Genomic DNA, 57,671 nt, shown 5'->3' with positions numbered 1-57,671 from the left:
TTGTCAAGTATTTTGTTTAAATTAAGAATACATACTCGGTCTGTACAGTGGTAGCCTGTGTTAGATTGAGCATACTGACTATATTATTTTCCCTCTGACGCAGCTGTCATTATGGTGATTACAAAAAGTAGGCTTGTTTTGGGTGCTACGGCAGTGACACTCTCCACGATCGCTGTTACTAGCCTTGGCATTCACTCGCGAGGTCAGGCTTTATTTAAAGCAAGTCCTAAAGAATTGGTAGATGAAGTTTGGCAAGTTATTCAACGCCAATATGTAGACGGTACTTTTAATCAGGTAGATTGGCAGGCTGTTCGTAAAGAATACTTGAGCAAGTCCTACAGTAATCCGCAGGATGCGTATAAGTCCATTCGGGAAATGCTGAAAAAGCTAGAAGATCCATATACCCGGTTTATGGACCCACAGGAATTCAAGAATATGCAAGTGGATACCTCTGGGGAACTTACAGGGATTGGGATTACCATTAGTCAGGATGAAAAAACCAAGCAATTGGTTGTAATTGCGCCAATCGAAGATACACCAGCTTTTAAAGCTGGTATCTTGGCAAAAGATGTCATTCTCAAAATCGACAATAAAAGTACCAAGGGGATGGATACGAATCAGGCAGTATCCCTGATTCGAGGTGAAGCAGGATCGAAAGTCACCTTAACGATTCAGCGCAATGGTCAGACAAAACAGTTTGACATCAAAAGAGCGCGGATTGAAATCCATCCAGTTAAATATTCCCAAAAGAAAACTCCAGCAGGTAATCTTGGCTACATTCGCTTGAACCAGTTCAGTGCCAATGCTAGTAAAGAAATGCAAACTGCCATTAGAGATTTAGAAAGCAAACGGGTAGCTGGATATATCCTTGATCTGCGTGGTAATCCAGGTGGGTTACTTTTCTCCAGTATAGATATTGCCCGGATGTGGCTGAATAAAGGCACAATTGTTTCTACCATTGACCGCCAAGGTGAGCGAGAGCGAGAAATGGCAAACGGACGCGCTCTGACAAATAAACCGTTGGTAATATTAGTAGATAAAGGTTCAGCCAGTGCCAGCGAAATCCTTTCAGGAGCGTTGCAGGACAACAAACGTGCTACTTTGGTAGGTACTCAAACCTTTGGTAAGGGATTAGTGCAATCGGTGCGTCCCCTAGAAGATGGCTCAGGATTAGCAGTGACAATTGCTAAATACCATACGCCTAATGATAGAGATATTAATAAGCATGGTATTGATCCAGATGTAAAGGTAGATTTGACAGATGCCCAGCGACAGGATTTGTGGCTCAACGAACGTGACAAACTCGCTACCCTAAAAGACCCCCAATTTGCTAAAGCACTGGAAGTGATAGGTAAAAAAATTGCTGCTCAGGGGACACCTACAGCAGAAAAATGAAGAGTTAGGAATGAAAGTTAGGAGTTAATAGTGAGGAGTTAAGAATAAAGTCCATCACTGTCAACTTCTAACTACTAACTTAAACTGGTTTGCACTTTCCAGCCCTAATAAGTCCAACACGTCGAGCGATCGCTTCTTCTTGCGAACTAAAAGGCCCCCACTGTTCTACAATCTCTAGATTATTGTCGCCAACTTGGTCGCTGGCGAGAATTTCGCAGTTTCCAGCAGAACGCTTGACAATATACCAAGTTTGTGAATCGCTCATATTTTAAATAAAAATCTTGTTTTTATAGTCAGAATTTTACGGCATAGAGAAAATATCTTCGCACTTATTGCTAAGTACCACATTTGGTAGGTGTGATCGTAAAACCCTGTAAGTTTTTTGCTGACTAATCATATCTTGAATGTTTGAGGGTAGTTCCTGTTGCTCTGTCAATTCGCGATGAACTTACTTATGTAGAGGAATAGCATTAGAATTGAGTATGAGCCTTGCTAATGGATTATTATTAAGTATATATCATCATAATTAGTATAACTTGTAAATAAGTTTTAACAAATATTACCTGGAACAATTAAAAATACATGAAATTAGACTTAGTGGAATATTGTCAGGACAAAGGTTTACCAAGTGAGTGGCGTTTAGATGGTTGTCAGATAGGCAATGTAAACTTGATTGTTGGTAAAAATGCCTCTGGTAAATCGAAAATATTGAGGGCTATAAACCTGATATCGGGTTTACTATCGGGTGACACAAGTCTAAGACCTGATCGCATGTCGCGAGAGTGGAAATTAACTTTTGATTCTGATAATACAGATAAAAAGAAAGTCTACATATTGACAGTTGATAAAGGCCAGGTAGTTAAGGAGAATTTCACTATTGGTTCTAAGAATTACCTTGACAGGAATGAATCAGGTGAGGGTCAGATATGGGCTGAAAAGCTACATATGAATATTGAATTTCAGACTCCCACTGATGAAGTTGCTGCTTTTCAGCGGAGAGATTCTATCCAACATCCTGTTTTTGATGAAATTTACAATTGGGCAAGTTCCTTGAATTACTACCAATTTGGAACAGACTTAGGTAGAAAAAATCTTGCGGTCGATCACCCTATTAAAAAAAGAAAAAAGATAAACTTGAGAGATGCAGATAACGTAATTGATATATTTAAGCTAGGAAAATCCCAACTAAGTCCTGCTTTTATTGAAGCTATCAAATCAGATATGTTATCTATAGGTTACAACATATCTGAAATTGGTACTCAAACGCCATCAGCTATATTTTCTGATGAAGAGGATGAAGTATCCTTACAATATATAGAAATACAATGTCTTTATGTTCAGGAAAGTGATCTACAAGAGAGAACTGAACAAGGGCTAATATCTCAAGGTATGTTTAGAGCTTTATCTCTAATCATTCAAATAAACTACTCACTTTTAGCTAAAAAACCTAGTTGTATATTAATAGATGATATAGGAGAAGGTCTCGATTTTGAAAGAGCATCAGCGATGATTAAGTTACTTATCAGTAAAGCGCAGACTGGATTAGTTCAGCTAGTGATGACGACTAATGATCGTTTTATCATGAATGGTGTTCCTTTAGAATATTGGTCAGTAATTGAGAGAAAACCAGGATTAGCTAAACTTCACAACATAGATAATTCAAAACAAGTATTTGAAGACTTTAAATTCACTGGTCTAAACAATTTTGACTTTTTTGCCACTCAATTTTATGTTGAAGGGTTTGGTAATAAGGAGCAGATAGATCAGTGAAAAAGCTAGCTATTTTTGTGGAAGGGCAAACAGAACAGATTTTTGTAGAAAAATTACTTAAAGAAATTGCAGGTAGAAATAGAATTGCAATAGAAATAATAGCCATAAATGGTAATCAATCAGAAAGATATACGACAGTAATAAAGAACGCTGTTCTGACTCCCGAAACAAAATTTTATGTTTTGATTTATAACTCATTTAGTGATAACAGCGTTGTTTCAGATATAAGAGATAGATATAGTACTCTAACTGCCTCTGGCTATGAGAGAGTAATAGGATTAAGAGATGTTTATCCAATACCTATATCTCAAAAATCTAAGCTTACAACTGGTTTGCGTTATTCTTTGCCAGCAGGAACGATTTCTATAGACATAGTTCTTGCTGTGATGGAAATAGAAACATGGTTTTTAGCAGAATATAATCATTTTATCAAAATAGATGCAAGCCTAACGCCAGAGAGAATTCAAGAATCTTTTGGATTTAGCCCTAAGACTGATGATATGGAAGCAAGACCTAAACCTTCCGATGATATGAAACAGATTTATAATCTTGTAGGTAAAGGTTATAACAAAAGCGAGAACCAACTCAATCGACTTGCATCTAATCTCGATTATGAGTTTCTATATATACAACTTACTAATAGTGTTCCTAGTCTTAGAGAATTTGTTGGATATCTTGACCTATTTCTAATTCCTTAGTCAAGTGTGTATCATTATCCAACACCCCGTCTAATTTATAAAATCAATTAAGTATGAAAAATAAGGTATTTCAGCTTTTATTTTTCATACTTCATCCTTAACTAATACTTCCGCTCTTTTGGCTCAAACATAGTAATCGCCACCGGTCGATATTGAATATCAATTCCGGCTGGTGAATAGTAAGCCATTGTGTGTTTGAGGAAGTTGCTATCATCTCGCTCGGAATAATCTTCGCGGAAATGAGCGCCACGACTCTCTTGGCGATTTAAAGCTGATGCCAAAATAGTCTGCCCTACTACCATCAAACTTCGCAATTCTAAAGCCTCCACGAGTTCCGTATTCCAGCAACTACCTTTGTCATCTAAATAAATTTGCGGGTATTTTTGTTGTATTTCTTCTAGTTTCTGCAAACCTTCAGTCATTAATGCCTCAGTGCGGAAAACACCACAGTACTCAGTCATACAATCCTGAAAAGCTTCACGGACTTGATTAATGCGGTACTGTCCTGGTTGTTCTAGCAAAGTTTGAATTTGTTGCTGGGCTTCTGTTACATACCGTTGCTCATCTACAGAGGGTAACTTACGTTTTTGCACAAATTTAGCGATCGCAGCCCCAGTTCTCTTACCATAAACGACACATTCCAGCAGAGAATTACTCCCCAAACGATTAGCACCATGTACGGAAACACAGGATGTCTCACCCGCAGCAAAGAAGGCATCAACTAAACCATCACCACTACTACGAACTTGCCCATCGGTGTTAACTGGAATACCACCCATACAATAGTGAATTGTCGGGCGGACTGGCATAGGTTGAGTTACTGCATCAACGCCTACCAAGCGATGGGCTTCTTCCCAGCAGAAGGGAACGCGACTCATAATTTTTTCTTTACCCAGATGGCGTAGATCCAGATAGACAAAGGGGCCACCAGCACTACCATTGAGATGAATACCACGTCCAGCGCGAATTTCGTAAGCGATCGCTCGTGAGGTAATATCACGAGGAGCCAGTTCCATCCGACTAGGTGCATAGTTCGCCATAAAGCGATCGCCTTCACTGTTAATCAGATACGCCCCTTCTCCCCGTACCGCTTCCGAAATCAGTACCCCTACCGGATATAAGCCAGTGGGATGAAATTGCACAAATTCCATATCTTCCAGGGGCAAACCTGCGATCGCAGTCATTGCCAAACCATCGCCAGAAGAAGCGTAATCATTAGAGGTAGTGTTATAAACGCGACCATAGCCCCCTGTGGCAAACATCACCGCCTTAGCCCGCACCACCTCAATATGTCCATCCAAAAGATGGAACATGACTACACCTTTCGCCTCATTCTCTTCCAAAATGAGACGCATCACGTACCACTCTTCATAAACTTGCACCCCATAACGCCGCAAATTGTTAACCAATTCGTGCAAAATCGCGTGACCGGTTTTGTCAGCAGCGTAGCAAGTGCGATTGTGAGAATGTCCACCAAAAGCCCGTTGAGCAATGCGCCCATCGGATAAACGAGAGAATAAAACGCCCATGTGTTCCAAGTCAATCACCACACCTGGCGCTTCTTGGGTGAGAATTGCCACAGCGTCTTGGTCTGCCAAGTAATCAGAACCCTTGACAGTATCAAAAGCGTGTGCTTCCCAACTATCTTTTGAATCAACATTTTTCAGCGACGCAGCCATACCACCTTGAGCCGCAACCGAGTGGGAACGAATTGGATGGGTTTTGGCAACCACAGCAATATTTAAACTAGGGTCAATACGGGCAATTTCTACAGCAGCGCGACATCCTGCCAATCCACCCCCGACAATAATCACATCATGTTCCAGCATATTTAGCCCCCGACTGCAAACCCCTGCTGTTCTATTGTAGAGACGTGATTAATCAGGTAGTGCGTTGCAACAGTAGCATCTTTACCAAAAAAAATTCCCTGCCTACAAATGACAGGGATATAATTACAAATTTTGGAATTAGGAGTGAAAAATTAAAAATGAAGAATTATTGGGACAGATAGAGTGACTCATAACTCCTAACTCTTTAGCTAGTTGCTTCTACAGGTTGTTGCTGAGACACATTACCTGGCATGGGTTCCATTTTGGTTCCCGGGCCTACAGGAGTGAGCTCAATATGATTTAACAAGGTAGTGACAAACGCAAACAACAAGAAAGGTAACGATAACAGAACGACAAGACCCGCTGTTGCTAAAGCATACACAGGTCGCTTGGCACCCATTAGCGCCAAGGCTGATGCCAAACTTAGGGTAATTGTAATCAACCAAACAATTATTTGACCGTAGATATCACCGAAAGTCAGGGTACAGACAAACCGATACTTTTGAATATTATTTCCGATCATCAAATTTGCCTCAAGTCTCTCTTAATAGGTTCTACGTTAGAACTATGTTTGTCTTGTAGACAATTTCTAAATATTTTTGCAAGCTTTGTAATATTGCTTCACAATCAACTTTTAGTGTTACAAAGCCTAATTTTTAGTAAAGAGTGGTTTAAATAAACCAACTATACCCTATGGGAAACCTTTCTATTTTAGCCATCTAAGCATTAAAGTGCTGATTACAAAGCTCCTTAACCTGTGATAATGCCTTTTACAGACTATAAGTCAAGTCAAACACAAAGATTAAGAAAGCTTGGTATTGATGTGGACTAAGTTTTTTAATAAAAGTTTTTGCAATCCTAATAGCCTCCTCAATAGATAGACTCTTGACTCAGAGCCAAAAGTCTATTTGTCATCTATCAAATTCCAGATATTTAGGATATTATCTTAATTTTTTAACCGTAAATCTTCAATAGATAAATCCAGCAAAATTAGGATGCAAAACCGATTTTTTGATGTTAAATTTTGAATATTGCCCAATTTTGTTGACTTACAGCAGAATTCAGAATTAAGGAGCAAAGCCGGAGACACTCCGCCTCCGGTCAGAATGGGCTAAGTCCCGTTGCGCTAATAGAAAGAAAACAGGCTTTATACCTGGCTTTCCGACTTAGCTCGCATACTTCACAAACTTGAAATCCGCTATAAATCAACAAAAAACTTTATTTTTCGTGGCAAGATTGTCTTAGGAGTGAATGTGAATACTATTTTTCTTCGTAAAGGTGTTTTTTGGTTGCCAGGTATAGCTGCTCTTACGTTCTTGAGTAGCGCGTTATCTGCAACTGCTCAGACAGTAGACAAGGTAAACAGTCAGCCATTAACCGAGCCTTTGGCAACCGTAGCGTATCCCAACGAGTTTAGTACAGAACTAGACACTACAAAGCAAAATCTCTCTACACAAACAACTGAAACATTTACAGTTACAAGTTTAACTAAGGCGCAGCAGTTACCCAACACGGCGATACAGGAAAACATTGGCGTAACACCTGTTCCGGGGACAGTGGCAACCTCATCTGCATCGCTTACATCTGAGTTTATACAACCGACTTCTCAAACAACTGTTCAACCATCTGCTACCAAAGTGGCGCAATCGGATATTGATTTAGGGACAACTACTCGTGGTGGCAGCAGCTATCTTGGCATTGCTGCTAACATTGGTTTGAGTGGTGGTGAAACGTCTTTGGGCGACGGTAACTTCGCGGTAGTCAGCAAAATCGGACTGACAAATTCTATATCTGTGCGACCCTCAGCCGTATTTGGGGACAACACCACAGTTCTACTTCCTATCACCTATGATTTTACCTTCAAATCAGCAGATGCTTTTAGCGAACCGTTAGCGATCGCACCTTATGTCGGAGTGGGTGCAGCTTACAAAACTGGTGATGATTCGCAATTTGCCTTTTTGGCATCTGCTGGCATTGATGTGCCTCTGACTTCTCAATTTACTGCAACGGCTGCTGTAAATGCCGGATTTTTTGATGAAACTGATATAGGCTTGTTGTTAGGAGTTGGTTACAACTTCAATGGGCTTTAAAAGTTAGGATTTAGGAAGTTAGAAGTTATGAGTTATTAATATTTCACTCATAACTCCTAATTCTTAACTTTCTACTTGGGGCTAACTTTGTCAATTACCTTAATTTGGCCATCGTCTCCTACCGTCCAGACATCGTAAACACCAACGACATCACCGTTAGCATCAACATCAACATTGCCGCTAGCTCCTTGGTAGTTAATTTTTTGACCATTTTTAAGTAACTTCAGTCCCTCGCAGACATCAGTAACTTCTGTGCCAGTCCCATTAGAAACTTCACGGATTTTACTGGCTATGCCAACGCCTGTATTTTCCTTAGCAGCTTGTGCTGCCAATGTCAACAAAGCAGCTGCATCCCAAGCTTGAGGAGCGTATTCCCCTGGCGCACCACCCTTTTTATCCTTCCACAATTTATTGAAAGCTTCTAGCGCTTTACCGTTGGAACCGGGTACTGTACCGATCGCTCCAGTTAAAATAAATTTATCACCATCTTTGCCAACTTGTTCTGGGAAAGTAGGTGATTTTACTCCATCTGTCAGTAAAATTTGCACTCCCTTCGTCACACCTTGCTGATAGGCGGCTTTCAGGAACAGACTACCAGTTTCTGCATATAGTACAGCCAGGACTGCATCTGGTTTACCAGCAAAAGCAGCAGCCGCTTCTGTATCAAATGTCTGGGCTTTCGGGTCGTAGCGCACAGGCTTATCTTTATTAACGATAGTGCCACCCAATTTTTCAAAAGTTTGCACAAATGCTTTTTCAAAGCCAACGCCATAGTCGTTATTAATCACGACTGTAGAAACTCGCTTGAAACCTTTTTTTCTGGCAAGTTGGGCTAAAGCTAGTGCTTGGTAGGTATCCGGGGGAGCAGTCCGCGCCCAAAAACCTTTATAGTCACCTTTTTGTGCCTTTTCGGTAAACACGGGACTGGTACTACCAGGAGAAACCAGCATGACTTTATTCGGCGTGGCAATGGAAACTGCGGCACTAGAAACACTACTGGCAAAGGAACCAACTACACCTGCTACTTTATCTAAAGTTGCTAGCTTTGTCATACCGGCTGCACCAGCTCTGGGGTCGGTTTGGTCGTCTACTTGCACCAAGGTAACAGGTTCACCATTCACCCCTCCACAAGCGTTGACTGTATCGACTAGTAAAGGTACGGAACCTAGCATCTGTTGTCCTACAGAAGCCAAGTCGCCTGTTGTCGGTAGCAATGAACCAATTTTTAGCCCTTTACTATTGCTTGTGATAGTTGAGTTTGCTGCTGGGGTAGCAGTAGTTGCGTTGTTAGCTGTGCCATTGGGCGTACTGCTATCACCACAAGCCCCAACTAGAAACCCAGTTGCTAGGGTAGCTATACTTAAAGTTAAGGCAGCACTAATTTTTTTCATAAATCACTTATACTCCTCAGATGTTTAGGAGCCTAAAAGTTAAGAGTCAAACTAGGTTTGTAACTTAGCTGGATCTTATCAAGACTCCAAAGGATAAATCATATCATCCATCTTTGGGAGTAGAAGTGTTTACTCCTACATTAGTATTTATTTGAAACACGGGGTTTATTCCGTGTCTCAAAACCTGGAAAACGGAGAGGGAGGGATTCGAACCCTCGGTACGGAGTTGCCTGCCGTACAACAGATTAGCAATCTGCCGCTTTCGACCACTCAGCCACCTCTCCTGACTCACGAATATTAATGTTACCAGACTTGCTCTTATGAGTCAATAGTCATTTGTCATTTGTCGTTGGTTATTAGTCATTTATAAAAGACTAAGGATCAGGGACTAGGGACAAATGACTAATTTCTCAAAGGACTTGCGATCGCATCCAAGCTACGGGCAATGTGCGTAACTTTTTCCACTGGGGAACGTAAGCTCGCTGACTGAATACATCGTAATCGTTGCGTTCAATCACCTCTAAAATCTGTCCGTACAACATCGATGCTGCCCATACAGGCCAACGGGCATCGGATGTTAAATAAGTAATTCCCTGGTCGGATGTGGTGTAAAATTGGCGGGCGCGGTCAATTTGAAAGCGCATCAATGCCCGCCAACGCTCATCTACCACACCTTTGAAGAAGTCTTGCTCGGTATAGTTAAATTTTGCCAAGTCTTCAAGGGGAATGTAGATCCGCCCCCGTTTAGCATCTTCTCCCACATCCCCGCAGGATGTTGGTGAGTTGATTGGCAATTCCGAGAGCGATCGCTTCTTCTATGGGAAGATATGGTTGTTTGTTCTGTTGCCAAGGTGCGGTGTATATGGTGCTATCCACACCCATAATTGCTGTTGACATTAAGCCAACAGTGCCAGCAACACGGTAACAGTAGAGGTATAAGTCCTCAAAGGTTTCATAACGACTACGATATAAGTCCATGCGCTGACCGGCAATCATATCCCGAAAGGGCTGAATGTCCATCGGAAAGCGCTGGAGGGTATCAACTAAAGCTACATCGTAATTTTCTAATGGACACCCCGCAAAAATCGATTCCAGCTGCTGTTCCCATAGGTCTAGGGTTTCTGGCGTGGTAAGAGCAGATGCGGGACCATCCACCAATTCATCTGTACGGCGACACCAAGCGTATATTGACCAAATAGATTGACGTTTTACCGGACTCATGAGCAAAGTACCCAGGTAAAAAGTCTTGGCATACTTTGCTGTGAGATGCCGACAAAGTTTGTATGACTCGTCTACAGAGACCAGCGTTTTCATGCGCGGGGGGGAATCAGGCAGTTGCAGCATTCGTTGCGGGCGGTCGGGTGAGCGTTTGCAGGTTTGAGGAATTTGCTACCGGGAGGGCCTCAGAAATCGCCTGCGCTGTTAGCTTACCAGAAAGTACGGCACCTTCCATACTGGCTAAGTAGCGTTGCATGGTGTAATCCCCTGAGAGATAGAAGTTACTAATGGGGGTTGTTTGCGAGGGACGGTACTGTTGACGACCAGGGGTCGCTTTGTAAACTGAACGGGGCGTTTTCACCACATGAGATTTCAGCAATGTTGCTGGATTGTCTCTCCCAAAGTGGTCGGGGAAGAGTTTTTCTAACTCGGCAATAGTGGCAGCCACAATCTCCTCATCGGATTTGGCTATCCAATCTTTTGCCGGGGCTAAAACTAATTCCAGCATCGAGCGTTCGGGGTTGGCGTATTCACGGCAGGTATTGCTCATATCAGCATAAACGCTGAGGAGGGGCGATCGCGAGAATAGCAAGTGATCAATTTGCGTAAGTTTACGATCAAACCACAAATGCACGTTAATTACAGGCACGCCCTCTAAACCTTCTAGCTTTTGGAAAAACTCCATTTCTTTCCAAGGTGCTGGCAAAATCACCTTCAGAGGGTCAACGGGCATGGCAGATACATACAAATCCGCCGTGAAAACTTCATCTTCGTCTCCATTCAACCCCCGCATCAAGTATCCTTTGACGCTACCATCGGCGTTTAGCAAAATCTCTTTTAAAGGGGCATTCAAGCGGACTTCTCCACCGCGTTCGGTGATGTAATCTACTATCGGCTGACACAATCGTTCTGTTGGCGAACCATCCAGAAAGGCCATTTTCGAACCTTTTTTTTCTTGGAGGAAACGATTGAGGGCAGTTAAAAGAATGGTTGCTGAAATTTCATCTGGCCCGATGAAATTCAGCGACTTGGCCATGGCAATAAAAACTTCTTTATTGACCCGTTCTGGAATGTTGTGTTTACGCAGCCAATCTGTCCAGGAATATTTGTCCATTTCTTCAACGTACTTTTGCCCCTGAATCATGGCCGGTAATAAACCGATGCCAAAGCGGATTTTTTCTGGCCATGTCAGCATATCGTTGTTTCGCAGAATTGCCACTATACCATTAACTGGTGCTGGCAAATCTGGAAAATCAAAACGGCTGTAAGTACCTGGTGCATCCGGCTGGTTGAAGATCATTGTGTGTTCTTTCCACTGCAATCGATCTTCAATATCCAGTTCTTTGAATAACTGCAACATATTGGGATATGCCCCAAAAAAGATGTGCAGACCTGTTTCGTACCAGTCTCCATCGGCATCTTTCCACGCGGCCACTTTACCGCCCAGAACGTTTCGACGTTCCAAGACAATGGGTGTGTAACCTACGTCTGTGAGATATTTCGCGCAGGAAAGTCCTGCTAGTCCCGCTCCCGCGATCGCTACTCGCATGTAACCCTACTGCTCTTCAATATTTCTTAACCATTTTATCGTTCTCATTATACGTTGCAATCCGTTACATTTGGCAGTTATTGTGCGATCGCTTCCCTAAAAAACTTTTGTCAAAGGGAATTTTACCTATACACACCTGCCCAAACCTATTGCCAATACCATTGTTGGCAATAGGTTGGGCGAACATTTTACCTATTTTTACACACAGAAGATTTATCAAAACAAAAGTATTTCCTTTGATGGAAAATAAGCTAATCCCAAATGTTGTCTGAAAGTAGTTGATTTATTTGTTAATTCGTGTATTTGTTCTGAGGAAATATGTGGAGTATTGCTTAAAAACTACTTGGAAACTTCCGCTTACCATAAAGGTGTACGATAAAAGTTTATGTCCTCTAGGTTGAACAACCCAGTTGTTTACCGCACAACTTATAGGTAAAAGATTATGGGTGTATCGCAGGAGTTAAAGCGCTTTGGACATCACCTGATTTTAGGTATTTCCGGCACTAAATTAAGCGATGACGATAAACGCGCACTCAATGAATTGAAACCGATTGGGGTAATATTTTTCGCGAAAAACTTTTTGGATGGTACTCCATATCAGGTTTGGCTGGAAAGCTTCAAAGATTTAAACAGGCAGATACAAGAATATACTGAACGTGATTCAATGTTCATGACTTTGGATCATGAAGGAGGCCGTGTAATTCGTACACCACTACCAATTACCCGCTTTCCTCATGGGTTGTTGTTGCGATCGCACGCCTACGAAGTAGCAAAAGCCACAGCTGTAGAACTAAAATCGCTGGGTATTAACTTATCTTGGGCACCTGTAGCAGATATTTTTTCCCATCCTAATAACCCTGTAATTGGCCCTCGCGCCTTTGGTAGCACACCCGAAATTGCTGCTCAAGGTGCCCGTGACTATTACCTTGGACTTCGAGATTCAGGAGTTTTGGGATGCGCCAAACATTTTCCCGGACATGGAGACACGAGCAAAGACTCTCACATTGAGCTACCAATACTGAATTTAACTCTAGAAGACCTGCGACTTCGAGAACTTATACCCTTCAGAGCTTTGATCGAAGTGCAGATTCCTTTGATCATGACTGCCCATATATTATTTCCCAAAATAGATGCCCAAGTGCCAGCAACGCTTTCCCAGCCTATCCTCAAAACCATCCTTAGAGAGGAACTTGGCTTTGAGGGAGTAGTTGTATCTGACGACTTGGATATGAAAGCTATCTCAGATATGTTTATGAAAGCTGGTACTGTGGCGCGTTCATTTCATGCAGGCTGTGACTTGTTTATTGTTTCGCGCAATATTAACTCATCATCTATAGAAAGAACTTATCAGATTGCCGAAGATTTTGTCGATTCTCTGAACAAAGGTAGCTTAGACGAATCAGTAGTAGAGGCAGCCAGGGAAAGAATTGAGAAACTACTAGCGGTAACACCACAATATCCCATATATGCTTTGGATAAAGATATATTGTTGCAACATGCTCAACTAGCGATCGCTAGTTCCTATTCATAATCAGTGGTATAGAGGCCGAACTTATTTCTGCGGGTTAAAAGCCTGCTGCACAGGCGTTGTGCCAACCACTCTGGTTATTTTGAATAAAAAATGGGCAAGTGCGATCGTATTACATCACAATTTTTGTAACACCAACACTAGATATAAATCCACCTGGGAGGTACTGCCCCTCCTATTTCTGTGTTATCAGCACAGCGCCTCGCTTTTCGGCTTCAGGTGGAAAAAGTGGAAGATGGAGGAATCGTAGTTTGCTTCCCGTAGAGAAGCTCTGTCTTTTGTCTCACTACATTTATAGTACAAAATACTACAAAAGGTGTCAAGGGGTTTCAGAAAAATTTTTTGAAATTGTCTATAAAGGCTTCTGAACTTAGGTTTTAGCTTAATTACCCTTCTGAAAAGTCAAACTACAGTTATGCTTGGCTGAATCTTTAAAAGCGTGACGTGACAGACAACTCCTTCAAGCGACAACAGATAATTAGTATTGTCGCGATCGCCTCTACGATTACAGATTGTAGTATCTTCTTACAATTGGGGTTGAACAAGCGTTTAAGCAAAATCCATCTTGCAACTTCTGCTGATACCGATCCTCACGCCAAAGCCCAGGCATTTGTAAATAATGTCTTGAAAGGCGCGAAACCTGGTTTCATTGTTTTGATGCATGATGGTAGTGGCGATGTCTAGCGACAAGCCACTGACGCTCCTTCTCTGCGAGACGCTACGCGAACGTTGCTACCGCTTCTCTCGCTGCGCGAACGCCAACGCTAATGCGTCTACGCCAAAGAACTGTACAAAAGCATTGCCACAAATCATCACCCGACTCAAACAGCAAGGCTACCGATTTGTGACAATTCTTGAACTGCCTGCAAATGGGGCAATAAAGGGTGAGAAATTCTACTCACCCTACTATCTGATTTATTCGCTCATGACAGAAGCACTAATTTCTTGAGCTTCCTGCCAAAGTTTGTGCAAAAAGAACTCAGCGCGATCGCTCATAGTGGTGACAAACACACCTACAGAATCCTTAGAACTATCTGATAGCCAAGAACCCCGCAGGGTGACTTCCATATATTCGGCATCGCAGGCACAGAGGGCAATGATTTCTCTGTCATCTCTTTTTACCTCAGCCCTAAGTACTTCTACTCCTGGCAAATCAACAGGAAGCAAAAAGGAAGCGGTAGTGGGTTCAATACACAAACTTTGCCCAACTCGCAGGGCTAAAATCACTCGTTGCGCTACCCATTCTTCTAGCGACAGAGTGACACATTCCAAATCAAAACTGCTTTCAGTGTAAGTTAATTTCAGCATTCCTTATGCTCTCCTGTTATTCCAGGCTTCCTTGCATATCTATCCAAAACTGTTCGGCAAAAGAAATCGCGGGGTGGATTGGTGCTTTGGGTTTGGTACGCAGTTGCATACCAGCCTCAAACAGGGTGCGATTACCTTTACGGGAGTTACATCTTTCACAAGCTGCGACTACGTTATCCCAAGTGTGAGAACCGCCTCTTGATCGCGGCATCACATGATCTAGCGTTAGATGTTTGCCGCTACCGCAGTATTGGCAAGTGTGATGATCTCGTCGCAACACTTCCCGCCGATTCACTGGTGGAACTTTCCACATCCGCTCATTAGAAGTAATTGTTAAGCGAATGTGTTTTGGTACATCAATTACTAAGTTGGATGAGTGAACTTGCCATCCGGCTTCTGTGGTAAAACCCAGCGGTTGAGCTTTGTCTGTTACTAACAGCACAATTGCCCGCTTGATATTGACCTGACAGAGTGGCAAATAATTTTGAGAAAACACCACCACAGATTGCTCTAACACTTGCATTGCGTTCGCGCCGCGCATGGAAGATATCGTCACAGCTTAACTCCTTATAAAAAAACCCCCGCTTCAAGTTTTTGTTGAAGCGGGGGTTAGAATTGACCGGAAAATTTTCTGGTCTTATATCGGTACAGTATTCCTTTGTCTGTACCCCCCGCTTGGTTTATCTAGTTCTGGTTTTGCAATCAGCGCACTAATGCTGAGATATTTATATTCATCATTACCTTCTGTGATTTGCCCATGATTCCGGCTACCATCGCCCATAAATAAATACTCCACTTCCATCGCCGCTGATTCCCAACGGGTTCGGCAATTGGTAGCGTACAAAATTGAAGTAGAGATGGGGTAAATGGATTTCACAGAAAATTTCACCTATTGAATATCGCTTTAAACATACTACACTTGTATTACTATCTTGTCTATACCTCTAAGGAGAAAAAGTGATGCATACGATCGCCCGCACCCCAACCACCGATATGGAAGTTACCAGCATCCGTCTAGAGCGAGAACTCAAAGATAAACTCAAAGAAATAGCTGGGAATCAGGGATATCAAGCTTTAATCCGAGATATCCTTTGGAATTATGTCCAGCAAAAATCAGGTGAATGGAAGCCTCGATTTTCACGAGCCGACATTCGAGCTAGCATCGCTGCCACAGCTCAGCAAGAAGAACGCTGTGTACTCACAGGTCAACTAATTCAACCTCAAGAACCAATGTTGTTAGGACTGACGAGGAATGGCGATATGGTTCCTCTAAGTGTCGAGAGCTTGGCTGGATAGTCTTATATTCAGACAAATGTAACCCAATTATTAATTAACGCAATGTGCAACTTATTCTTATAACCCCCCTGCCATTCCTCTCCCCAAGTCCGAGAGGCTTTGATTCTTGTTCCCCAACGCTAGTAGGGAAGGGGTTGGGGTTAGGTTTGAGAGAAAGTTGCACACGACGTTAATTAGAGAACTCCACAAAAAAAATGATCCAATAGCTATGTGGGTTTAGCAAAAATTTCTACAAACCATTTTCTGAGATTGGGGAGGCGGTGAATCTGTGTTTCAATTTCTGCCATAGCGGAGGTAGTAAGTTTAACTCCTGTAGAATAAACTGTTTCTACCAATGTGACCACCGGATTTTTACCCTTAAATGTGAGAGTTTGGGCGAAATTCAGTACAGTCTCAACAGTGTCAAGTAAACTACCATTCCAATGCTGTTCTAACCAGCCAAAACAACGTTCTATCGGGTTATATTTGCTATGATAAGGCGGATAATAAGCAAGTTGTAACGTCAGTTGAGATGATGTACCAAAATCTACAATCCGCTTCATAAATTGAGTGCGGCGAGAATTATTTTCAGGTCCATTATCCTGATTAATCACCAGTTTTTGAATATGAGCAAATCTGTGTTTGACAGTTTGCCACCAGCTTTCAAGCAAATCAACAATACAATCAGCGGTTAATTTGGAAGAAACAAAGAATAAAAATAACTCGTTGTATTCAGGTATAAAAATGCCGTAGGGAATCAGAGTTATCTCCGTCGGGAAGTCGTGGTCTACTGAGATGGTTGGCATTCAATTTTTACCCCCACGGTCAAATTCTCCAATCTTAACTGCTACCTTAGCATCAATGGAAATTCGCAGAGTATGAGGGTCATTGTCAGCTTCACTATTAATTTGTTCAACTTGTTCAAAAATCGCTTCTGTTTCGGGAATTTTCTTGATAGGCTTGGTTTTCAGAACTCTTTTTAAGGTATAGCCTAAATCATTCAATTTTCGTCGAATTGTTTCTGATGAAGGTAGTTCTTCCTCTGTGTAACCAAATTGTTCAATTAGTTGACGACGGACTTCGCTTGCCGTCATGCGTGTATACAAACGTATACTTTTAAAACTGGGGTCAGTTTGACTTTGTGGGTCTACTAACGATTTTATATCCCTCAACAAGTTTGATAATTTTGCTTCAGCCCGCTTGCGTCCACTACGCCTGAAACCATCAATAAAAGGCTGACCACTCTCTAACTCCTGCATCCCTTTACGGATAGTGCGCCTATTCCATCCCAACTCCCTTTCCGCCACAGTTTGTCCACCTATTCCCAAACCTTTGACTACTTCTGCCATGAATTGTCTTCGGTCACTTCCCTTGAGTTTTTTCGCTGTTTTGATGTACAGAGATTTTAGGTGCGCGGTGAGTTGAATGATAGATTTTGGATACATGAGCTAGACTGCACACTGAATTTATCTTTCTCTTATCATAGGATCAATTATTCTGTGGAGTTCTCTTAGGACTTACGCAAAATTAAACACGCTCCGGGGCAATTCATAAATTGCCCCTACTTTTATCGAACAGAATTCAGGAGTCAGGAGTCAGAATTCAGAATGAATTCTGTGCGAGTGGCGGATAGCGCCGGCGGCAAGCGAGTACTCGTTCGCTTCTAGCGTCTCGTAGAGAAGCGTTAGCGAGTCTTCTCCCAAGGGGAGACGCCAAAGGCGAACGAGCGTCTTCATTCTGACTCCTGAATTCTGACTCCTGAATTCTGAATTCTTCTTCAATGGTATTTTACCGAGAGTTACGGAGATAAACGAGTAGCTACTTAAACCTACTAGCTTATTTTAAAAATGTAATAAAAATTTATAAAGTTAGTTAAGTAATTTTACCTGAGATGAAGGGCAATTTTGCGGTAATTCCAGAGAAATTACGGTTTATATATACTTACAGACAGGATAAGGTTAGTGAATTATTTCAACATAGAGCAGTAAAAAATAATCTAACTGAAGTATTTATAGGATATCTTAAATATTCTATTACTTATGTAACCATGTAGCAATTTGCTTGATATGTGGAAATTTAGTCATCTGAGATAGAAAAGGGCTATAACAGGTGAGAGAAAGTATTCACACAAAATTTGTCAATTATCAGAGTGTAGCAACACAACTAACGGTGAAAAAATATGCCAAAAGGTTGGGTGCAAAAACAATGGGGTTATTATCCGAGGGCGTGCCAAAAATGAAAAAACCTTTATCATCGCCGCCACATTACGTAGGTGACATAGATCGACTACAACCTTACCAAGTCAAGCTGATGCAGCATCAGGAAGAACGTGCCCGCCAGTTGCAGTTGGTACAAGAAATTAACCAAATCATTGCCAATAGCTCGGCTACGGCATTGATGCTGCAAGATATTGCCCAATTGCTAGGAGTTGCTTTTGATGTAGATTGCTGCTGCTTGGTTTCAGTAGCAAGTGAGACATCCAACGAAGCAACTACTACTAATTGGTGTGCTAATGAGTATTTAGGGTTGCCACACCCCGAAGAGATGTTTTCGATGGAACAATTGCTTATGCACTCGCCAGTGCTGCAATGTGCTGCCCAACAATTGACTATTGAAGACATTTCCATCATTCAGAACAGTCTGGTAGTTGGGTGTCAATATTTGCCACTACCGATAAAAGCTGTTTTGGCAATTCCCACCCGGTTTGGTGGCAAGAATAATGGAGTGATTAATCTGATTAAATTCCAACCTTATGAATGGAGTGAATCAGAAAAACAATTACTCAAAGAAGTGGAGTCGGCTTGCGCGATCGCTTTTTCTGGAGTGGCACAAGCTCAACTCATTGCTCATCAACAGCAGTATGTGCAAAAGAGCAACCAGCATCAAAGCTTGATCAAGCAATTAACTATATTAAATCGCAGCAACTTGGAGCTTAATCAAATGCTCCAGTTAGTTGTCGCCTCGACTGCCGAATCTCTTCAGGCAGATCGTGGTTTGCTCATACTACTGAAATATACAGATCCATTATTATTTAGGACTCAAGCTAAAAAACAAATTCCCAAAGCGAAAGCTACCGTGATTGGTGAATGGGCTAGGGAAACACTAAATTCCGGCACTAGTAAACTAGATGCCTTAGCTCAGTCTTTCTTGATTTCAGACTGTGGTTTATGCCAGCGTGCCTTCATAGATTCTGGAAAAGCAGTAATCTTCGATGACTATACAGACCAAAACGATACTCTGACAGCTGCTGCATTATTTGCTATAGAGAAATTGCCTGCCGTACTTTTAGTGCCCTTAGAAAGCCAAGGTAAAATCTTAGGATTCTTGGTGCTACAGCAATCTGTAATTCGTAGTTGGCAACCAGCAGAATTAAATCTTGTGGAAATGGTTTGCGCTCAAGTGAGTAATGCCATCATTCAGTCACAGACATTGCGCCAAGTGCAAACTTTGGTAGATGAACGGACAGCGAAACTCCAGAGTAGTCTGGAACTCCAAGCGAAATTGCATGAAAGAACACGGCAGTATGTTGAGCAACTGCGGAAACTTAATGAACTCAAAGATGAATTTTTGAGTAACATGAGCGATCGCTTGCGCTATCCTCTGACAAATATGCTGATGTCAATTCGTAACTTGCGTTTGCCAGGAATAGCACCAGAGCGTCAAGGTAAATATCTAGATATCCTAGAGCAGGAATGTTCAAAGGAAATCAACTTGATTAATGACTTGTTGACACTCCAGAAACTAGAGTCGCCTCACGAAGCTCCGCAATTACAATCTATAGATTTAAATACTAGAATCCAGGATATCGCAGCATCTTTCGAGAAAAAACTCGCAGAGAAAGGATTAAAAATTTCTATAGATTTACCAGAGGATTCGCTAAAACTGCAAACTGAACTGGAGAGTTTTGACCGCATTCTGCAAGAGTTATTAACGAATGCCTGTAAATACTCAGAGCATGATACAATAGTCCACCTTCAAGCTGCTCACCAAGTTGATCAACAAATTGATCAAGTTATCATGAAGGTGACGAATACAGGACGTGCCATCTCTGAAGAAGAAGCGACCTACATCTTTGACAAGTTCCGTCGCGGAAAAGGGCGTTGGACTCCAGGGACTGGCTTGGGGCTTGCCTTAGTCAAGTCTTTAGTGCAGCATCTGAATGGAGCGATCGCTGTTGAAAGTCTCCCAATTTCGGATTCTGAACAGAGCGAAATTTGCTTCACCCTAACTCTGCCCCAATTTTCTGACGAAAGCAAACCATAATTCTGAAAGTGACTAAAAAACAGAACACAACAGAGAACCCTGATTTGCAGTCTCCCACTGATGACATTAACCTAGAAGGAGATTTGCCTGTTAAGGTAGAAGTTCAAATTAAGAAAATAGCAGAGCGACAAAGGCAAATCACTGCCAAAGTTCAAATTCCTCAACCAGTGGAACAAATCTGGAAAGTTCTGACAGATTATGAAGCATTGCCTAACTTTCTCCCCAACCTCGCTAAAAGTTGTCTAATCGAGCATCCCAATGGTGGAATTAGACTAGAGCAAGTAGGCTCCCAGCGCCTACTGAATTTCAACTTTTCTGCGCGGGTGGTTCTGGATCTGCAAGAATGCTTCCCCAAAGAAATTAATTTCTGCATGGTAGAGGGAGATTTTAAAGGCTTTTCTGGTAGCTGGTGCTTAGAGCCTTATTCCCTCGGTGAGTTTGTCGGCACAAATCTGTGCTATACAATTCAAGTTTGGCCTAAACTCACTATGCCTGTGGGAATCATTGAAAATCGTCTGAGTAAAGATTTGCGCTTAAATCTTGCGGCTATTCACCAACGTGTAGAAGAACTAGCCAGCAAAGAACCATATTAGTTAAACCATCATTCAGGTTGATTTCTGGATGATGGTTTTGCTTTGCAAGCTGCCAACAAAAAAGCTCTTGCTTTTTATTGTTTTTAAGTACCCCCAGGGGAATTCGAATCCCCGTTACCTCCGTGAAAGGGAGGTGTCCTAGGCCTCTAGACGATGGGGGCATCGGACTCAGACCTTTTATAAGTTAACCAATTTCCTGGCAGTTGTCAACAGGTTTTGCAAAAAAAAAGTTTGTGGCGGCTAAACTGGGTGGAGGCAAAAACTTGAAGAGGATACAAAAAACATGGAGACACCAAAAGAATTCTCTAGATGCTTCTGCGGCAAGCCGCAGGGTTCATCAGCGTCCGGCGCTCTGAACTTCGAGAGATGCCCAGATAGAAAAAACGCTAAATTCAGCAATGGACAAAGGGTATGATTGGCAAGGTTCCTGAGTTGACCTTGCCACTGCTAGGCTTTCTGCTCTAATACTTGTAAAGTTAATATCTACGGTTTTTTACAAAAGATTTTGAAATAAATCGCTCAAAATCTACAACATGGAAGCATCTTTTGAAATCACCACACAGATGGCGATCGCTGTCTTTGCTGGCATTAGCGCCCAAGTGCTAGCTGCATACCTTCGTGTCCCCAGCATCGTCTTGTTATTGCTGTTGGGCATTCTGTTTGGCTCTGATGGTATAGGGCTATTGCATCCCCATTCGCTAGGCACTGGACTAGAAGTTATTGTCGCCCTCGCCACGGCAATAATTTTGTTTGAAGGCGGACTTAACTTGGATTTACGAGAATTAGGCAGAGTTTCAGTCAGCTTGCAATTGCTGGTGACTCAAGGAACGCTAATCACATTGCTAGGTGGGAGCATGGCAGCCCACTGGCTGGGCGAATTTCCTTGGAACATAGCTTTTCTCTATGCTTCCATAATTGTGGTGACAGGCCCAACGGTCGTTGGCCCTTTGCTGAAACAAATTAATGTAGATCGGCAAGTAGCAACGCTTTTGGAAGGAGAAGGAGTTTTAATTGACCCCGTAGGGGCTATCCTCGCCTTCGTTGTCCTCGATACGATTTTGAACGGTGATGCTGACCCCATCAATGCGATCGCTGGTTTACTGATGCGCCTGGGTGTTGGTGCGGCAATTGGCGGGGCTGGCGGTTATCTGATGAGTTTGATTTTTAAACGCGCTAGTTTTCTGTCATTTGAGCTAAAAAACTTAGTGGTATTGGCGATACTTTGGAGCCTGTTTACCTTATCGCAAATGATCCGCAGTGAATCGGGAGTAATGACAACAGTAGTTGCAGGGGCAGTATTTGCGAACTCGTCAGTCCCAGAAGAACGACTGTTACGAAGCTTTAAGGGTCAACTGACAATCCTTAGTGTCTCGGTGCTATTTATCTTATTAGCTGCTGATTTATCTATTGCCAGTGTGTTTGCTTTGGGTTGGGGTAGCGTATTCACCGTTTTGGTACTAATGTTTGTCGTTCGCCCGATTAATATCCTCTTGTGTACCTGGAATAGTGACCTAAACTGGCGACAGAAAGTATTTTTAAGCTGGGTTGCTCCGAGAGGAATTGTTGCCGCTTCCGTAGCTTCTTTTTTTGCGATTTCGCTGACACAGCGCGGCATTAACGGCGGCGATTCTATCAAAGCTCTGGTATTCCTGACAATTATCATGACTGTTGTCTGCCAAGGGCTAACAGCTGGTTGGGTTGCTCAATGGCTGCAAATTACCTCCAAAGATGCAACTGGGGCAGTTATTGTGGGTTGTAATCCCTTGAGTCTTTTGATTGCCCGATTCTTTCAAGAACGGGGAGAAAATGTGGTGATGATTGATACTGACCCCCAATATCTTGTTCAAGCTGAGGCACAAAATCTCCGAGTGATTGCCAGCAGTGCGCTGGATGCTGCTGTTTTGGAAGAGGCAGGACTTGCCTCTATGGGTACTTTTTTGGCGATGACAAGTAATGGGGAGGTGAATTTTGTTTTGGCTCAACGAGCAGCTGAGGAGTTTAATCCGCCTCGCGTTTTAGCTGTTTTTCCCCGCGATCCGCAAGCAAATATTTCGGTTAGTAATAAAGTTAATCAAGCTTTTATTCCAGATTTAGCGATTAAAACTTGGAATGAGTATTTGAATGATGGGCGAGTGAAGTTGGGAACAACCACACTCGATGAGTTAGAATTTTCTAGTCAAAATGAGCGTATCCAAGAAATGATTAGGACTGGGGCGTTGATACCGCTATTGGTAGAACGAAAAGAACGCTTACAGGTAATGCCAGCAAAATACGAGTGGGAAATTGGCGATCGCATTATTTACCTGTTGCATGACCCCAGGCCTAGCCTTTTAAAACGTTTATCTGGTGCTACCCAATCCACTCCCCTTTCCTTAAAAAAGCTACCGGAGGTTGAGGACTTATCTCTGGCCCAATTATCTCAACTTTCTCCTAGTGAGGTTCCTGGGGGATGAGGGGATTGGGGATTGGGGACAAAATAGTAACTGCTGTACAGAGGCGATTAATTGCCTCTCTCCTGTAGAGAAGCTATTAATTGCCTCTCTCCTAATTCCCCTTGCGATTCTTGCCAGAGTAAAGCAGACAAATGTACTACAGCAAGAATTAGCGTCGTTACCGAAATCAGATAACTGTGTATTGTGTAAAGGTGTTCGACGGTAGTTGTGTTGATGGCTCCACCGCCAGTTAGGATTTCGCGCAGTTGCCCACCAATGAAAGGAATAGCTTCGATCGTTCCTAGCTCAATGCTAAACCGCCAGTATCCTTCCTGAGTCCAATCTAAAATCATCGCTGTCCAATCCAGCCCGATCGCACTTAGGGTCAACAAAATCACGCTAATCCAAGCAGCCAGCCAACTCTTGCGAAATTGCCGACCTAAAAACATCACTACAATTTGAATTAGAGCGATCGCAATTATGGCGTTACCAGCAATATCATGCGCTCTTAAAAACAACCAGCCGTATGGCAGTTGTGTATTAATCATCTTTAAGGAGTTATAAGCTCCGCCTGCTGTTGGTTCATAGTAAAAAGCAAGCAAAACTCCGGTAGATACATAAATTAAACACAGAGTCAGAATCACGACTGATAATATCGTCGCTATTCGCCGCAAAATCTTATCGAACTGGGTGCTTTGCATAGCTCACCCCTCCTGTTCTTAACTAAGTATTTATTATAATTTTAGCTAAGAAATATTAATAATGTTGTATTTAGTTGAAGAAGAATTCAGAAGTCAGAATTCAGGAGTCAGAATCACTTTCGTTGGGGATTCAGACCCCAACCAATTGTAGACACCGTGCAGACTATAGCGCCGGCGGCAAGCGAGTCAGACGCTCCTGCGTCGCTAACGCTGCGCTATCGAGCGTCTGGGGTTTTAAACCCGTTTATTCATTACCAGTCGCACAGAATTCAATTCTGTTAGCGGTAGCGGGGCGTTTAGCCCATTCTGGCTCCTGACTCCTGAATTCTGTTTGATAAAGTTTTTTAAATCAAATATTGCACCCAAGCTTTTAAGGGTTCTGGTGAGCCATACCAAATTCCCGGACTTCGGGGAGAATGCCTCACACCTTCAATCACCAGATTTTCTGCCCCCTCTAAATGAGCAGCTTCAATGGGTGTGATTCCATCTCCCCAAGTGTTACCCTTACCACAGGTTAATTGGTAGCTATTGTAAGCTAACCAACTACCAGGCCGCCTTTGTCCAAAGATAGTTTTGCCAGCTACACAAACGTAACGAACGTTTTTATAAAAAGCTCCTGGGTAGTTATTGGTAACAAAATCTAAATTAGAGCGTGTCCAGCGTTCTTGGCTGATATGGGGTGTGCCCAAGGTGATGAAAGTCGCAACCAGGGGATGCCCTTCCCAGAGAAACGGTTTGACATTACCGCCTGCCAAATAAGGCTTTTCTCCCATGTAAATGCGGGATATCCAACCTCCGGCTGAGTGACCAATCAAGTTTATTTGAGTAGCATTATATTGATGCAATATATGCTTGATTGTCTGATCGAGTTGTTGCAAAATCGATGTAACGGGTCTTCTGCCAATAGTAGGGAGCCAATCACGCCGTCGTAGTGGAACTGTAACCGTGGGAAAATCTAACTGCTGTAGCGATTGTTCTAGTTGGCGGTAAGCGATCGCATTTTCTAAATATCCAGGTAAAATAACTATTGGTAACGGCATTTTAAATTTTGGCTGCAATGATTCAGGGTTTGAACTTTTTTGAAGCAGAAGTAGTCAGATTCTGAAGCTAGAATTACGATTGTATTACCGACTCCTTTTATCGAAACCCAAATAGTTTTGGTGGAGTTTAGGGGGGAGAATTTCAATAGTAATTGTACAATCTGCAACAGTTTTCAGGGCTGCTGATGTGGTAGTATTTTCACATAGGGTACTATCCTGGTAACAATCAAGTGTGCCATCTGCTACAAAAGCTCAGTTGACTGGAAAACAATAGAAAAACAAGGCAACTTCCGCAGATGTTGGGATGTACTCAGATTTGGGTGTTCACTTAAACTTTATAAATATCCCAGATATTAATTTTAATTGTGTGCGTCATAAGAACCAAAAATCAAAAGCAGTAATTTTTCAAATTTCTCTTTAGCAAGCTCAAATTTGAAGATATGAAACACCGTTATTGATCAATTAGAAACTTAAATAAATGGCAACTTGGGCGTTTTGATTGCCAGTAGAGAAAGTTATTACTTCCTTTGAGGAACGCATCTCTTACCAGATATTGCAATATATTCGGAAAGAGAAAATCGCTAGTCAACTGCAACTGAGTGAGTGAACGATAACAGCTATGTCTTACGTCTCCCTGCTGAAAAATATACCAGAAATCTTAAGCCAACCAATTGGGATAGCAGCTATAGCTTCCCTTGGTATTCACGGTGCGATCGCCATGATTGTGCCATTAATGCCTGTGGATTCTAACAAGCCTAAAGAAACAGCATCATCCAAAACAGTCGGACTTTTGGAATTGAGCCAAGCCGACCAAAACCGTTTACCACAAACCACACCCCAAATTGGTTTACAACAACTTCCTCCAATAGCCCCGCTTTCTGCTCCGAACTTTAGCACCCAAGCTGGATTATCACCTTTAGCGCCACCGCCATCCAGCCAGTTGGTACTGCCTCCACTCCCCCCATCATCAAATAACTATCGGGTTTCCTCCTTGCCTCCAAGGCAGTCTTTGCGGATGATTCCTAGTAATAATTTGCGGTTTGACGCATCTAAATTTGACAATTCTAAATTTAATACTAGCCCTAAATTTTCTCCTTCAATTTCCCCTGTAAATAACACTGCCAGCCAATACGAGCCACCTAAGCCTTTGGATGTAAATAGGTTGCCAGAATTGCAGTCGCAGAAAATACCTGATGAGATTCTGCAAAATTCCCAATCTCCCAACTTATCTGATACTGCCCCTATTGCAACAGCGCAGGTAAATACAACTTCACAAATGACGCAACCGATTAATGATGCGTCTAGAATTCCGCAAAACCAGCTGATAAGTTCTCTAAAACAAGCTCCAAGGAGTGGGAATACTTTAATTGGAACCAGGGGAGGCACATCCCAGATAGGCGATTTATCGGCGAGGGAAAGTCAACTGGCAATGTCTAACAACAAGCCGCAAAGCATTTACACACAGCTAGACTCCTACGCCAACCTGAGAAAAGAAGTCCAGCAACAATACCCCAACGCTCAACAAAAACCAGTTATCCGCCAAACATTACCCACGGATAAACCGAATCTTCAAGGTGCTGTTTTGGGTGTATTGGTGGTAGATCCCGATGGTAAGGTCTTAGATATTAAGTTTCAAGACAAGCTAGTCTCACCGGAATTGCAATCACAAGCAAGAGAATATTTCAACAAGCAATCCCCCAAGGGAGATAAACAGATTAGTTCCTATCCATTTAATCTCCTTTTCCAAAACAACGGTAGCAATAGTACAGCTACTACTCAAGAGCAAAAGCCCTCGTTATTATCTGCACCGGCAATAAATAACAATCAGCTTATCCCCTCACCAGCAGCATTACCTGATTTGCGAATCAGAAATAACCAGCCTAAGTCTTTACCCGCAGATAGTCTCAAACCATTATCTGAACTGCGAATCAGAAATAACCAGCCTACGCCTTCACCGACAGATAGTCTCAAACCATTATCTATACCGGGAGTCAATAGCAGTCAACCTATCCCCTCACCAGCAGTTACTTCTAAACCATTATCTGAACTGCGAATCAGAAATAACCAGCCCACGCCTTCATCGGCAGCTACTACTCCCGAACCGTTATTGCTACCCAGAGTGAATAAGAGTCAGCCTACACCTTCTGCGGAATCCGATCAAAAATTAGTAGAACGGTTACGCCAAGTGAAGGAAAACAGACAAAAGTCCAATCCAGAGAAATAATCACCAATGGGTGATTTTGGATTAATAAATAAAAAGTAGGGTAGCACATCTGTGCTACCCTATTTTACCAACCATGTTCTGCATTTTGAAAAACATAAGCAGCAACCTCCAGAATCTCCTCAGAGCTTAACTTGCCTTTAAAGGCAGGCATGGCATTTTTGCCATTTTGCACTTGATGAATAATCGCCTGGATTGATTCGCTATCATAATTTTCTAGATACTTTGACAATGCTTCCTTTTTCAAGGTTTTCTGGCTAATCAGGATGTTGCCGCCACCTATATGGCAAGAGGCACAGTTAGCCTCGAAAATTTTAGCACCGTTAGATGTTTCGGCAGCTAGTGCTGGACTAATGAATGTCAATTTGAATAAAGCGATCGCTGACAGTAGGATTAATAAAAGTATTCTCAAGAAAATTTCCTCGCAACAAGCCTCCAGCAAGAGTATAAACGCGATTAATCTCCGATTAAGTCAAATTTGATCAAAATTGGCGGTAACGAGTTCATCCTTCCATCGCTACAGGTTGTTTAGCGTCTTAGGAGATGATGGGACTCATTACCGCCATTTCATGAATTTTGTGCGTCACTCTTAGGAGTGTAGCGTGTCGCTATGAACTAATTTCATTGAGAAATTATCTTGTTGTCAATGGCGATGTTCTTAGCCTTCGACAGTGATTGTACCAACCATGCCAGCACCACGGTGGGGTTCGCAGTAGAAAGTGTAGTCACCAGCAGGTGCGTCTGCGGGGAAGATAGTTGCTTCCTTTTGACCAGCACTCATCAGCAAATTCTTATGAGATAGAGATTTTGCTAAAGTGGCATCCTTGGTCGGGTTCTTGGCAGGATCAAACACAACATTATGGGGAGGAACTTTATTGTTCACCCATTCAACCGTGTCGCCTGGTTTAATGGTCAACTTTTTCGGTTCAAAAGCCAGCATTCCTTTATCGCTACCCAATTTCACCTTGTAGGTTTCAGCCGAAGCACTGGGAGTAAAAACAGCAAAGCTGCTAACAACTAAAAGGATTGTCAACACAGCTAAACTAAGGCGTCGCAAGCTTGCCGAAATTAATTTCATACCTCTCTCCCAACATATAATTTTTTCCCTTTCTCATTTTAAATAAAATCAACGCCAAATATGACAATCTGTCATAGATAAATTTTTTTTTAAGAATGAGGAGCAATTTATTGCAAAAAGTTGTGCAAATAGTAATAAATACTAGACTGACATAGCACAAAATGCCTGCCAATAAAGGTAAAAGTAAAATAAGATATTTTTCTTTTTACTTTAGGAATATTTTGACTTTTCAAAAATTTTTTGTGCCCTTGTGAGAACCGAAGCAGCCAAACTTCGGTGAAAACTAGGGAATGGGGAATGGAGAATTGAGAATGAATTCTTCCCAATGCCCTATTCCCTATTCCCAATGATTCAGTTCCAGGATTTAGTAATAGATTTTCCCGCCTCCCCACTTAGTGCCAACGATTTTAGGTTGTAAGAGAATATGACCGGCGATCGCCTCCAAGTCCTCATCCGTCAGATTTCGCATTGCTGTGAAAATATCTGCACTTTTGATGCTGGGGTGTATTTCGGAAATCTCTTCTTCCCCGTCGTAAGTGGTGGGGTTTTTCAGGTAATCTACCAAGCCTTCAATGTTGTTACGGTTAGGTGTTGCCAGTGCCAGATCGTCTGGTGTGAGTCCTACGTTCTGGTTTGTTTTGGTAACTCCCCCCGCATGACATTGGGCGCAAGCGTAATTAAATAAGCGTTTGCCTTCTTTGACTTGTTTAAGGCTGAGTACGGTTGTCTCACCTTGAGTATTTAATGGCACTGTTCGGGTAGCTTTGTCCAGTTCCACTGCTGTCGCGCTACCGACAAGCAACTGAAACGAGAGTAAAACAGTAACCACCACAACGCCAATTAGTCTTCTAAACATGTTTCCCCTCAAAAATTTTGACGCTCAACACAGCTAAGAACGCGATTCTCAATCTCCAAGCTGCTAATTGCTAATGACTCATTGTTTTTTGTCATTAGGTATCAGTGATTAGCCAAAGCCGATGATAACCCTTCAGGTGGCTTCGTTGTCACCCAGCGAGTCGCTAGTACCTTTTGGGCGTATTTCAGACGATATTTGGGAAATAATTGCCTTTGCATCTTCTAACGCCAAACGGGTCTTTTGGTGTTTGTAGGCGATTCCCAGTTGGTTGCACAGAGAAAACACTTTTTCTACAGGAATGCTGTAGTCGGCTGCTATCTCTGCGATCGATAGGTCTGCAAAACCCATAATGCTTATTAACTGATAGATAGAGATTGAGTCTCTGTAATACCAATATCACGTTAGGAGTGCAATTTGTTGCCCAAAATACTGTTTGGGATGGGGAGTGGGGAATAAGGAAGAAGGAAAGAGTTTTCCAATGCCCTATGCCTATTAACTTTTCCCCCCGGTAAAGGGGATGTTTTGAATAAAGTAACGATTAAAAAAGGCGTAAATACCTAAAGTCGGCAAAGTGAAGATTATAGAAGCCGCCATAATGTACTTCCAATGGCTGATGTATTGACGTGTAAAGGGGTTCATCCCCCAAGGGAGGGTAAACATTTCTGCCCCAAATAGGATAATTATAGGCAGTAAAAAATTATTCCAACCCCCCATGAACCCAAAAACTGGCTGCGCTGCTAGTGATGCTTTTGCTAAAGGCTAAGACAATATATCGAAAAATTCATATCGGAAAATTCCAAAGGTATTTAAGCCATCAAGTTGTGCTATTTTTTCTATTTCTTTAGAAAAATTAACGAAAAACTGCCGCATCATAAAGAAAAAAATGGCATTTACTATGCAAGGCACAATCATGCCTTGGTAAATTTTTCATTTTTGGATTGGTCAATTACTAGTACAGTGCGGCGGAAATCAAGCTACTAGTTTAAAACTTGCAAAAGCCTTGATATACAAAACTTTTGACTTTTGACTTCCGCCCTGCGGCACTAGGGTGTCGTCTGCGGTGGATTCGTAGGATTAGGATCTGGGATAATTGGCACGATTATAGGCTTTGGTTTCTCGCCTTGCAGTTGAATCTGGGCTTGGTTGCGACCGTCGATTGCTTGTTGGTAATTAGACTTGTATTTTATTGCTTGATCGTAAGAGGCGATCGCATCTTGAAACCGTTTCAAATTTAATAGCGCATTACCCCTGCTATACCAGCTTTCGGAATGGTCTGGTTTATAACGAACTGCCTTATTATAAGACGCGATCGCATCTTCGTATTTCTGCAATATATATTGTGAATTCCCCAGATTATACCAGACTTGATAGTCATTCGGCTTAATTTTTGCTGCTCTACTATAAGCTTTTATTGCTTCTTCATAGCGTTGACTTTGATGCAGCGACCAACCCAAATTATACCATGCCTGATAGTTACTAGGATTGTATTTAATTACTTGATTAAAAGATTCAATTGCTTCTGGATAACGTCGTAAATTTAACAGGACATTACCCCTTGACAACCAAGCTTGATAATAATTTGACTGGTATTGCACAGCTTTGTCATAAGCGGTGAAGGCATCTTGGTAGCGTTGCAAATTTACTAATGAATTCCCCTGATTATACCAAGCTTGCTCATAGTCTGGTTTTAAATCGGCGACTTTTTGGTATGCTGCGATCGCTTCTTCATATCGCTGAGAATTTTGTAAAGCTAATCCTTTTTTGTACCAAGCTTCATAATTATCTGGTTTGAGTTCAATCGCCTTATCGTAAGATTTAATTGCTTGGTCATATTGGTTTAAATTACTGAAAGCTTCACCCTTAGCATTCCAGACTTCTGAGTTATCATTATTTAATTGTAAGGCTTTGTCAAAAGACGCGATCGCTTCTTGATATTGGCGTAAACTTCCCAACACAAAGCCTCGTCCGCTCCAAGCTTCAAAGTAATCTGGCTGAATTTGAATTGCTCTATCATACGCTGCTAAAGAATCTTTGTATTTTTTTAATTTATACAGCGTTTTGCCTTGACCATTCCAGCCTTGAGCATAATCTGGGCGGATATTAACGGCTTTTTCATATACTGCTAGCGCGTCTGGATAGCGTTGTAAATCAAAAAGCGTATTTCCTTGTTTAGATAATTCTATGGCATTATTTGAATTCATGTGATTCAAAATAAATATTGATGCTACTCCGCTAACACCAATAAAAAATATCGTTAGTAGAATTTTCCCTAATATACCTTTTTTCGGTTGAGGTTTACTTATATTTTTTGGTGGAGAAATAGGAGTTAATGCTATTGTTTGGTCAGGTGGTTGTGTTAACTCTTTCAGGGCTTGTAATGCTACCGTTGCCGAAGGATAACGTTGCCGAAAGTCGTAGCACACCATTTTATCTAAGAATTGGGCAAATTCTGGCGTTACCGTCGCTTTATCTTGCCAGATAATTTCGTTAGTATCAGCATCTTTTGCTATTTCCTCTGGTGATAATCCAGTGAGAGCCTGAATAGCAATTATTCCCGCAGCATAGATATCACTGCTTAATTTGGGCGTACCATGAGCTTGTTCTCCAGGGATGTATCCAGGCGTACCTATAGCTACTGTTGCTATAGTTTGACCTTGCGGTGTAATAACTTGAGTGGCAATTTGTTTAACTGCACCAAAATCAATTAAGATTAATTTGCCATCTGGTTTTCGTCTGAGGATATTTCGAGGATTAACATCACGGTGAATTACATTCTGTTGATGGACAAATTCTAAAATTGTCAAAAGTTCTTGTAAAAGCGAAATTACTTGCTCTTGACTTAGGGTTTTTCCTGATGTTAATTCTTCACTCAGATCATGACCTTCGATTAATTCCTGTACGAGATAGAATTCGGCATTATCCTCAAAGTAAGCTAAAAGTTGGGGAATGCGATCGTGAGTTCCTAATTTATACAGAACTTGTGCTTCCGTATCAAATAAACGCCTAGCTGTCTCCAAAGTTACGGCATCAGTTGCCTGGGGTTTAAGTTTCTTAACAACACATGGGGGTGAACCGGGTAATTGGGTATCGCAAGCCACAAAAGTTTCACCAAAACCCCCACCTCCTAAGTTACTAATAATTTGGTATCTTCCTACAAGTGTGTTTCCCAGCATCTCGTTTACCTAGTTAAGTGCGATGCGATCTGATTTCAATCTTGCCACACGTTAAGGGGGAGTAGGGGGGCAGGGGGCAGGGGGCAGGGGAGGCAGGGGAGGTAAGGGAGGCAGGGGGAGAATAAATAATAAAATAACTAATGACTAATGACTAATGACTAATTTATATGATTCCTATTGGTGATAATATTCGTTGTCGGAGTAAGCCAATTATTAATTATTGGTTAATTGGCATTAATATTGCCGTCTTTTTATGGGAACTTAGACTAGAATTTAGTGGTGAATTAGGATATTTTATCAATAGTTGGGGTGTGATTCCAGCGCAGATTAGTGGGGCAATTACAAATGCACTCTTTTTTAACAACTCTGCTGCTTGGATAATTGTAATTTGGCGAGCATTCTCACTACTTTTGGGAATATTTCTGCACGGCAGTTTTAGTCAAATATTAGGAAACCTACTATTTTTGTGGGTTTTTGGAAAAACTGTAGAAAATATTCTCGGGCATGGACGCTATCTAGGATTTTATCTGGCTACTGGTGCGATCGCATCTTTAGTACAAATTCTGGCTGAACCTAGTTTGACAGTACCATTGATTGGGGGCAATGGTGCGATCGCAGCTGTTTTAGGAGTGTATATTATGAAGTTTCCTAAAGCTAAAATTGACACAATTTTGCCGCTAATAATTTTGTATATTCCCATCGAAGTTCCAGCCTTTTTCTATATATTTTGGTGGTTTGGACAACAATTATTTTATGGTATCGGCAGTTTAAACATTCCCCCCGTTGGTGTAAATCAATCGGGTGCTGTCTTCTGGGGGCAAGTTGTAGGATTATTGATTGGTGCAGCTTTCATGCGTCTAAAGAAATAAATTTAGCTCTTAAGATTAAGTAGATAAAAATAAAATTTTGTTACACGATTTTAAGAATTATTTCAAATTGAGAATTAAAATGCTCTTGACGACACGCTGCACCTAGTTTGCTTTTTTGCAAGAGTGCGCGGACTCGCTAATGCTGCGCTATTCGCCAGTAGTACAGAATACCCAACTGAATTCTGATAACTAGCACCTTTATTATGTTGCGACAAAATTAATTAAATTGGCTCTTAAGCTGTTCTAAATTTAACTTACATATATTAAGCTGTGATGCCCGCACTTCTACGGTTATTTGAACTTAGTTTTAAATTTTTGAATTTTGAATTTTCAGTTGTTTATGTGCCTTTTGATGGATTGCATTTGTTAGTTTAAAAATCCATACTTATAAAAATAGATGATATTTACTCTTGAAATCAATATTGATTGTTGGAGTTTTGAGCAGTGTGCAAGATGCCAAATGTTGATAAAATTAACTTTAAATTAACTGATGAATTAGCAGTTTTACGTCAGCGTGTAGCTGAGTTAGAGCAATCAGAAATATATTATCAACAAAGGCAAGCAGCACTTGAGGATCAATTAATACAACTAGAAACAAAACTGGCTATAGCAGCACAAAATACCCAGATTCAAGTTGGTGAGTATGATGTAAAAAAATGGCATTTTGAACAGGCAACATCTACAGCCTTCAATCTGCCTACAGATGTGACAGTAATTTTACAGCAACTCCAACAAGAAATTGCCCAGAGGCAGCAGGTAGAAGTCTTTCTGGGGGAGAGTGAAAAAAGGCTCAAGCTAGCTCTAGAGTTTTCCCAGATGGGCTTGTGGGATTGGAATGTTGTTACCAATAAAGCCATCTGGTCTGAGAATTATCAAGTGCTTTTTGGTGTGCTTCCTGGTAGTTTTGACGGCCCTTACGAAACCTTTCAAAAGTGCGTTCATCCTGAAGATAGGCAATCTGTAATGCAAGGGATTGTCCACGCTTTGGCACAAAAGACTGACTATAACGATGAATTTCGCATAATTCGCTCAGACCAAAGTGTACATTGGATTTCTGCCAAGGGAAAATTTATCTATAACGACCAAGGAAAACCGGTGCGAATGATCGGGGTTTGTATGGAAACTACTGTGTGCAAGCAAGCAGTAGAAAGTACTCGTGAACTTACAACCCAAGTCCAAGAACAGGCAAATATTTTAAATGCCATCCTCACCGCCTCGGTTGATCACATTTACATCTTTAATCGTAGAGGTTGCTATCAGTTTGTCAGTCATGATGCAGCTACCGTATTAGGCTTTAAGACCCAGGATCTTGTCGGAAAAACTTTGCAAGACCTGGATGTACCCGCAGATCTTATAGAACAGGTAGATAATCAACGACAAGCTGTCATGAAAACTGGGCAGCCAATCAAGGATGAGTGTAAATATGTTACTGCTGATGGGGTGCATTATTATGAATACATCCTCACACCATTACGGAATTCCAATCAAAATATTGAAGGCGTAATTACTGTTTCTCGTGATATTACAGAACACAAACGGGCAGAAAAATCATTGCGTGAAAGTGAAGCGCGATTTCGGCGTTTGTTTGAATCTAACTTAATCGGTGTCGCTTTTTGGAATCTGGATGGCTTTATTGTTGATGCTAATGATGCCTTTCTTCAACTAACTGGCTACACTCGTGATGAGTTTGCCACTTTAGGTAGAATTAATTGGAGAGAACTTACTCCTGCCGAGTATAAGCATTTAGACGATCGCGCCCTTTTGGAAGTGCAAGCCACTGGAGTTTCCAGAGTTTATGAGAAAGAGTACGTCCAGCGCAACGGGAAGCGAGTACCAATTGTTTTGGGGATAGCCTTACTGGATGACTCCAAAGATAATGGTGTTGCTTTCTTACTGGATATTACTCAGCGCAAATCATTTGAGAAAGAATGCAGTAATTTACTCCAACGAGAACGAACAGCACGGCAACAAGCAGAAATTGCCAACAAAATCAAAGATGAGTTTCTGGCGGTTCTCTCCCATGAACTGCGAACCCCACTCAACTCCATCCTGGGATGGTCGAAAATGCTGCGAACTCGCAATTTTGATGAAAAAACCACTAACCGCGCCTTGGAAACCATTGAACGCAACGCCAAGTTACAAACTCAGCTAATTGAAGATTTGTTGGATGTGTCTCGCATTCTTCAAGGAAAATTAAACTTGAATATTTGTCCAGTGAGCTTGGTAATGGTAGTTGAAGCAGCACTAGAGACAGTACAACTAGCAGCACAAGCCAAATCAATTCAAATTCAGACCATATTTGATCCCAGGTTGGGACAAGTGATGGGCGACCCTAATCGGCTTCAACAAGTTGTGTGGAATTTGCTCTCCAATGCAGTAAAATTTACACCAGCAGGCGGACGGGTAGAAATTCGACTCATGGAAGTTGGGAACCAAGCTCAGATTCAGGTCAGCGATACAGGTAAGGGAATTAGCCCAGAGTTTTTGCCTTATGTGTTCGATTACTTTCGCCAAGCTGATGGCACAATTACGCGGACATTTGGTGGATTAGGTTTAGGATTAGCGATCGTGCGTAAAGTTGTAGAGATGCATGGGGGAATTGTTCAAGCCGAAAGTTCTGGAGAAGAATTGGGTGCAACCTTCACTGTTGAGCTACCGCTTTTGGTCAGAAGTGAACAGCTTCGGCATGAAGAAAATGAATCTTCATCTTGTGCGCCTGATTCCCCACTCCCCTCAGACACTCAAATTTTGGTAGTAGACGATGAGCCAGATATCCGCGACTTAATTACCTTTATTTTGCAAGACTACGGTGTACAAGTAACCGCCGTAGCATCAGCAGAGGAAGCATTACAAGCGCTGTCTGAGTCCATTCCAGATATTTTAATTAGTGATATTGGAATGCCAAAAACAGACGGTTATATGCTGATGCGTGAAGTGCGATCGCGATCGCCAGGGCAAGGAGGAGACGTACCAGCGATCGCTCTCACAGCTTATGCAGGCGAAATGAATCAGCAGCAAGCATTAGCAGCCGGATTTCAAATGCATATTTCTAAACCAGTAGATCCAGATGCATTGGTGAAAGCGATCGCTGATTTGATAAATTAGTCAAAAAATCCTGCATCATTTACCACACCTCGCACTTTTAAAATTTATGATCTTGCGTGCTACCCAGGGATGGAACCCTAATTATCTAGGACTTACGCACTGTACAAACGAATGATCTTGTGTATTAACGTAAATAGGTCGTTTCAGCCTTTTCCAAACCACCCTTTATTAGTTGCGATCGCAAAAAGATAGTTGAAAAATTTAGCTAAAAGCTTTGAAAAGCATACCTGTCATTTCGGCTTTTCTGTCAATGCGTAAGTCCTATTATCATTAAACAACAACAAAATTGCTGTTGTTTAATGACAAGCCAGCAGTAACTAAACCAAATTGTACCTGAGTAAATGCACTTGCACTACCATCCTGGTCAAAGAACAATGCACCTGTAGTGGAGTTGTAAATAAATCTTTCAGTGCTAGTGGTTGCAGATGTTCCAAGTGTAAATTGATTGGCTAAGAGTACACCTGCTGAGAAACCGCCGCCAAAACCAGCAGACGACACCTGAATTACTTCATTAGTGGTTTTGAAGCCATAAATAGTATCAAGTCCTTCATTGAAACTACTGAAAACAAAGGTATCACTACCACTTCCTCCATAAAGGCTATCATTACCTTTGCCACCTGTGAGGATATCATCGCCACTGCCACCTTTGAGAATGTTATTACCAGAAGCCCCAGACGCTGTGAGGGTATCATTGCCATCACCACCGTCGAGTAGATTATCGCCTAATGAAGAGTCAACATTCAAAGAATCGTTACCAGCACCACCGTTGAGCGTGTTATTGCCAAAAGAGCGAGAGTTGTACTCGTTGTAGTAGGTGTCGATGAGCTGGTCGTTGGCATACTCAGAGTAGGAGCTAGAATCATCATAGCCAGAGATGGAAAGAGAATCATTGCCATCACCACCAGAGAGTAAATTATCGCCTGTTGAACCAATAGCGCTCAAGTTATCATCGCCAGCGCCACCATTGAGCGTGTTATTGCCAGAAGAGCGAGAGTTGTTTGTGGAATTAGAGTCACTGGGAAGCTGGTAAAAATCCTCGTTTCCGTCTCTTATCTGTTGGCTGTAGTAGCCAGAGACGGAGAGAGTATCATTGCCATCGCCACCAGACAGCAGGTTATCGCCTGTTGAACCACCAGCACTCAAGTTATCGTTACCAGCACCACCGTTGAGCGTGTTATTGCCAAAAGAGCGAGACTCGTTGTTAGAGCCACCATAATACCGGATATTATATGTATTCAAATCGCCAGAGATGGAGACAGAATCATTGCCATCCCCTCCAAAAAGCAGGTTATTGCCTTTTGAACCACTAGCACTCAAGGTATCATCACCAGCACCACCGTTGAGGGTGTTATTGCCAGATGAGCGAGAGTCAGAGAAAGAGAAAAAGTCTTCATTAGAGCTATAATCTTCTCCGCCAGAGATGGAGACAGAATCATTACCATTGCCCCCAGACAGTAAATTATCGCCTTTTGAACCGCTAGCACTCAAGGTATCGTCACCAGCACCACCGTTGAGAGTGTTATTGCCAGACGATACAGAGTTGAAGTCGTCCTCGAGGTAAAGTAATTGGGAATAACCAGAGATGTTTAGGGAATCGTTGCCATCGCCACCAATAAGCAGGCTATCGCCTGTTGAACCGCTAGCACTCAAGGTATCATCACCAGCACCACCGTTGAGAGTGTTATTCCCTTTAGACCGGAAGTCGTAGCCTTCTAAGTACAATAGAGGGTAGTACTGGTAGCCAGAGGCGAAGAGAGTATCATTACCATCGCCTCCATCGAGCAGGTCATCCCCTTCTGAATTGTTAACATTGAAGTCACTCCTCGTACCAGCAACAAGAGTATCATCGCCCACACCACCAATGAGAGTATCGTTGCCAGTACCACCCCGCAGCAAGTCGTTACCACTTAAGCCGTTGATGATGTCGTCACCTCCTTGACCGTTGATAACATCATCTGAGTTGTCAAAACCGTTAACATTGTTGTCCAGGTCGTTGAGGAAGGTGACTGTGTTTTTTCTAAAGACACTGCTTTGAGTGGAGTTAGCATTGAAGACATCAAAGCTGTCTTGAATACTGCTTTGCCCATTAAATAGAATATTGCCTGAGTTTAGAGTGGCTCCAGTAGATTTGGTGAGGTTATCTAGATTTTCCAAAGCAAAGTTTTGCAGGATGACTTTAGTTATCTTTTGAAATTGACGAGATCCAACTTTATAACCTCCTATCCCTTCAAAGCCGATTTCCAAGTTTGTGCCATTCTGGGTGAGTACCAGATTTTGTGCAGTCAACCCACCACCAACAAATTTGATGGTATCGACTTCAGCAATGACTGTTGCTGAGGGATTTGTGCCTTTACCGATGCCACCAAAATCAGTGATTATGTCTGGCTGTTCAGTTCCGTTGTTAACGTTGTAAACAAATATATCCTTGCCCCCTCCACCAGTTAGGGTGTCTAACTCGTAATCGGTAATGCCTTGTAAGGTATCGTTACCTTCGGTTCCAATGATATTTGCCATAACTTTTTCTTACCTGAATCGATTTTTGGAGTAACTTCAGTTGTCAATAATCGGGTTAGTGCTGTTTAAGGACACAAACAAATAATTTGCCGATAGTTGCAGCTTTCGGCATAGTTTATTCACTCTTTTGAGTCACCAATTTCCCTTTTAATTGGCTTGCAAACATCACTTATTCAACTATTGAAGACTATCTAAATCTTAAGCACTGTACAAATTTATCAGCGTGTGGATTCACAAAAATAATTAGTTTCAGACCCCTTGATGTAATTCTTCACTAGCCCAGGTAAGGATTTACCACAAGCATTGCTGAAACAATAGCATTGCAAGTTGATGCAATAGCATTGCAAGTCGATGCAATAGCATTGCAAGTCGATGCAATGGCATTGCAAGTCGATGCAATGGCATTGCAAGTTGATGCAATAGCATTGCAAGTTGATGCAATGGCATTGCAAGTTGATGCAATGGCATTGCAAGTCGATACACTGGCATTGCAAGTCAATGCAATAGCATTACTAGTCGATGCAATAATTACCTGTGCTACATTTTTCTACGACGATTCGTCTAGGAGTGTGAGACACCGCTACCTCAAAAGGCAATTCTCCAGGTTGATAACAATACTAACGGTACTAGTTATCCCTTTGAGAATCGCTATAAGATGAGTAAAAGGGTCTTCTACGTTTAGATAGAAATGACTGAGCAACGTGATGCTGACTCACCGTCAACTGATTCTCAGCAATTGACTGAACCGACTGATGGGGCAACTACCAAATCGGTCGATGATTCGTGGACAAACCGCATTGGCGGTGTCTGGAACAAAGCAACAACACATCTAGCGCAACTCTTACCCGTAGAACAAGTGGCACAGACGCTTGTTGGATGGTTTAGTGTGAGCGAAACTCAGGTTGCCGAGATTTTAGAGAAAATTCGAGCCGAACTGCCAACCACTGAAGCGCTGCTGATTGGTAACCCCAAGCTGGAAAAAGTTCAATTGTCCGGGGATTGACGGGAGTTTCTGCCGAAATTGTCGGTCAGGGATTTCGTCCTCACACGCAACATACCCAGCGCTATGCCTATCCTTCCAATGACCTGCCGTTACTGATTTTTACTGATACGGTAGGGTTGGGTGATGTTAAACAAGATACTCAATTAATCATTCAAGAGTTAGTTGGCGATTTAAAAAAGGAAACTCGTTCCGCTAGAATCTTGCTTCTCACCGTCAAAATTAATGATTTTGCAACTGACACGCTACGACAAATTGCTCAACAGTTGCGCCAGCAGTATCCAAATATTCCCTGTTTGCTGGTAGTTACTTGCTTGCACGAGGTTTATCCTACCGATACCGTCGATCATTCTGCCTATCCACCAGATTATCAAGAAATCAACCGCGCATTTGTCGCAATGCAGCAAGCCTTTGCAGAAATAACTGACCGCTCTGTACTCATTGACTTTACCCTAGAAGAAGATGGCTATAATCCGGTATTTTATGGCTTAGAAGCATTGCGAGATTCTTTAGCAGAACTACTCCCAGAAGCAGAAGCACAGGCGATTTATCAACTATTAGATCAAGAAGAAGCAGGGAAGCAACTTGGTAATCTTTATCGAGATGCTGCACGCCGTTATATTTTGCCATTTTCGATTATGTCTGCCACTCTTGCGGCTGTACCTCTGCCATTTGCCACAATGCCAGTACTCACTGCCTTGCAAGTATCAATGGTGGGTCTGTTGGGTAAATTATATGGGCAGACAATTACACCATCACAGGCGGGAGGAGTTGTGAGTGCGATCGCAGGTGGTTTTTTAGCACAGGCAATTGCACGAGAGTTAATTAAATTTATACCAGGTTTTGGTAGTGCGATCGCAGCATCTTGGGCAGCCGCCTACACCTGGGCGTTAGGGGAAGCAGCTTGCGTTTACTTTGGTGATTTAATGGGAGGTAAGAAACCCGATCCCCAGAAAATTCAATTGGTGATGCAAGAAGCATTTCAGGCGGCGCAAGAAAGGTTTAAGGGAATTAAACGTTAAGACTTGCTTAAACGAATTACTATCGTAAATCTACTCACACTGCTATATTCAATCTGGAATCCTATTCTGTACACTTGTAGCTTTATTTAGCCAAGAAATTAAGAATACCCTAAATTGCTATCCTTCCCCAATCACTAGTTCCGCATCCATGTTCAACCTAAATCGCCGTCAGTTTTTATTGCGGAGTACTCTCGCGATCGCCGCAACTATCACCTACGATCAAGTACAAGCCCAAAAACCACCTTCCCCCGGCGCTTTGCCCAAAGGATTACCGCGTCAAAAGGTGCTTATTGTCGGTGCAGGGATTGCCGGTTTAGTGGCAGCGTATGAATTAACGGCAGTTGGTCATGATGTCACCGTTTTAGAAGCAAGGAAACGTGTCGGTGGTAGAGTGTTAACCCTGCGAGGAGCCTTCCAAGGAGAGGATTTAGTAGAACTTGGAGCGGCCAGAATCCCACCCAATCATCATTTAACCCTTGGTTACATCAAACATTTTGGTTTAAGACTTTCACAGTTTGCGCCGACAGATGGGAAATATCTGACGATGAAAGACGGAAAACCTTTATTAGTCGCAGCGAAAGAACTATTTCAAAATCAACCACAAATGCGTGCCCAAGAGATTCAAAAACTGACGGATGGATTTGATCTACTTCCCCAAGCATTTGCCCAAGCATTGACTAGAAAAATTAAACTTGATGAGCCTGTTGCTGGGATTGTACAAACATCTAATGGTGTTGAAGTATCGTGCTTATCAGGGCAACGATATCTTGCTGATTGTGTGTTGTGTACTGTCCCGTTAACTGTTTTAAATCAAATTACTTTTTCACCTGAGCTATCTCCAGCAAAAAAACAGGCTGCGGCAGGAGGATATAACTATCGAGCAGCAACCCGTGGCTTTGTTAAATTTCCTAATCGCTTCTGGGAAAAAGATAACTTAAATGGCTGGGGATTTTTCAAGGATGAAGAACTGTGGCATACTACTTGGGATAAACCTGAAAAGACAGGTATTCTTCATGCTTATCTTAAAGGAGAAAAAGCTCTTGAGATGGATGCTTTTGAGGGCGAAGCTCAACAGAAAAAATTACTCCAGCATTGGGAAAAGTTTTTGCCTGGGGTAAGTAATTACTCTGTGCGATCGCACTTTTATTCATGGACAAAAGATATCTTGGTCAAAAGGAGGCTGGGCCTATCCAACAGATGAACAGGAGAAAAAACTATTTCAGAATTAGGGAAGTCAGAAGGAAAGATTTATTTCGCTGGAGAGCATACTTCTAAGACCAGGGGCTGGCTTCAAGGAGCATTAGAATCTGGACTTAACGCTGCTAAAGAAATTCACTTTGCTGGCTCTACCGTTCCTTTGATGAAAAAGTGATTATATAGCCATCATTATTACCACAACTGGGTTTGAGCCGAAAAACAAACTCACGCCCTACACTTTCTCCTTTGCTGCTGGCACAATCCCAAACTTATTTAAACCTGCATCGATTTCTTTAAGTAGTTTAAAATCCTCCTCTGGCAAAGGATAGCTCCTACTGCTGAACAAACCCGCACTGACAGCAGGCTGCTTTTCTAAAAAAGAGAAAGCTTGGCGAAACTGATGCGGCTTGGCTTTAATCGGTGAATCAAAGTGACAAGGAATAATCCACTCGAAGTCCCAACTTGCAACTTTATCAGCCCAGTCAATCGTTTCTTTCGGTGCGCGGTTGAGAATCAGCGTCTGTAAAATTGGCGCGACAAACAAACGCCCATCACCTCGCAAAGCATCAAACGATCGCTGCCAATCTGGATGCCATTTAAAAGGGTACAATCCAAAATAAGCTTTCCTTGAGCGTTCTGGAGCTTTCAAGGCATCTTGGAACACCTGACTCCATTGGCGGATATTTAGTGCCTTTGGTTGAAAGTACAAAGCAAACAACGAGATGCGCCCCCATCCCTTACGGCGATTTGCCTGAATGTCTGCAACAATATCAGTAGCATCATCCTTGGCATGGAATAGTAAGGGATATGGATCTAAAAGTGCGATCGCAGGTGGATCTTCTGAGATAGAAAGTACAGAATCTGTTACTAAAAGAGTATGCGATCGCTTATGAAAAAAAGCAACTTCTGCAAACCGACCAGGGCCAAGCTCGATAGGGCCTAGCATTGCATAATCGAACTCGTCAGCAAAGGGTGTTTTGCTACTATCTTCTGGAAGTACTTGAGTTCGTTTCGGTGGTAAACCAAGCCAGCTAAGGGGGAGATTTAGCGGGAAACTCCACTGATGGGGAGCCACAAACACCTGTGCAGTCGGAAAATATCTGGCGAAGGGGCCGACGAATACCTTATGTTCTATGCCGGAGATAGTTGGCAGGATAATGTACTTAACGTTACCGTGTTCCGCCACCAACTCATTCACAAGCCGGATACATTCTGGGGTTGGTGCAACAGGCGCATAGATGAGAAGACCCCCAGCTTCGAGCTTAACAACAGTCATGCGAATCGGCACAACAACGTAGAAAATGCCCTGAATTTGGTCAAAATTCCAAATTGTGTCCTTTACTATTTCTTTGCGGATTGTCTGCCGCCTGCCATAAGGGTAGAGTGGCACAACAGGCCATAATCCCCATGAAAAATCTTTTGGATTTATCTGTTGTGCATTGACTATGCGTTCATCATCAGCCACTCTGCAACCCCCTCTCAATTCCCTGCTCAAATTGTTCTTAATTTGCTATCCCTAAAGTTGGAGTTTAGCAAATTATTGAGATAATCAGATCAATTATTAATTCCTAATTGTAATTCGTAATATCTCCGGTGTAATTGATTCTCGATAGAAATAATGAGCAAATATAGAATTTTAAAACCTGAGCAAAGTTACACTTTTAGTCAATATTTTTTGTTACCTAACCCAACAATAGATGTAGTAGCTGAGTTTGAGTACAGCTACGATCGCACAGAGCTAGAATTACCAAGATACTTTGGTGATATTAGCTATTTAGAATTTTTGCAAAATTACTTGCAGCGTAATATAAAGCTTTTTAACCCAACGGCTGAGATATCAATCAGAGAATTTATGATTGCTCCTATTCTTGCTGAAATTTGCGATCAGACAAAAGCTCAATTATATAGTGAGTATCCAATTAATGTGGATGAAAAGCTCAAAGGGACTTTAGATTATTATTTACATAAATCTAACTCTCTATTGGTGATTGAAGCCAAACAATCAGATATTAGAAGAGGGTTTACACAGTTAGCAGTAGAATTAATAGCTCTGGAGCAGACTCTAGATGAACAATCATCAATTTTATTTGGCGCAGTTACTAATGGAGATGACTGGAAATTTGGTATACTCAATAGACAACAGAAACTAATTACAGAAGACATTAAACTTTATCGTGTTCCTGAAGGTTTAGAAGATTTGGTACGAGTACTAGTAGGCATCCTTTCATCTGAAGCTTGACGGAAGTTGAAAAACTTTCACGCTCCACGGTATGGTGATTCACTACTTAACAATGTAGAGTAAGGGAATTACGTTATGAAAGAATAATTTTGCCTATGTCATTGCAAATCAAACTGTATGTATTGATGAGACTGTTGGCAGACGGATTGCTAGATTAAGTGGTCTTACGCTTACAGGTTCTATTGGCATTTTATTACGTGCTAAACAGGAAGGATATCCTGTATTAATGCAGCAAGCTATTGAGCGTATGATAAACAGAGGAATTCGACTGAGTGAAACAGTCATCGCTGTTGCGCTCCGGCAAGCAGGGGAGACAAACTAATTCTTTCAATCTTTCGGTCATTAAAAACAAAACAGCGATGACTCACCATATTTTAAAAGCATCAAAAAAACCGTGCATTTGGGTGGTTTCTCCTATCTGCTAGAACCAGCGCTCATTATTAATTCAGGTGATACGGTTGACGTAGAAACTTATACTGGTTACTACGTTTATGACAAAGCACCACCTGAATTTGTCACACCAGAATTTCTCGACATTTGCCAAAATCTTTTACCAGAACGCAAAGTTGCTGGGGGGCCGCATTTACTCACAGGGCCGATTTATGTGCGCGATGCCGAACCAGGGGATGTTTTAGAAGTACAATTAGATGCGATCGCACCTAGTTTACCCGTGGCTTTAATGCCATTCGTTCAGGTTGGGGAGCTTTACCACATCAGTTTCCTCAACCTGCGTTGAGATTTATTCTCTAGATTTAGCAAACAATATCGCAGAATTTCCGGCGGGTAGTGGCATAAAAATTCCCCTCAAACCGTTTTTTGGAATTCTTGGTGTAGCTACTCCAGAAACTTCTCGAACTTCTGTCCCACCAGGTTCTTACGGCGGTAATATCGACAACCGGGAACTGCAAGCTGGTTCTCGTTTATTTTTGCCGATTTTCGTACCAGGTGCATTATTTTCTATTGGTGATGGGCATTCTGCACAGGGAGATGGTGAGGTAAATGTCACCGCCATTGAAACTTCCATGAACGGTAGAATTACCCTCAAACTTCGCAAGGATTTACAACTAACAACACCAATTGCCGAAACTCCAACTCATATCATCACAATGGGCTTTGCCCAAACTTTAGATGAAGCTTTAGAATTAGCTCTAAAAAATATGATTGATTTTCTGGAACGCTTCATGAATTTATCGCCAGAAAATGCTTATGTTTTGTGTAGTTTAACTGTGAATTTTCACATCACTCAAGTTGTAAATAGTCCCCAAAAAGGTGTGCATGGAATGCTACCAAAATCAATTTTTGACAAGAAAATTAATTTATAATTTGAGATCAAGTTCTGCTACTGCATTTACAGCAGTTGCGATCGCATTTTTAACAGCAATATCTCTTTGTTCTAAAATGATATTTTCACTAATAGTACGCCCAGCAACTACACGCAAATAGCTGCGGCTGCAAATTTATATACTCCTGCCATTTTGAATAGTGTGCCGCATTCCATTTCGTAATTCAAGATATTCAAGCGCCGATATTCTTCTGTAATGCCATGCAGCGATCGCATTAAATTTGGATTCGCTGAATCAGTGCGTTCTTGTCCTTCGTAAAAAGTATCAACTGATGCCGTAATTCCTATGTAATGTTCAATCTTTAATTCTCGTGCGGCTTTAACTAAAGCAACTGTCAAAAAAGGATCGGCTGCGGCTGGATACTCCACAGGTGCAATGTCACAAGCTGCACCTTGGCGACACAATGCTGCATTACTAATAACAACGCTACCAATTTGTATATAAGGTTGAATGGAACCACAAGTTCCAATGCGAATAATTTGCCGGATTCCTGCTTGTACCAACTCATTAACAACAATACTTAATGAAGGCGCACCCATACCACTAGTAGCTGATAAGATAATGCGACCATTAGGTAAGTATCCTATATAGCTATTGAGTCCGCGATTCTCTGACAACACGCGCACATCTTGTAAATAAGTTTGGGCAATTAGATGCGATCGCTCTGGATCGCCCGATAATAGGGCAATGGTGGGAGGCGATGAACCTAAATCATCTTGCCCAAAGCCAATGTGATAAAAGCGTTTATCTGCCATATAGTTGAGATTAGCGATCGCCCTAGCAATATAATACGCTAGGGCGTTTTTTAAACTTTACCTAAAATCTCCTCCTTCCCATATCTGAAGTTGTCTTTCAGCTGCAACTATGCAATTGAGATGCTTTGGTGGATAGAGAAAATGATCGTAAGCTAAGGCCATCTGTCTAGCAGCTTCAGTATATGGCACTCGTCCTATTCCTGTACCCAATCCAGGACAGGCAATGGTGTTAATTTTTTGCCTAGCGTGTTGATTATGCTGGCGAACTGCTAACAGCATCGCCCACATCGCAATATAAGGAATATCTGTCCCAGCAATAATCATGGGAACTCGCATGGTAGGTGTATGAGCCAAAAAAGGATGCTTGTAATGACCTGTTTCCACAATCATTGATGTTCCCACAGGCTGTTCACCCAAATAATCTTCAAGAATGCGCTGCTGGACTCTTGCCATTAAGGAATGACCGAAAAAACGGATAATTGCCGCATCTATGCCACCATCCATCATTCCGAAAGAGTTAGCAGGGCTGACCATACAATCAAAATCTGGCAACCACTCGAAATAGTTATTCACTATTTCTACATTGGGTAAGTAATTAAAATGCTGTTGAAAGGCTGCACACAACAAAGAGTTAGGAGCTACCAATATCAGTTTCAAGCTTTCATTTCCTCCACTTGAATACCTATTTTAAACGTTAGCTATGGTAAACAACAACTTTTTTCTGTATTATCAGCCTGTTTATTTATGCTACATTTTTTATACAAAACATATTACTCTTTCTCTTCTCCACGGGCAGAATCTACGAACAAAAAGATCACCGACTTCTTTAATAAGTGGGAGACTTGAGCTTTGCGGTATTTATAAATCAAATAGGATTACTACATATTAGCGATCGCTACTACCAGAGTTTAAATCATCTGCACCATTTAGCGAATCACTACTATCTAGTTTATTTGGCATTATATTTGAAGCGACTATATTATGAGCTACTTGTTTTTGCAACATATTTGAACTATCTACATCACTTAATAATTCATTAACAACTGGTTTAGATTCAGAATTCTCTCGGTTAGCACCTGCTATTTCTTCTGCTTTGCCGATAAAATCCTTTGCAAGCCTTTCACTAAAACCAACAACGAATGCTATGACAAAAATCAAAGACCTTTGTTGGTCTTGAGATGATTCTGGATTGGTAGTAGGATTTAACTTAAATACACTTGGATTAACAAACATTAATATTATTCCAGAGTTAATTAGGGCTAAAAATAAAACAGCAAATGCTCCTCCAATCATTGGTTTAAAAGCACCAACAAGAAATGGAGTTAGTGGATCAGAATATTTCTTCTTTTGGAATTCTTCAATTCTGATTAAAATACTGATAATACTACCTAATGTTCCTGCCGAAATCGCTAAACTTAGCTGGAGAAGAAATTCATTAGACTTCGCATTTATAGATTGCCTTTTGCTATATTGTGCATTTAATTCAGCTAGATTACTATTTAGAGTTGTTAACTCTGTACTCTTAAATTCTGCATTTTTTTGCGATATTATATCTAGCTCTTTAATTTCTTCTTTACTTTGTTTCGATTTATTAACATCATTGTCGGAAGTAGAATTTCTGTTTTCTGATTTATTTTCTTCCTCAGCGTTGTTTTGGATTTGCTCTACCCGCTTATCCGTATATCTTTGTATATCTTTGATTTCATTTTGTAATGCCTTCTTGTTGATATTATAATTATTGTTATTATAAAAATTAACAGCTTCCGAGAAAATCCAAAGTCCGGCGATAGAAGCAAAAGTAATTCCTCCATATATAAAAACGGCACTTATTAGTCCAAAAATTACTTTAGTCGTCGTTGATGGTGAACGGTGGACTGATAGAAATGGGTTGATGATAAATCCGGTTACAGGATGTTCATATTTGCAAACAATTTGTTCAACATCAAATCTAATGGCTTGAGCAATATTGATATTCGATGATGATTCACGTAGAGCTTCTATGGCAAAAATTAAAGCTTTACAGAGTTCAGTCAGTTCTATTTGAATTTTATCCCTATTGTCAGGTATAACTATTCTCGGTATTTTGTCCCACCAAATTTTTTGTGGCGTGTTTCTATTGATGAGTTTTTGAAGTCTATTAAATAGAATAATTATTTGAGATATCTCTTTCCCTGCTGCTATTAATCCTTCTTGTTTGATTGGATCTGCAAAGTTGTTTAAATTATTCTTATAAAAATCTTTGATAAGTGCCTGAATAAGTGTCCTACTTTCGTCTAAATTCCAATTGTTATCAGTTGCATTTTGATTAGAAACCATTTTACCCTCCAATCTTTTCTCAACTTTATAGGTGTTGAATAGTATAACCAGCTTCACAGCTAGTAGTGCTATTATTCCCAAAACCGGTTATTGAATAAACTGAATTGAAGACTCAGGGTTTTTTTGTGCCTACTTTGAAAACCCTGCAACCTGGAGATGAAGTATCGCTGGAAGAATTTCTCTTGCAACACAGTGATACTTCTATGTTTGCGCGATCGCAGGGAGTAAAACGTGCCATCTTATTTACAGGTCATTATAACCAAGCAGCCCAAGCAGTTTATCGAGGAATTGGCTTTTTGCCTACTGGTGAGAAGTACGGCTTAGTCTTATTTGAATCGTAGCAGTCAAAGCTAGAACAATTGCCAAAAACAACACAGCATTTCTGAGCATTGAGTTATCAAAATGTTTAAGTGCGATCGCCACCAATGCCCAGAGTGTTACTCCTGTATAAGCTATGTCTCGACGCTGGATGACAATAACTGCTGTAACTGCTGTTGCTATCAATACCATGATGAGAGTCCATATTACAGCAGAAATCCCCCAACCGTTCCACCCTTGAAAATACAAAGCACACGCTACGTTAACAATGGTTGCCACGCTAATCCAGCCTAGATAAATGCTAATCGGAAAGTGAATACACCATTTTTTCAGCCGAGGTACACGCGATTTGCCAATTTCTAATTGCACATAAACACCAATTAGGGGCAACAGAATCAAGAGCATTGCAATTACAGAAAGAGCAAAAAGCCGAGACAAAAACAGATACACCCAGATACTTTGAGCAACACAGGCAATCACCAACAGATAACCTGTCTTACGTAAATCAGGCTCATCTCGTTGGTTAGGTAGAGCTTGGTATACCCCAAAAGCAAACAATCCAAGGTAAATCAGCCCCCAGATAGCAAAGGCGTAATTGGCAGGGATAATCAGGACATTTTTAAACAAAGTATTGGAAATTTCCCCTATGCTGAGTCCATTGAGCGGAAAAAGGTTTGATACTACGTTGATAACGAAAGCACCAAAGATTGCAGCCAACGTAACAAGCTGCCGCCAAAAATCCCGGTAATTGCCTCTTGTGGACTGCTGCATAGGATGTTAATTCATATCTTTTATACTTTTAGCTTACATCTTGCCTAATATAAGCCACAGTCAAAAAAGCGTCGTCTCAATTTACCACCAAAGAATTGTAGTCACGGCAGAACAAGATGGTTATCGCGTACCAGCCACTAACGGATGGCGATGCCTTCGGCAACCCTAAAAGGGAAGGCAGTATTTCGGATATCAGCGCAAAAACTAAGTAAAGCATAGCTATTTTAAGTAGCAAATGAGTAACATAATCAATTGATACGAAACCTAAAAATACTACGGTATCGCCAAATTCGTAGCTAGACTAGAACCACAGGGTAACAATCAGAGGAAAATTATGATGAGCGATCGCGACTACACATTAATCATTGACAAAAGCGGTAGTATGTCCACGCCCGATCAAGTGGGTGGTAGAAGTAGATGGGATATAGCCCAAGAGTCTACACTCGCTTTAGCAAGAAAAGCCGAACAGTTTGACCCCGATGGCATCACCGTTTACTTATTTTCCGGTAGATTTAAACGCTACGATGATGTCACCTCAGCTAAAGTAGCCCAGATATTTCTCGAAAATGACCCTTCTGGAACAACAAACTTAGCTGCTGTACTCCAGGATGCGCTCAATAATTACTTTCAACGCAAAGCAGCCGGTAAAAGCAAGCCAAACGGAGAAACAATTTTAGTCATTACCGATGGTGAACCAGACGATCGCAAAGCTGTATTTGAAGTCATCATTCATGCGACTCGCCAGATGGAACGTGATGAAGAATTAGGAATTTCGATCATTCAAGTGGGTTCAGATCCTCAAGCAACTAAGTTTCTCAAAGCTTTAGATGACCAGTTGCAAAGTGTCGGCGCTAAATTTGATATTTGCGATACTGTCACTTTAGATGACTTAGAAGAAATGAGCCTTGTTGATGTATTGACGAACGCAATCACTGACTAATGTATTGATTCGCCCATAGTCCAGTAACTCTTAACTCTTAATTGGAGAATTGAATAATGCTAGAAAATCGTGATTACACCTTGATTATCGACAAAAGCGGCAGTATGGCAACTAAAGATCAAAAAGGTGGTAGAACTAGATGGGTTGCAGCACAAGAATCTACTTTAGCTTTAGCTAGTAAGTGTGAGCAATTTGACCCAGACGGCATTACTATTTATGTATTTTCTGGTAAATTTAAGCGATATGAAAATGTGACATCCGAAAAGGTAGCGCAAATTTTCCAAGAAAATGACCCCTCTGGTACAACTGACTTAGCAGGTGTCTTAAAACATGCGACTGATGATTACCTTCAACGCAAAGCATCTGGTCAAACTAAGTCGAATGGTGAAACAATTTTAGTGGTTACTGATGGTGAGCCGGACGATCGCAAAGCAGTCATGAGGGTGATTATTGAAGCTTCTCGGCGCATAGATAAAGATGAAGAATTAGCTATTTCTTTCATTCAAGTAGGCACAGATCCGCAAGCTACCCGCTTTCTCAAAGTCTTAGACGATGAACTTCAAGGTGCTGGTGCTAAGTTTGATATCTGTGACACCGTAACTATGGAAGATATGGAAGATTTGAGTCTATCGGAAGTGCTACTAAATGCCATTAACGACTAGCTATACCATTTATTAGGAATTGCCAAAATGGATTCCATTGATAAGCTATTAGCTGAACTCGAAACTGAATACAAAGAAGTACAACCACAACAGCAGCCAAAATCAGCCACAGCCAAATCGTTTACATCATCACCAAAGTCGGCATCTTTTATGGATAACCTTTTGGCAGAAGTTAAGTCTGATTTTGCCGAAAAAGATGCTGTTATGGAGTTAAAAAGACAGCAAGAACTAAAAGATGAACGAATTCGACAAGAACAACTCAAAGCTAAACAACTAGAGGCTTTGAAAGTACAGGCGAAAGAATGGTTAGCCAAAGTAGATCCACTTTCGTCCGAAGGACTTTGGTTTGAAAGATTTGCGGAAAGTTATCCCTCAAAATTAGAGGCAGCGATTGAATATTTAAAAAACAACGAGTAAGAAATTACAAAACATAAGATAATTCACAAGTAAAACAGCCAAACGTATTGACATATACTCAATAAGTAGCTGGATAAAAATATTGACAGTCATTGTGTAACTAAGGGAGCATCCCAAATGTGCAAAAACTTTGATCGCCCTCATCCCCTAACCCCTTCTCCCATCTTTGGGAGAAGGGGAACTAGAATTATGTCTCCCCTCTCCCAAAGATGGGAGAGGGGCTGGGGGTGAGGGAAAAGATTTAAGCAAAATTGGGATGCTCCCGTAACTAATTTTTTGTGACTACTTATTAATAATGATTTGTTCGAGCTAAATGTTGCACAGCCCATTCATGCATAGCATAAAGAATTGGTTGCAAAGTTTCTCCTAAAGGCGTTAGAGAATATTCTACCTTGGGCGGAATTTGGGGATAAATTTCTCGATGAATAATGCTGTCTTGTTCCATTTCTCTGAGTTGCTGAGTCAGCATCTTTTGCGTAACCCCAGGTAAAGCCCGTTGTAACTCACCAAATCTTTTTACGCCAGTCATTAATTCTCTAATAATCAAAACTTTCCAGCGTCCGCCAATCACTTTTAGGGTAGTTTCTACTTCACAAGTTAGCCTGATATTGTTTTCTGCTTCAGCTTTCATAGTTAGTTTTGTGAATTTGAAGAAGGCAAGAGACAGACTCTTGCCTTTCAAGCTAGGTGTTAGATGTTCTCAATTTTTTGAACATTATAGGACTCGTATTTGATTTTTGAAAAAACTCAGTACACTTTTATTCCCTGTTCCCTCCCTACGCAAATAATTTCAGAAATCAAAGCGGATTCCTATACATACTCAAGCTATGATTACGTCGCTACCAACTCAGAATCGATTTTCGACGACGCACTATCCTGAACTAGCGATCGCGTTTCACCGTTACGCTGGAGAATACCGCCAACCATTGCTAACAAGGCGTTTACCTTACGAGTTCGCCACATATCTACGAGTTTTTGCACTTTCGTGGCAGGCATCCGTCGCATCATCGCTTCGTAGAGGTAAGCAGCATGTCCAGTTTCATCTTGGGCAATATTTAGCATTCCTAACTTCAAATTACGAGCGGTTGACTCGTTATCAGGTAATGCTTTTGCCATTCGCGCAAAGTCTTTACTAGCATCTAACTCTAGAATGTATGTGCTAGCCATAAACACATCCCAGTCAATAACAGCAGGTTTTAGCTGTTCTTGCGTGTAGCCTTCAAAGAATGCTGCGAAAAAGGGACTACGCTGTTGTGATTTTTTTGTAGATGTAGTTTGGGGTTGAGCCTTGAAATCTATAACTTGTTTATTCAACTGTTGTAAGGCGTGGGCAAAAATTTTACCATGCCTAGTTTCATCTGATGCATGTTTTGCTAGTTTTTCGGCTAGCCATGTATCGCCTTCAGCAGCTGCGCGATCGCTAAGTGCAGATAAAAACGGCACAGAACCAGATTCCGCCAACTGAAACCCCGCAAGGATGTTAGGGCGGGTTTTAGAATCACGAATTTGAGCAGCAGAGTAATAGGCAAAAGCACCTGAACCAGCTAAATGCAGAACGTGAGTCAAAAAGTTCATCAGAAATTCCCGCCGACAATTGGAAGGTTACAATTCTTATACTAATCCGCATTTTCTATAGTTTGCCGCCAGAGGCTCTTACTATTTAGAATTGCCTGTGGCAGTATGTCAAAGGTTAAAAAATATATCTTTGCATTTTGCTAGTATCATGCCACAAAGGTAATTTGGTAACTTTGGATGGAGAAATTAACTAAACCAGTGCGATTTTGGCTTTGTGCAACTATCCTAATTTTGGGTTTGATTGGCTGCGATGTCGTGCGACAAGCCGCTTCGCGTCTACGCTTTATCGGTGCTTCTGGAGAACCAGTTGAGCGTGTGAGTGATGGTGACACTATAGTAGTTAAAGATAGCAGTGGTAAAAACTTTACTGTCCGTTTTGCTTGTGTAGATGCGCCAGAAATCGCTCATACTAATAAAGAAAAGCAGAGTAAACGCAGTAGCGATCGCAATCAATTTACTTGGGGTGTGAAAGCCCAAGAACGGGTACAACAACTTGTGCAACAAGGAGGCGATCGCGTGACTTTGAATATCACAGATAGCGATCGCTATGGACGCAAAATTGCTGAAGTTCGTTTACAAAAATGGCACTTTTGTGCAGCAGGTCTTGTTAAAAGAAGGATTGGCAAAAGTGTATCGTCCTTATTTAAACAAGTGCCCTAGCAAAGACTTAATTCAACAAGCTGAAGCTGAAGCCAAGGAACAACGTCTTGGTATTTGGAGTGACACTAAATTCGTTAATCCTTGGGAATATCGCACCTTATCAAAGAAATAAAAATCAAAGTGAGAAATTGCTTGTAAAGGCTCAAATCAAGGCTGAATGGGCAAAAAGCGAGTATTTGGATCAAATTTTTAAATTATTTAAGCGAAATACTATTGTAATTCTACTGATACTGCTATATTCAGTCTGGAATCACCTTCTGTACATTTGTAGGTCTGTATAACACTAACTAAGCTAACCACCATGCACATTAGTATTACAGACGACCTAAAAAAACCTTTTCATGCTGCTTGTGCTTTGCGAGGGCTGAAGATGAGTCAAGTTGTGATGGAGTTAATCAAGCAATGGTTAGCTAGTGAAACGTATTCGGTTAATGAATTAAACAGGTGAAGCATTGCTGTGAATTGAAGTTTTCTAGCAGCGTTGTTAATCTACCTTAGTAAAACGAATGCAACAACAAAAAGCTCGACGCAATCGAGGTGTAATCTTGACCCTCAAAGGCTGGGATAAACTTCAAGCTGCCAAAGCGAAAATTGATAGGAATCCGTAGCGGATGCGATCGCACTGCCAACTGCGCTCAATTTTTCCATCCCCGCGAGGGGTAATAAATTGAAAACTTTTCATAACGCGATTTGCGTTCTCAAACTGGGGTTTGAGTTCTCATTTAAGTATTTTTAGTACTCAAAAGCTAATATTGAGTTCTCAAACTGGGGTTTGAGTTCTCATTTAAGTATTTTTAGTACTCAAAAGCTAATATTGAGTTCTCAAACTGGGGTTTGAGTTCTCATTTAAGTATTTTTAGTACCCAAAAGCTAATATTGAGTTTTCAAACTGGAGTTTGAGTTCTTTTTTGCGTAATTTACTGATTTATTAGCAATTTACAGTGTAATAAAAGTCAATAGAGATTTGCAGGAATTTTCTCAGGCTGATCAATACGAAAGTTTTCTAAAGTAAAGAAGCTTAAATCAGTAAATTCGAGAACTGATAACCAAATAAATAACCGCATTAAAAGGGACATTTTATGGCTAGACTAAAAAGAACTTCCCAAGTGCTAGAAAAAGCAGCACGTCGTGCAGCCAGTATCACTTCAATTGATCCAAACTTAGATGTGAATAATGGACTCACTTTATTTGCCTACTCAAGCCTAATTGAGACAATGCGAAATAAAGAAAATAGCTATAACACTGCACTTTCTAATCTAGATAAAATATACCGTGAAATGTTGGAAACAGAGCAGCAGTTGGCAGACATGACAGAACACATACTCATGGGCATTGGGGCTAAATATGGCAAAAGCAGTGTAGAGTATGGTATGGCGGGAGGAGTTCCTAAAAACCAACGCCGCAAGGGATTGCGAGGTGAATCGCCAATTGTTAGTAATGAGCCACCGTCAATGATTGTTGGTGTGAATAGCAATGGCAAAGTAAAAGCATAGCGTGTGTTACGGCTTTAGCCTAATGCACCCACTCATAAGATGGTGCGTTAGGCGTTAGATTATGTTTTTATTGTTTGCCACATAATTTAGCAACTCCCAAAATTTCCCCTGCCTCCTCTACTCCTCTCCCCAAGTTTGCAGTTGCAAATAAACCAATACCAGCGTTACTGCTAGTAACACCGTTGCTGCTGCTGCTGCATAACCAAAATCAAACTGACCAAAAGCCTCTTGGTAAATATAGTAAACGAGCAAATTAGTCGAATTTAGTGGCCCACCGCCAGTCATCACAAAAACTTGCTCAAAACTCCGCAATGTAAAAATCGCGGTGGTGATGATCGCAAATATCACAGTCGGGCGCAATCCAGGGAGAGTAATATACCAAAATTGTTGCCAAGCGTTTGCTCCATCCAAATCTGCTGCTTCATAACGACTGGGAGGAATTGCTTGCAACCCTGCTAAAAAAACTACCATATTGAAACCCAGTTGTTTCCAAATACTCATTAAAATAATTACCGGCATTGCCCAAAATGTGTCTCCTAGCCAGGATATGTTAGGAATGCCGAAAAAATCTAAAAGTCCGTTAACTGGCCCTGGTGTTTGAAACAGCCAGCGAAATCCCAAACCGGCTGCCACAAGTGAGATAATTGAAGGCAGAAAATAGGCACTTCGCAAGATGCCCCGCAAGGGAATGGAGCGGTTTAATAACACTGCCAATCCCAATGAGATAATTAAAGTGGGAATGATGGTGGCAACAGTAAAATAAAAAGTGTTACCGAGAACTTGCCAGAAGTCGGGGTCGAGGAGCAAGCGCCAATAGTTTTTTAAGCCTATCCAATAAGTACCTTTTAAAGTGAAACTACCGGCGGTGAAACTGAGGTAGAACAAATAAGCGATCGGCCAAATGATAAAAACGCCTAGTAAAATTAGTGCTGGTGTGAGAAAAATCCAGGCAGCTACTGTATCATTATCTAACCATGATTTAAAATATTTTTTTTGCATCTATAATTTTCCCTGCTATTATGACCTTCCGCCCTGATTCTACCCTTAGCTTGGTTTCTCCCATCATTAGCGATGTCTAACAGCAAATCGCCCCTTTAAAACTAGGAATTACCTTTAAAAAGTTATGTGTGTGGGAGGAACAATTGTGACAAACATTTATCAACATTCCAATAGGGACGCACAGATGTGCGCCCCTACTACGTTTAGACGTATTGATTTTTTACGCAGTAAAAACAAATACTGGATGTATGACGAATCCCCAAAATTTTCTGGTAAGATATATATTGTCTTGACCCTCCGGGTTCAAAATCGCTCTACTTGGGGAGACCCCAAGACCGCGTTTTTCACCATCAATGCCGCAAGCGAAAACCAAGCTAATAGGTACATGTTGCAAGAGAAAGATTTGGGTCTTGGGAACCAGGACTCCTGCCCTTGGAGGGGATGTCAGACCAAAAAAACTACAGAGTTTTTGAGGCTATCCCCGATGAATTGGGAAGCTCAGACTTCAGCCGTAGGCAAGTCTGAGTCGTTCACTTTACGAGGATTAATTTCTGGGAATGTCTAATGGTAGCTTTGATGAGCGATCGCTCACAAATTCCTCATCTTTAAACCTTAGACATGAGAAATCTGGATATCTCCGCATGTGCCAACACAGCCCCAGGTTCACGCTGGAGAGCGTTGTAATATTTTCTCTCGAAGGTATTACCCGTCTCTAACGGTACAATCAGCGTGCGGACATCATCAATTAACTTTTGGAAATCATCCATCAATATCGGTTCATCTGCTTCGAGCATTTCATCAACTTGCACAACTACTTCAGAAATGCGATGTAGCCAAGCAAATTGTTCATGAGCGATAACGAGTTGAAGGAGTTCTCCGTTTGATACTCGTCCACTAACCTGTTCGTAGGCAATGCGTTCTGTCTCCAGTAACATCTTGTGAAGGTGGAGTAATTTGTTTCGTAAATCACGCAGATATTGATGTTGACGTATTCTTTGTAGAAGTATGTTAGAAGTCAATGTTACCCATCCTCTCGTTGCAATAGTCTTCAATGGCTTAAATAATTTT

General features: G+C 41.5%; 47 protein-coding genes, 2 tRNA genes and 9 pseudogenes. 27 read left to right on the top strand and 31 right to left on the bottom strand.

Annotated elements, in window-relative coordinates; genetic code table 11:
* The first annotated feature begins 111 nt into the window (after positions 1-111).
* Entirely contained in the window at positions 112-1,395 is a 1,284-nt protein-coding gene (gene ctpC / locus ANSO36C_RS05585) for a carboxyl-terminal processing protease CtpC (RefSeq protein WP_251958731.1), read from the top strand.
* Between the two features lie 79 nt (positions 1,396-1,474).
* On the opposite strand, the gene ANSO36C_RS05580 is transcribed toward ctpC, so the two are convergent.
* Positions 1,475-1,660 (bottom strand): DDE transposase family protein, encoded by a 186-nt coding sequence (locus ANSO36C_RS05580; protein ID WP_251958730.1) that lies wholly within the window; start codon positions 1,658-1,660, stop codon positions 1,475-1,477.
* A gap of 317 nt (positions 1,661-1,977) precedes the next feature.
* Between ANSO36C_RS05580 and ANSO36C_RS05575 the strand changes: the two genes are divergently transcribed.
* Positions 1,978-3,165 carry an ATP-binding protein gene (locus ANSO36C_RS05575; RefSeq protein ID WP_251958729.1) on the top strand — a complete coding sequence of 396 codons (1,188 nt, stop codon included), beginning with the start codon at positions 1,978-1,980 and terminating at the stop codon, positions 3,163-3,165.
* Complete coding sequence (locus ANSO36C_RS05570; RefSeq protein ID WP_251958728.1) at positions 3,162-3,863, top strand: DUF4276 family protein; 702 nt, start codon at positions 3,162-3,164, stop codon at positions 3,861-3,863. Before ANSO36C_RS05575 ends, ANSO36C_RS05570 begins: the two co-directional genes overlap by 4 nt.
* A gap of 101 nt (positions 3,864-3,964) precedes the next feature.
* Here ANSO36C_RS05570 and ANSO36C_RS05565 read toward each other — a convergent pair whose 3' ends face one another.
* Together ANSO36C_RS05565 and ANSO36C_RS05560 are read right to left on the bottom strand one after the other, a co-directional pair.
* Positions 3,965-5,692: a succinate dehydrogenase/fumarate reductase flavoprotein subunit gene (locus ANSO36C_RS05565; protein WP_251958727.1), complete on the bottom strand. Its 1,728-nt coding sequence runs from the start codon at positions 5,690-5,692 to the stop codon at positions 3,965-3,967.
* A 205-nt stretch (positions 5,693-5,897) separates the two neighbouring features.
* Entirely contained in the window at positions 5,898-6,215 is a 318-nt protein-coding gene (locus tag ANSO36C_RS05560) for a hypothetical protein (protein ID WP_251958726.1), read from the bottom strand.
* 730 nt (positions 6,216-6,945) lie between these two features.
* On the opposite strand from ANSO36C_RS05560, the gene ANSO36C_RS05555 reads away from it, so the two are divergent.
* Positions 6,946-7,782 carry a hypothetical protein gene (locus ANSO36C_RS05555; protein ID WP_251958725.1) on the top strand — a complete coding sequence of 279 codons (837 nt, stop codon included), beginning with the start codon at positions 6,946-6,948 and terminating at the stop codon, positions 7,780-7,782.
* Positions 7,783-7,853: 71 nt separating this feature from the next.
* Here the strand turns inward: ANSO36C_RS05555 and ANSO36C_RS05550 are convergent, their stop codons facing one another.
* The 5 genes and pseudogenes from ANSO36C_RS05550 to ANSO36C_RS33820 form a co-directional block, all read right to left on the bottom strand.
* Positions 7,854-9,173: an ABC transporter substrate-binding protein gene (locus ANSO36C_RS05550; protein WP_251958724.1), complete on the bottom strand. Its 1,320-nt coding sequence runs from the start codon at positions 9,171-9,173 to the stop codon at positions 7,854-7,856.
* A 192-nt stretch (positions 9,174-9,365) separates the two neighbouring features.
* A tRNA-Ser gene (locus ANSO36C_RS05545) sits at positions 9,366-9,457 on the bottom strand.
* A 126-nt stretch (positions 9,458-9,583) separates the two neighbouring features.
* Positions 9,584-10,517 (bottom strand): annotated as a pseudogene (gene crtB, locus ANSO36C_RS05540) (15-cis-phytoene synthase CrtB).
* A complete protein-coding gene (pds, locus tag ANSO36C_RS05535) occupies positions 10,501-11,940 on the bottom strand; it encodes a 15-cis-phytoene desaturase (protein ID WP_251958723.1) in 1,440 nt (479 codons plus the stop codon). Before pds ends, crtB begins: the two are co-directional and overlap by 17 nt.
* A 64-nt stretch (positions 11,941-12,004) precedes the next feature.
* On the bottom strand, positions 12,005-12,127 hold the full coding sequence (locus ANSO36C_RS33820) for a hypothetical protein (protein ID WP_267145356.1): 123 nt from the start codon (positions 12,125-12,127) through the stop codon (positions 12,005-12,007).
* Positions 12,128-12,382: 255 nt separating this feature from the next.
* Between ANSO36C_RS33820 and ANSO36C_RS05530 the strand changes: the two genes are divergently transcribed.
* The 3 genes and pseudogenes from ANSO36C_RS05530 to ANSO36C_RS05520 all read left to right on the top strand — a co-directional run bounded on the left by ANSO36C_RS05530 (position 12,383) and on the right by ANSO36C_RS05520 (position 14,417).
* Positions 12,383-13,471, top strand: coding sequence for a glycoside hydrolase family 3 N-terminal domain-containing protein (locus ANSO36C_RS05530; protein WP_251958722.1), 1,089 nt, complete (start codon positions 12,383-12,385; stop codon positions 13,469-13,471).
* 567 nt (positions 13,472-14,038) lie between these two features.
* Positions 14,039-14,146, top strand: a pseudogene (locus tag ANSO36C_RS05525) (polysaccharide deacetylase family protein); the annotation flags it as partial.
* The gene (locus ANSO36C_RS05520) at positions 14,145-14,417 is read left to right on the top strand and encodes a hypothetical protein (protein ID WP_251958721.1); all 273 of its coding nucleotides are present in this window, start codon (positions 14,145-14,147) and stop codon (positions 14,415-14,417) included. The pseudogene ANSO36C_RS05525 and the gene ANSO36C_RS05520, both read left to right, overlap by 2 nt.
* Here the strand turns inward: ANSO36C_RS05520 and ANSO36C_RS05515 are convergent.
* The 3 genes from ANSO36C_RS05515 to ANSO36C_RS05505 form a co-directional block, all read right to left on the bottom strand.
* Entirely contained in the window at positions 14,384-14,776 is a 393-nt protein-coding gene (locus ANSO36C_RS05515; RefSeq protein ID WP_251958720.1) for an alr0857 family protein, read from the bottom strand. The genes ANSO36C_RS05520 and ANSO36C_RS05515 overlap by 34 nt on opposite strands.
* Positions 14,777-14,792: 16 nt before the next feature.
* Positions 14,793-15,299 carry an HNH endonuclease gene (locus ANSO36C_RS05510; protein ID WP_251960256.1) on the bottom strand — a complete coding sequence of 169 codons (507 nt, stop codon included), beginning with the start codon at positions 15,297-15,299 and terminating at the stop codon, positions 14,793-14,795.
* Positions 15,300-15,413: 114 nt separating this feature from the next.
* Positions 15,414-15,653, bottom strand: a complete 240-nt coding sequence (locus tag ANSO36C_RS05505; protein ID WP_410174674.1) for a hypothetical protein — start codon at positions 15,651-15,653, stop codon at positions 15,414-15,416.
* Between the two features lie 83 nt (positions 15,654-15,736).
* Here ANSO36C_RS05505 and ANSO36C_RS05500 point away from each other — a divergent pair, with 83 nt between their 5' ends.
* A complete protein-coding gene (locus ANSO36C_RS05500; RefSeq protein ID WP_012409307.1) occupies positions 15,737-16,072 on the top strand; it encodes a ribbon-helix-helix domain-containing protein in 336 nt (111 codons plus the stop codon).
* Positions 16,073-16,278: 206 nt separating this feature from the next.
* Here the strand turns inward: ANSO36C_RS05500 and ANSO36C_RS05495 are convergent.
* Positions 16,279-17,478: pseudogene (locus ANSO36C_RS05495) on the bottom strand (ISAzo13 family transposase).
* An 808-nt stretch (positions 17,479-18,286) separates the two neighbouring features.
* Between ANSO36C_RS05495 and ANSO36C_RS05490 the strand changes: the two are divergent.
* Positions 18,287-20,314, top strand: coding sequence for a sensor histidine kinase (locus ANSO36C_RS05490; RefSeq protein ID WP_410174707.1), 2,028 nt, complete (start codon positions 18,287-18,289; stop codon positions 20,312-20,314).
* 8 nt (positions 20,315-20,322) lie between these two features.
* Complete coding sequence (locus ANSO36C_RS05485; RefSeq protein WP_251958719.1) at positions 20,323-20,907, top strand: SRPBCC family protein; 585 nt, start codon at positions 20,323-20,325, stop codon at positions 20,905-20,907.
* A gap of 88 nt (positions 20,908-20,995) precedes the next feature.
* Here the strand turns inward: ANSO36C_RS05485 and ANSO36C_RS05480 are convergent.
* Positions 20,996-21,068, bottom strand: a tRNA-Glu gene (locus tag ANSO36C_RS05480).
* A gap of 372 nt (positions 21,069-21,440) precedes the next feature.
* Here ANSO36C_RS05480 and ANSO36C_RS05475 point away from each other — a divergent pair.
* The gene (locus ANSO36C_RS05475) at positions 21,441-23,360 is read left to right on the top strand and encodes a cation:proton antiporter (RefSeq protein WP_251958718.1); all 1,920 of its coding nucleotides are present in this window, start codon (positions 21,441-21,443) and stop codon (positions 23,358-23,360) included.
* A gap of 47 nt (positions 23,361-23,407) precedes the next feature.
* On the opposite strand, the gene ANSO36C_RS05470 is transcribed toward ANSO36C_RS05475, so the two are convergent.
* Together ANSO36C_RS05470 and ANSO36C_RS05465 are read right to left on the bottom strand one after the other, a co-directional pair.
* Positions 23,408-24,040 (bottom strand): cytochrome b N-terminal domain-containing protein, encoded by a 633-nt coding sequence (locus tag ANSO36C_RS05470; protein WP_251958717.1) that lies wholly within the window; start codon positions 24,038-24,040, stop codon positions 23,408-23,410.
* A gap of 344 nt (positions 24,041-24,384) precedes the next feature.
* Positions 24,385-25,080: an esterase/lipase family protein gene (locus tag ANSO36C_RS05465; RefSeq protein ID WP_251958716.1), complete on the bottom strand. Its 696-nt coding sequence runs from the start codon at positions 25,078-25,080 to the stop codon at positions 24,385-24,387.
* A gap of 619 nt (positions 25,081-25,699) precedes the next feature.
* Between ANSO36C_RS05465 and ANSO36C_RS05460 the strand changes: the two genes are divergently transcribed.
* On the top strand, positions 25,700-27,304 hold the full coding sequence (locus ANSO36C_RS05460; protein WP_251958715.1) for a hypothetical protein: 1,605 nt from the start codon (positions 25,700-25,702) through the stop codon (positions 27,302-27,304).
* Between the two features lie 64 nt (positions 27,305-27,368).
* Here ANSO36C_RS05460 and petJ read toward each other — a convergent pair whose 3' ends face one another.
* The 6 genes and pseudogenes from petJ to ANSO36C_RS05430 all read right to left on the bottom strand — a co-directional run bounded on the left by petJ (position 27,369) and on the right by ANSO36C_RS05430 (position 32,408).
* A complete protein-coding gene (gene petJ, locus ANSO36C_RS05455) occupies positions 27,369-27,713 on the bottom strand; it encodes a cytochrome c6 PetJ (RefSeq protein WP_251958714.1) in 345 nt (114 codons plus the stop codon).
* A 246-nt stretch (positions 27,714-27,959) separates the two neighbouring features.
* A complete protein-coding gene (gene petE / locus ANSO36C_RS05450) occupies positions 27,960-28,379 on the bottom strand; it encodes a plastocyanin (RefSeq protein WP_251958713.1) in 420 nt (139 codons plus the stop codon).
* 364 nt (positions 28,380-28,743) lie between these two features.
* Positions 28,744-29,235, bottom strand: a complete 492-nt coding sequence (psbV, locus tag ANSO36C_RS05445; RefSeq protein ID WP_118167482.1) for a photosystem II cytochrome c-550 — start codon at positions 29,233-29,235, stop codon at positions 28,744-28,746.
* Between the two features lie 132 nt (positions 29,236-29,367).
* Positions 29,368-29,583: a hypothetical protein gene (locus ANSO36C_RS05440; protein ID WP_190942874.1), complete on the bottom strand. Its 216-nt coding sequence runs from the start codon at positions 29,581-29,583 to the stop codon at positions 29,368-29,370.
* 144 nt (positions 29,584-29,727) lie between these two features.
* A pseudogene (locus ANSO36C_RS05435) lies at positions 29,728-30,156 on the bottom strand (carbohydrate ABC transporter permease); the annotation flags it as partial.
* 122 nt (positions 30,157-30,278) lie between these two features.
* Positions 30,279-32,408 carry a tetratricopeptide repeat protein gene (locus ANSO36C_RS05430; RefSeq protein ID WP_251958712.1) on the bottom strand — a complete coding sequence of 710 codons (2,130 nt, stop codon included), beginning with the start codon at positions 32,406-32,408 and terminating at the stop codon, positions 30,279-30,281.
* A gap of 167 nt (positions 32,409-32,575) precedes the next feature.
* Here ANSO36C_RS05430 and ANSO36C_RS05425 point away from each other — a divergent pair, with 167 nt between their 5' ends.
* Both ANSO36C_RS05425 and ANSO36C_RS05420 read left to right on the top strand, forming a co-directional pair.
* Positions 32,576-33,277, top strand: a complete 702-nt coding sequence (locus tag ANSO36C_RS05425; RefSeq protein WP_251958711.1) for a rhomboid family intramembrane serine protease — start codon at positions 32,576-32,578, stop codon at positions 33,275-33,277.
* A 453-nt stretch (positions 33,278-33,730) separates the two neighbouring features.
* Positions 33,731-36,382 (top strand): hybrid sensor histidine kinase/response regulator, encoded by a 2,652-nt coding sequence (locus ANSO36C_RS05420; RefSeq protein ID WP_251958710.1) that lies wholly within the window; start codon positions 33,731-33,733, stop codon positions 36,380-36,382.
* A 270-nt stretch (positions 36,383-36,652) separates the two neighbouring features.
* Here ANSO36C_RS05420 and ANSO36C_RS05415 read toward each other — a convergent pair whose 3' ends face one another.
* Positions 36,653-38,896 carry a beta strand repeat-containing protein gene (locus ANSO36C_RS05415; protein ID WP_251958709.1) on the bottom strand — a complete coding sequence of 748 codons (2,244 nt, stop codon included), beginning with the start codon at positions 38,894-38,896 and terminating at the stop codon, positions 36,653-36,655.
* Between the two features lie 320 nt (positions 38,897-39,216).
* On the opposite strand from ANSO36C_RS05415, the gene ANSO36C_RS05410 reads away from it, so the two are divergent.
* The 3 genes and pseudogenes from ANSO36C_RS05410 (at position 39,217) to ANSO36C_RS05400 (ending at position 42,290) form a co-directional block, all read left to right on the top strand.
* The gene (locus tag ANSO36C_RS05410; RefSeq protein ID WP_251958708.1) at positions 39,217-39,555 is read left to right on the top strand and encodes a hypothetical protein; all 339 of its coding nucleotides are present in this window, start codon (positions 39,217-39,219) and stop codon (positions 39,553-39,555) included.
* 29 nt (positions 39,556-39,584) lie between these two features.
* Positions 39,585-40,918: pseudogene (locus ANSO36C_RS05405) on the top strand (GTPase family protein).
* Positions 40,919-41,066: 148 nt separating this feature from the next.
* Positions 41,067-42,290, top strand: a pseudogene (locus ANSO36C_RS05400) (flavin monoamine oxidase family protein).
* Between the two features lie 57 nt (positions 42,291-42,347).
* Here ANSO36C_RS05400 and ANSO36C_RS05395 read toward each other — a convergent pair.
* A complete protein-coding gene (locus ANSO36C_RS05395; RefSeq protein WP_251958707.1) occupies positions 42,348-43,580 on the bottom strand; it encodes a DUF4336 domain-containing protein in 1,233 nt (410 codons plus the stop codon).
* A 153-nt stretch (positions 43,581-43,733) separates the two neighbouring features.
* Here ANSO36C_RS05395 and ANSO36C_RS05390 point away from each other — a divergent pair, with 153 nt between their 5' ends.
* The 3 genes and pseudogenes from ANSO36C_RS05390 to ANSO36C_RS05380 all read left to right on the top strand — a co-directional run bounded on the left by ANSO36C_RS05390 (position 43,734) and on the right by ANSO36C_RS05380 (position 45,676).
* The gene (locus ANSO36C_RS05390; protein WP_251958706.1) at positions 43,734-44,354 is read left to right on the top strand and encodes a hypothetical protein; all 621 of its coding nucleotides are present in this window, start codon (positions 43,734-43,736) and stop codon (positions 44,352-44,354) included.
* 226 nt (positions 44,355-44,580) lie between these two features.
* Complete coding sequence (locus tag ANSO36C_RS05385; protein ID WP_251958705.1) at positions 44,581-44,676, top strand: DUF3368 domain-containing protein; 96 nt, start codon at positions 44,581-44,583, stop codon at positions 44,674-44,676.
* Positions 44,677-44,713: 37 nt separating this feature from the next.
* Positions 44,714-45,676, top strand: a pseudogene (locus ANSO36C_RS05380) (acetamidase/formamidase family protein).
* Here the strand turns inward: ANSO36C_RS05380 and ANSO36C_RS05375 are convergent.
* From ANSO36C_RS05375 to ANSO36C_RS05365, 3 genes and pseudogenes are all read right to left on the bottom strand, one after another.
* Positions 45,671-46,452: pseudogene (locus ANSO36C_RS05375) on the bottom strand (nucleoside phosphorylase). The pseudogenes ANSO36C_RS05380 and ANSO36C_RS05375 sit on opposite strands and share 6 nt — an antisense overlap.
* A gap of 57 nt (positions 46,453-46,509) precedes the next feature.
* Entirely contained in the window at positions 46,510-47,109 is a 600-nt protein-coding gene (locus tag ANSO36C_RS05370; RefSeq protein WP_251958704.1) for a macro domain-containing protein, read from the bottom strand.
* 228 nt (positions 47,110-47,337) lie between these two features.
* Entirely contained in the window at positions 47,338-48,768 is a 1,431-nt protein-coding gene (locus ANSO36C_RS05365) for a hypothetical protein (RefSeq protein ID WP_251958703.1), read from the bottom strand.
* 125 nt (positions 48,769-48,893) lie between these two features.
* Between ANSO36C_RS05365 and ANSO36C_RS05360 the strand changes: the two genes are divergently transcribed.
* Positions 48,894-49,109, top strand: coding sequence for a GNAT family N-acetyltransferase (locus ANSO36C_RS05360; RefSeq protein ID WP_251958702.1), 216 nt, complete (start codon positions 48,894-48,896; stop codon positions 49,107-49,109).
* On the opposite strand, the gene ANSO36C_RS05355 is transcribed toward ANSO36C_RS05360, so the two are convergent.
* Positions 49,069-49,857 (bottom strand): tryptophan-rich sensory protein, encoded by a 789-nt coding sequence (locus tag ANSO36C_RS05355; RefSeq protein WP_251958701.1) that lies wholly within the window; start codon positions 49,855-49,857, stop codon positions 49,069-49,071. The genes ANSO36C_RS05360 and ANSO36C_RS05355 overlap by 41 nt on opposite strands.
* A 334-nt stretch (positions 49,858-50,191) precedes the next feature.
* Between ANSO36C_RS05355 and ANSO36C_RS05350 the strand changes: the two genes are divergently transcribed.
* From ANSO36C_RS05350 to ANSO36C_RS05340, 3 genes are read left to right on the top strand one after another with little or no spacing between them, the layout of a single operon-like run.
* Complete coding sequence (locus tag ANSO36C_RS05350) at positions 50,192-50,797, top strand: vWA domain-containing protein (RefSeq protein ID WP_251958700.1); 606 nt, start codon at positions 50,192-50,194, stop codon at positions 50,795-50,797.
* A gap of 56 nt (positions 50,798-50,853) precedes the next feature.
* Positions 50,854-51,459: a vWA domain-containing protein gene (locus ANSO36C_RS05345; RefSeq protein ID WP_251958699.1), complete on the top strand. Its 606-nt coding sequence runs from the start codon at positions 50,854-50,856 to the stop codon at positions 51,457-51,459.
* 27 nt (positions 51,460-51,486) lie between these two features.
* A complete protein-coding gene (locus tag ANSO36C_RS05340) occupies positions 51,487-51,876 on the top strand; it encodes a salt stress protein, Slr1339 family (protein ID WP_251958698.1) in 390 nt (129 codons plus the stop codon).
* A gap of 289 nt (positions 51,877-52,165) precedes the next feature.
* Here ANSO36C_RS05340 and ANSO36C_RS05335 read toward each other — a convergent pair whose 3' ends face one another.
* Together ANSO36C_RS05335 and ANSO36C_RS05330 are read right to left on the bottom strand one after the other, a co-directional pair.
* On the bottom strand, positions 52,166-52,507 hold the full coding sequence (locus tag ANSO36C_RS05335) for a winged helix-turn-helix transcriptional regulator (protein ID WP_251958697.1): 342 nt from the start codon (positions 52,505-52,507) through the stop codon (positions 52,166-52,168).
* Positions 52,508-52,707: 200 nt separating this feature from the next.
* On the bottom strand, positions 52,708-53,451 hold the full coding sequence (locus ANSO36C_RS05330) for a ferritin-like domain-containing protein (RefSeq protein ID WP_251958696.1): 744 nt from the start codon (positions 53,449-53,451) through the stop codon (positions 52,708-52,710).
* A gap of 177 nt (positions 53,452-53,628) precedes the next feature.
* Between ANSO36C_RS05330 and ANSO36C_RS05325 the strand changes: the two are divergent.
* The 3 genes and pseudogenes from ANSO36C_RS05325 (at position 53,629) to ANSO36C_RS05315 (ending at position 55,604) form a co-directional block, all read left to right on the top strand.
* Positions 53,629-54,223, top strand: a pseudogene (locus ANSO36C_RS05325) (thermonuclease family protein).
* A 189-nt stretch (positions 54,224-54,412) separates the two neighbouring features.
* Positions 54,413-54,559, top strand: a complete 147-nt coding sequence (locus ANSO36C_RS05320) for a hypothetical protein (protein ID WP_251958695.1) — start codon at positions 54,413-54,415, stop codon at positions 54,557-54,559.
* 631 nt (positions 54,560-55,190) lie between these two features.
* The gene (locus ANSO36C_RS05315) at positions 55,191-55,604 is read left to right on the top strand and encodes a hypothetical protein (protein WP_251958694.1); all 414 of its coding nucleotides are present in this window, start codon (positions 55,191-55,193) and stop codon (positions 55,602-55,604) included.
* A gap of 117 nt (positions 55,605-55,721) precedes the next feature.
* On the opposite strand, the gene ANSO36C_RS05310 is transcribed toward ANSO36C_RS05315, so the two are convergent.
* Together ANSO36C_RS05310 and ANSO36C_RS05305 are read right to left on the bottom strand one after the other, a co-directional pair.
* A complete protein-coding gene (locus ANSO36C_RS05310; RefSeq protein WP_251958693.1) occupies positions 55,722-56,603 on the bottom strand; it encodes a carbohydrate ABC transporter permease in 882 nt (293 codons plus the stop codon).
* A gap of 605 nt (positions 56,604-57,208) precedes the next feature.
* Positions 57,209-57,622: a hypothetical protein gene (locus ANSO36C_RS05305; RefSeq protein WP_251958692.1), complete on the bottom strand. Its 414-nt coding sequence runs from the start codon at positions 57,620-57,622 to the stop codon at positions 57,209-57,211.
* Between the last annotated feature and the right edge of the window lie 49 nt (positions 57,623-57,671).

This window comes from Nostoc cf. commune SO-36 (assembly GCF_023734775.1).
GTDB classification, from domain to species: domain Bacteria; phylum Cyanobacteriota; class Cyanobacteriia; order Cyanobacteriales; family Nostocaceae; genus Nostoc; species Nostoc commune_A.
Note: the sequence above shows the minus strand (reverse complement) of the source record. Positions and strands in the feature narration are given on the sequence as shown.

Coding starts and splice junctions, on each gene's coding strand:
- ANSO36C_RS05335 (WP_251958697.1), bottom strand. CDS start 52,507: ATGAAAGCTGAAGCAGAAAACAATATCAGGCTAACTTGTGAAGTAGAA.
- ANSO36C_RS05315 (WP_251958694.1), top strand. CDS start 55,191: ATGGCTAGACTAAAAAGAACTTCCCAAGTGCTAGAAAAAGCAGCACGT.
- ANSO36C_RS05415 (WP_251958709.1), bottom strand. CDS start 38,896: ATGGCAAATATCATTGGAACCGAAGGTAACGATACCTTACAAGGCATT.
- ANSO36C_RS05440 (WP_190942874.1), bottom strand. CDS start 29,583: ATGGGTTTTGCAGACCTATCGATCGCAGAGATAGCAGCCGACTACAGC.
- ANSO36C_RS05425 (WP_251958711.1), top strand. CDS start 32,576: ATGATTCCTATTGGTGATAATATTCGTTGTCGGAGTAAGCCAATTATT.
- ANSO36C_RS05365 (WP_251958703.1), bottom strand. CDS start 48,768: ATGGTTTCTAATCAAAATGCAACTGATAACAATTGGAATTTAGACGAA.
- ANSO36C_RS05340 (WP_251958698.1), top strand. CDS start 51,487: ATGGATTCCATTGATAAGCTATTAGCTGAACTCGAAACTGAATACAAA.
- pds (WP_251958723.1), bottom strand. CDS start 11,940: ATGCGAGTAGCGATCGCGGGAGCGGGACTAGCAGGACTTTCCTGCGCG.
- ANSO36C_RS05565 (WP_251958727.1), bottom strand. CDS start 5,692: ATGCTGGAACATGATGTGATTATTGTCGGGGGTGGATTGGCAGGATGT.
- ANSO36C_RS05330 (WP_251958696.1), bottom strand. CDS start 53,451: ATGAACTTTTTGACTCACGTTCTGCATTTAGCTGGTTCAGGTGCTTTT.
- ANSO36C_RS05520 (WP_251958721.1), top strand. CDS start 14,145: ATGTCTAGCGACAAGCCACTGACGCTCCTTCTCTGCGAGACGCTACGC.
- ANSO36C_RS05345 (WP_251958699.1), top strand. CDS start 50,854: ATGCTAGAAAATCGTGATTACACCTTGATTATCGACAAAAGCGGCAGT.
- ANSO36C_RS05490 (WP_410174707.1), top strand. CDS start 18,287: ATGAAAAAACCTTTATCATCGCCGCCACATTACGTAGGTGACATAGAT.
- ANSO36C_RS05390 (WP_251958706.1), top strand. CDS start 43,734: ATGAGCAAATATAGAATTTTAAAACCTGAGCAAAGTTACACTTTTAGT.
- ANSO36C_RS33820 (WP_267145356.1), bottom strand. CDS start 12,127: ATGTTCGCCCAACCTATTGCCAACAATGGTATTGGCAATAGGTTTGGG.
- ANSO36C_RS05470 (WP_251958717.1), bottom strand. CDS start 24,040: ATGCAAAGCACCCAGTTCGATAAGATTTTGCGGCGAATAGCGACGATA.
- ANSO36C_RS05510 (WP_251960256.1), bottom strand. CDS start 15,299: ATGCAAGTGTTAGAGCAATCTGTGGTGGTGTTTTCTCAAAATTATTTG.
- ANSO36C_RS05320 (WP_251958695.1), top strand. CDS start 54,413: ATGCACATTAGTATTACAGACGACCTAAAAAAACCTTTTCATGCTGCT.
- ANSO36C_RS05550 (WP_251958724.1), bottom strand. CDS start 9,173: ATGAAAAAAATTAGTGCTGCCTTAACTTTAAGTATAGCTACCCTAGCA.
- ANSO36C_RS05500 (WP_012409307.1), top strand. CDS start 15,737: ATGCATACGATCGCCCGCACCCCAACCACCGATATGGAAGTTACCAGC.
- ANSO36C_RS05310 (WP_251958693.1), bottom strand. CDS start 56,603: ATGCAAAAAAAATATTTTAAATCATGGTTAGATAATGATACAGTAGCT.
- ANSO36C_RS05430 (WP_251958712.1), bottom strand. CDS start 32,408: ATGCTGGGAAACACACTTGTAGGAAGATACCAAATTATTAGTAACTTA.
- ANSO36C_RS05475 (WP_251958718.1), top strand. CDS start 21,441: ATGGAAGCATCTTTTGAAATCACCACACAGATGGCGATCGCTGTCTTT.
- ANSO36C_RS05465 (WP_251958716.1), bottom strand. CDS start 25,080: ATGCCGTTACCAATAGTTATTTTACCTGGATATTTAGAAAATGCGATC.
- ANSO36C_RS05575 (WP_251958729.1), top strand. CDS start 1,978: ATGAAATTAGACTTAGTGGAATATTGTCAGGACAAAGGTTTACCAAGT.
- ANSO36C_RS05560 (WP_251958726.1), bottom strand. CDS start 6,215: ATGATCGGAAATAATATTCAAAAGTATCGGTTTGTCTGTACCCTGACT.
- ANSO36C_RS05580 (WP_251958730.1), bottom strand. CDS start 1,660: ATGAGCGATTCACAAACTTGGTATATTGTCAAGCGTTCTGCTGGAAAC.
- ANSO36C_RS05460 (WP_251958715.1), top strand. CDS start 25,700: ATGTCTTACGTCTCCCTGCTGAAAAATATACCAGAAATCTTAAGCCAA.
- ANSO36C_RS05515 (WP_251958720.1), bottom strand. CDS start 14,776: ATGCTGAAATTAACTTACACTGAAAGCAGTTTTGATTTGGAATGTGTC.
- ANSO36C_RS05385 (WP_251958705.1), top strand. CDS start 44,581: ATGCAGCAAGCTATTGAGCGTATGATAAACAGAGGAATTCGACTGAGT.
- ANSO36C_RS05350 (WP_251958700.1), top strand. CDS start 50,192: ATGATGAGCGATCGCGACTACACATTAATCATTGACAAAAGCGGTAGT.
- ctpC (WP_251958731.1), top strand. CDS start 112: ATGGTGATTACAAAAAGTAGGCTTGTTTTGGGTGCTACGGCAGTGACA.
- ANSO36C_RS05420 (WP_251958710.1), top strand. CDS start 33,731: ATGCCAAATGTTGATAAAATTAACTTTAAATTAACTGATGAATTAGCA.
- petE (WP_251958713.1), bottom strand. CDS start 28,379: ATGAAATTAATTTCGGCAAGCTTGCGACGCCTTAGTTTAGCTGTGTTG.
- psbV (WP_118167482.1), bottom strand. CDS start 29,235: ATGTTTAGAAGACTAATTGGCGTTGTGGTGGTTACTGTTTTACTCTCG.
- ANSO36C_RS05530 (WP_251958722.1), top strand. CDS start 12,383: ATGGGTGTATCGCAGGAGTTAAAGCGCTTTGGACATCACCTGATTTTA.
- ANSO36C_RS05355 (WP_251958701.1), bottom strand. CDS start 49,857: ATGCAGCAGTCCACAAGAGGCAATTACCGGGATTTTTGGCGGCAGCTT.